At 68.5% G+C, this 57,671-nt stretch carries 54 protein-coding genes and 3 tRNA genes (2 of these 57 cut by a window edge); 29 read left to right on the plus strand and 28 right to left on the minus strand.

Annotated elements, in window-relative coordinates:
- The 8 genes from MQE23_RS22245 to MQE23_RS22280 all read left to right on the plus strand — a co-directional run.
- On the plus strand, window positions 1-71 hold the final stretch of the coding sequence (locus tag MQE23_RS22245) for a M14 family metallopeptidase (protein WP_243380036.1). The gene continues 883 nt to the left of window position 1, outside the view; only the last 71 of its 954 coding nucleotides appear in the window; its start codon lies beyond the left edge, outside the window; it ends in the stop codon at window positions 69-71.
- Window positions 68-1,537 carry an aldehyde dehydrogenase family protein gene (locus MQE23_RS22250; RefSeq protein ID WP_020274749.1) on the plus strand — a complete coding sequence of 490 codons (1,470 nt, stop codon included), beginning with the start codon at window positions 68-70 and terminating at the stop codon, window positions 1,535-1,537. The genes MQE23_RS22245 and MQE23_RS22250 overlap by 4 nt, the downstream gene beginning before the upstream one ends.
- Complete coding sequence (locus MQE23_RS22255) at window positions 1,534-2,472, plus strand: aldo/keto reductase (protein ID WP_243380037.1); 939 nt, start codon at window positions 1,534-1,536, stop codon at window positions 2,470-2,472. The genes MQE23_RS22250 and MQE23_RS22255 overlap by 4 nt, the downstream gene beginning before the upstream one ends.
- A 39-nt stretch (window positions 2,473-2,511) precedes the next feature.
- On the plus strand, window positions 2,512-2,841 hold the full coding sequence (locus MQE23_RS22260; protein WP_020274747.1) for a hypothetical protein: 330 nt from the start codon (window positions 2,512-2,514) through the stop codon (window positions 2,839-2,841).
- Between the two features lie 116 nt (window positions 2,842-2,957).
- Window positions 2,958-4,370: an aspartate ammonia-lyase gene (gene aspA, locus MQE23_RS22265; protein ID WP_020274746.1), complete on the plus strand. Its 1,413-nt coding sequence runs from the start codon at window positions 2,958-2,960 to the stop codon at window positions 4,368-4,370.
- Window positions 4,371-4,557: 187 nt separating this feature from the next.
- Window positions 4,558-5,016, plus strand: a complete 459-nt coding sequence (locus MQE23_RS22270) for an SDR family oxidoreductase (RefSeq protein ID WP_243380039.1) — start codon at window positions 4,558-4,560, stop codon at window positions 5,014-5,016.
- A gap of 689 nt (window positions 5,017-5,705) precedes the next feature.
- Complete coding sequence (locus tag MQE23_RS22275; RefSeq protein ID WP_243380041.1) at window positions 5,706-6,791, plus strand: homoserine dehydrogenase; 1,086 nt, start codon at window positions 5,706-5,708, stop codon at window positions 6,789-6,791.
- Window positions 6,784-8,214, plus strand: a complete 1,431-nt coding sequence (locus tag MQE23_RS22280) for an aldehyde dehydrogenase family protein (protein ID WP_243380043.1) — start codon at window positions 6,784-6,786, stop codon at window positions 8,212-8,214. The genes MQE23_RS22275 and MQE23_RS22280 overlap by 8 nt, the downstream gene beginning before the upstream one ends.
- Before the next feature lie 72 nt (window positions 8,215-8,286).
- Here the strand turns inward: MQE23_RS22280 and MQE23_RS22285 are convergent, their stop codons facing one another.
- The 3 genes from MQE23_RS22285 to MQE23_RS22295 form a co-directional block, all read right to left on the minus strand.
- Window positions 8,287-8,748 carry an Lrp/AsnC family transcriptional regulator gene (locus MQE23_RS22285; protein WP_243380044.1) on the minus strand — a complete coding sequence of 154 codons (462 nt, stop codon included), beginning with the start codon at window positions 8,746-8,748 and terminating at the stop codon, window positions 8,287-8,289.
- A 243-nt stretch (window positions 8,749-8,991) separates the two neighbouring features.
- On the minus strand, window positions 8,992-9,276 hold the full coding sequence (locus MQE23_RS22290; protein WP_020274741.1) for a hypothetical protein: 285 nt from the start codon (window positions 9,274-9,276) through the stop codon (window positions 8,992-8,994).
- A 283-nt stretch (window positions 9,277-9,559) separates the two neighbouring features.
- Window positions 9,560-9,646 (minus strand) — tRNA-Leu (locus tag MQE23_RS22295).
- Window positions 9,647-10,120: 474 nt separating this feature from the next.
- Here MQE23_RS22295 and MQE23_RS22300 point away from each other — a divergent pair.
- The 6 genes from MQE23_RS22300 to pknB all read left to right on the plus strand — a co-directional run bounded on the left by MQE23_RS22300 (window position 10,121) and on the right by pknB (window position 18,344).
- Window positions 10,121-10,984, plus strand: a complete 864-nt coding sequence (locus tag MQE23_RS22300) for a DUF3662 and FHA domain-containing protein (RefSeq protein ID WP_243380046.1) — start codon at window positions 10,121-10,123, stop codon at window positions 10,982-10,984.
- A 10-nt stretch (window positions 10,985-10,994) separates the two neighbouring features.
- Window positions 10,995-11,504, plus strand: a complete 510-nt coding sequence (locus MQE23_RS22305) for an FHA domain-containing protein (RefSeq protein ID WP_020273104.1) — start codon at window positions 10,995-10,997, stop codon at window positions 11,502-11,504.
- 140 nt (window positions 11,505-11,644) lie between these two features.
- Window positions 11,645-13,201, plus strand: a complete 1,557-nt coding sequence (locus MQE23_RS22310; protein ID WP_037669639.1) for a Stp1/IreP family PP2C-type Ser/Thr phosphatase — start codon at window positions 11,645-11,647, stop codon at window positions 13,199-13,201.
- A gap of 27 nt (window positions 13,202-13,228) precedes the next feature.
- Window positions 13,229-14,677, plus strand: coding sequence for an FtsW/RodA/SpoVE family cell cycle protein (locus MQE23_RS22315; protein WP_020273106.1), 1,449 nt, complete (start codon window positions 13,229-13,231; stop codon window positions 14,675-14,677).
- Window positions 14,674-16,152: a penicillin-binding protein 2 gene (locus MQE23_RS22320; protein WP_243380047.1), complete on the plus strand. Its 1,479-nt coding sequence runs from the start codon at window positions 14,674-14,676 to the stop codon at window positions 16,150-16,152. The genes MQE23_RS22315 and MQE23_RS22320 overlap by 4 nt, the downstream gene beginning before the upstream one ends.
- A 167-nt stretch (window positions 16,153-16,319) precedes the next feature.
- Entirely contained in the window at window positions 16,320-18,344 is a 2,025-nt protein-coding gene (gene pknB, locus MQE23_RS22325; RefSeq protein ID WP_020273108.1) for a Stk1 family PASTA domain-containing Ser/Thr kinase, read from the plus strand.
- A gap of 141 nt (window positions 18,345-18,485) precedes the next feature.
- Here pknB and MQE23_RS22330 read toward each other — a convergent pair whose 3' ends face one another.
- From MQE23_RS22330 to MQE23_RS22355, 6 genes are read right to left on the minus strand one after another with little or no spacing between them, the layout of a single operon-like run.
- Entirely contained in the window at window positions 18,486-19,241 is a 756-nt protein-coding gene (locus tag MQE23_RS22330) for a class E sortase (protein WP_243380049.1), read from the minus strand.
- A 13-nt stretch (window positions 19,242-19,254) separates the two neighbouring features.
- On the minus strand, window positions 19,255-20,436 hold the full coding sequence (locus MQE23_RS22335; protein WP_020273110.1) for a class E sortase: 1,182 nt from the start codon (window positions 20,434-20,436) through the stop codon (window positions 19,255-19,257).
- The gene (locus MQE23_RS22340; RefSeq protein WP_020273111.1) at window positions 20,433-21,071 is read right to left on the minus strand and encodes an aminodeoxychorismate/anthranilate synthase component II; all 639 of its coding nucleotides are present in this window, start codon (window positions 21,069-21,071) and stop codon (window positions 20,433-20,435) included. Before MQE23_RS22340 ends, MQE23_RS22335 begins: the two co-directional genes overlap by 4 nt.
- A complete protein-coding gene (locus tag MQE23_RS22345; RefSeq protein ID WP_020273112.1) occupies window positions 21,068-21,265 on the minus strand; it encodes a hypothetical protein in 198 nt (65 codons plus the stop codon). The genes MQE23_RS22340 and MQE23_RS22345 overlap by 4 nt, the downstream gene beginning before the upstream one ends.
- A gap of 17 nt (window positions 21,266-21,282) precedes the next feature.
- Window positions 21,283-21,978 carry a class E sortase gene (locus MQE23_RS22350; protein WP_037669643.1) on the minus strand — a complete coding sequence of 232 codons (696 nt, stop codon included), beginning with the start codon at window positions 21,976-21,978 and terminating at the stop codon, window positions 21,283-21,285.
- Between the two features lie 23 nt (window positions 21,979-22,001).
- Window positions 22,002-22,781, minus strand: a complete 780-nt coding sequence (locus MQE23_RS22355) for a DUF881 domain-containing protein (RefSeq protein WP_037669645.1) — start codon at window positions 22,779-22,781, stop codon at window positions 22,002-22,004.
- Window positions 22,782-22,920: 139 nt separating this feature from the next.
- Here MQE23_RS22355 and crgA point away from each other — a divergent pair, with 139 nt between their 5' ends.
- Window positions 22,921-23,175 (plus strand): cell division protein CrgA, encoded by a 255-nt coding sequence (gene crgA / locus MQE23_RS22360; protein ID WP_010032600.1) that lies wholly within the window; start codon window positions 22,921-22,923, stop codon window positions 23,173-23,175.
- A 257-nt stretch (window positions 23,176-23,432) separates the two neighbouring features.
- Here crgA and MQE23_RS22365 read toward each other — a convergent pair whose 3' ends face one another.
- Both MQE23_RS22365 and MQE23_RS22370 read right to left on the minus strand, forming a co-directional pair.
- The gene (locus MQE23_RS22365) at window positions 23,433-24,323 is read right to left on the minus strand and encodes a rhomboid family intramembrane serine protease (protein ID WP_243380050.1); all 891 of its coding nucleotides are present in this window, start codon (window positions 24,321-24,323) and stop codon (window positions 23,433-23,435) included.
- Between the two features lie 99 nt (window positions 24,324-24,422).
- Window positions 24,423-24,950, minus strand: a complete 528-nt coding sequence (locus MQE23_RS22370) for a peptidylprolyl isomerase (RefSeq protein ID WP_020273116.1) — start codon at window positions 24,948-24,950, stop codon at window positions 24,423-24,425.
- A gap of 385 nt (window positions 24,951-25,335) precedes the next feature.
- On the opposite strand from MQE23_RS22370, the gene MQE23_RS22375 reads away from it, so the two are divergent.
- On the plus strand, window positions 25,336-26,037 hold the full coding sequence (locus MQE23_RS22375) for a DUF5324 family protein (protein ID WP_020273117.1): 702 nt from the start codon (window positions 25,336-25,338) through the stop codon (window positions 26,035-26,037).
- Between the two features lie 170 nt (window positions 26,038-26,207).
- Here the strand turns inward: MQE23_RS22375 and MQE23_RS22380 are convergent.
- A tRNA-Ala gene (locus MQE23_RS22380) sits at window positions 26,208-26,280 on the minus strand.
- Between the two features lie 183 nt (window positions 26,281-26,463).
- On the opposite strand from MQE23_RS22380, the gene MQE23_RS22385 reads away from it, so the two are divergent.
- Window positions 26,464-27,012, plus strand: coding sequence for a DNA-binding protein (locus tag MQE23_RS22385; RefSeq protein WP_243380052.1), 549 nt, complete (start codon window positions 26,464-26,466; stop codon window positions 27,010-27,012).
- Between the two features lie 252 nt (window positions 27,013-27,264).
- Entirely contained in the window at window positions 27,265-28,866 is a 1,602-nt protein-coding gene (locus MQE23_RS22390) for a serine/threonine-protein kinase (protein ID WP_243380054.1), read from the plus strand.
- A 48-nt stretch (window positions 28,867-28,914) separates the two neighbouring features.
- On the opposite strand, the gene MQE23_RS22395 is transcribed toward MQE23_RS22390, so the two are convergent.
- Both MQE23_RS22395 and MQE23_RS22400 read right to left on the minus strand, forming a co-directional pair.
- Complete coding sequence (locus MQE23_RS22395; protein ID WP_020273102.1) at window positions 28,915-30,207, minus strand: hypothetical protein; 1,293 nt, start codon at window positions 30,205-30,207, stop codon at window positions 28,915-28,917.
- A 167-nt stretch (window positions 30,208-30,374) separates the two neighbouring features.
- Window positions 30,375-30,503 (minus strand): DLW-39 family protein, encoded by a 129-nt coding sequence (locus MQE23_RS22400; RefSeq protein WP_003999697.1) that lies wholly within the window; start codon window positions 30,501-30,503, stop codon window positions 30,375-30,377.
- A 337-nt stretch (window positions 30,504-30,840) separates the two neighbouring features.
- Here MQE23_RS22400 and MQE23_RS22405 point away from each other — a divergent pair, with 337 nt between their 5' ends.
- Complete coding sequence (locus MQE23_RS22405) at window positions 30,841-31,212, plus strand: DUF6344 domain-containing protein (protein WP_020273101.1); 372 nt, start codon at window positions 30,841-30,843, stop codon at window positions 31,210-31,212.
- Window positions 31,213-31,319: 107 nt separating this feature from the next.
- Here MQE23_RS22405 and MQE23_RS22410 read toward each other — a convergent pair whose 3' ends face one another.
- Window positions 31,320-32,231: a hypothetical protein gene (locus tag MQE23_RS22410; RefSeq protein WP_020273100.1), complete on the minus strand. Its 912-nt coding sequence runs from the start codon at window positions 32,229-32,231 to the stop codon at window positions 31,320-31,322.
- Between the two features lie 2,014 nt (window positions 32,232-34,245).
- Here MQE23_RS22410 and MQE23_RS22415 point away from each other — a divergent pair.
- Entirely contained in the window at window positions 34,246-34,470 is a 225-nt protein-coding gene (locus MQE23_RS22415; RefSeq protein ID WP_243380056.1) for a hypothetical protein, read from the plus strand.
- Window positions 34,471-34,543: 73 nt separating this feature from the next.
- Here the strand turns inward: MQE23_RS22415 and MQE23_RS22420 are convergent.
- The 9 genes from MQE23_RS22420 to dnaA form a co-directional block, all read right to left on the minus strand.
- A tRNA-Ile gene (locus MQE23_RS22420) sits at window positions 34,544-34,620 on the minus strand.
- A gap of 98 nt (window positions 34,621-34,718) precedes the next feature.
- Complete coding sequence (locus MQE23_RS22425; protein WP_243380057.1) at window positions 34,719-35,540, minus strand: DUF3566 domain-containing protein; 822 nt, start codon at window positions 35,538-35,540, stop codon at window positions 34,719-34,721.
- 18 nt (window positions 35,541-35,558) lie between these two features.
- Window positions 35,559-38,153 carry a DNA gyrase subunit A gene (gene gyrA / locus MQE23_RS22430; protein WP_020273097.1) on the minus strand — a complete coding sequence of 865 codons (2,595 nt, stop codon included), beginning with the start codon at window positions 38,151-38,153 and terminating at the stop codon, window positions 35,559-35,561.
- A gap of 42 nt (window positions 38,154-38,195) precedes the next feature.
- Complete coding sequence (gyrB, locus tag MQE23_RS22435) at window positions 38,196-40,244, minus strand: DNA topoisomerase (ATP-hydrolyzing) subunit B (protein ID WP_020273096.1); 2,049 nt, start codon at window positions 40,242-40,244, stop codon at window positions 38,196-38,198.
- Window positions 40,245-40,734: 490 nt separating this feature from the next.
- Window positions 40,735-41,325, minus strand: a complete 591-nt coding sequence (locus MQE23_RS22440) for a DciA family protein (RefSeq protein ID WP_037669623.1) — start codon at window positions 41,323-41,325, stop codon at window positions 40,735-40,737.
- Window positions 41,322-42,443: a DNA replication/repair protein RecF gene (recF, locus tag MQE23_RS22445; protein ID WP_020273094.1), complete on the minus strand. Its 1,122-nt coding sequence runs from the start codon at window positions 42,441-42,443 to the stop codon at window positions 41,322-41,324. Before recF ends, MQE23_RS22440 begins: the two co-directional genes overlap by 4 nt.
- Window positions 42,444-42,479: 36 nt before the next feature.
- A complete protein-coding gene (gene gnd, locus MQE23_RS22450) occupies window positions 42,480-43,355 on the minus strand; it encodes a phosphogluconate dehydrogenase (NAD(+)-dependent, decarboxylating) (RefSeq protein ID WP_243380059.1) in 876 nt (291 codons plus the stop codon).
- 188 nt (window positions 43,356-43,543) lie between these two features.
- Complete coding sequence (gene dnaN, locus MQE23_RS22455) at window positions 43,544-44,674, minus strand: DNA polymerase III subunit beta (RefSeq protein WP_020273092.1); 1,131 nt, start codon at window positions 44,672-44,674, stop codon at window positions 43,544-43,546.
- Window positions 44,675-45,556: 882 nt separating this feature from the next.
- Window positions 45,557-47,578 (minus strand): chromosomal replication initiator protein DnaA, encoded by a 2,022-nt coding sequence (gene dnaA / locus MQE23_RS22460; protein ID WP_279345156.1) that lies wholly within the window; start codon window positions 47,576-47,578, stop codon window positions 45,557-45,559.
- 374 nt (window positions 47,579-47,952) lie between these two features.
- On the opposite strand from dnaA, the gene rpmH reads away from it, so the two are divergent.
- The 9 genes from rpmH (at window position 47,953) to MQE23_RS22505 (ending at window position 54,873) form a co-directional block, all read left to right on the plus strand.
- The gene (gene rpmH, locus MQE23_RS22465) at window positions 47,953-48,090 is read left to right on the plus strand and encodes a 50S ribosomal protein L34 (protein WP_003956500.1); all 138 of its coding nucleotides are present in this window, start codon (window positions 47,953-47,955) and stop codon (window positions 48,088-48,090) included.
- A 21-nt stretch (window positions 48,091-48,111) separates the two neighbouring features.
- Window positions 48,112-48,483 (plus strand): ribonuclease P protein component, encoded by a 372-nt coding sequence (gene rnpA / locus MQE23_RS22470; protein ID WP_082319883.1) that lies wholly within the window; start codon window positions 48,112-48,114, stop codon window positions 48,481-48,483.
- Window positions 48,480-48,854: a membrane protein insertion efficiency factor YidD gene (gene yidD / locus MQE23_RS22475; protein WP_020273090.1), complete on the plus strand. Its 375-nt coding sequence runs from the start codon at window positions 48,480-48,482 to the stop codon at window positions 48,852-48,854. Before rnpA ends, yidD begins: the two co-directional genes overlap by 4 nt.
- Before the next feature lie 3 nt (window positions 48,855-48,857).
- Window positions 48,858-50,132 carry a membrane protein insertase YidC gene (gene yidC / locus MQE23_RS22480; protein WP_243380060.1) on the plus strand — a complete coding sequence of 425 codons (1,275 nt, stop codon included), beginning with the start codon at window positions 48,858-48,860 and terminating at the stop codon, window positions 50,130-50,132.
- Between the two features lie 15 nt (window positions 50,133-50,147).
- Window positions 50,148-50,660 (plus strand): R3H domain-containing nucleic acid-binding protein, encoded by a 513-nt coding sequence (locus MQE23_RS22485; RefSeq protein ID WP_020273088.1) that lies wholly within the window; start codon window positions 50,148-50,150, stop codon window positions 50,658-50,660.
- Window positions 50,661-50,784: 124 nt separating this feature from the next.
- The gene (gene rsmG / locus MQE23_RS22490) at window positions 50,785-51,501 is read left to right on the plus strand and encodes a 16S rRNA (guanine(527)-N(7))-methyltransferase RsmG (RefSeq protein WP_020273087.1); all 717 of its coding nucleotides are present in this window, start codon (window positions 50,785-50,787) and stop codon (window positions 51,499-51,501) included.
- Between the two features lie 265 nt (window positions 51,502-51,766).
- Complete coding sequence (locus MQE23_RS22495) at window positions 51,767-52,843, plus strand: ParA family protein (protein ID WP_279345199.1); 1,077 nt, start codon at window positions 51,767-51,769, stop codon at window positions 52,841-52,843.
- Complete coding sequence (locus MQE23_RS22500; RefSeq protein ID WP_037669611.1) at window positions 52,840-53,940, plus strand: ParB/RepB/Spo0J family partition protein; 1,101 nt, start codon at window positions 52,840-52,842, stop codon at window positions 53,938-53,940. Before MQE23_RS22495 ends, MQE23_RS22500 begins: the two co-directional genes overlap by 4 nt.
- A 315-nt stretch (window positions 53,941-54,255) precedes the next feature.
- On the plus strand, window positions 54,256-54,873 hold the full coding sequence (locus MQE23_RS22505; protein ID WP_020273084.1) for a GNAT family N-acetyltransferase: 618 nt from the start codon (window positions 54,256-54,258) through the stop codon (window positions 54,871-54,873).
- 96 nt (window positions 54,874-54,969) lie between these two features.
- Here the strand turns inward: MQE23_RS22505 and trxA are convergent, their stop codons facing one another.
- The 4 genes from trxA to sigM form a co-directional block, all read right to left on the minus strand.
- The gene (trxA, locus tag MQE23_RS22510) at window positions 54,970-55,302 is read right to left on the minus strand and encodes a thioredoxin (protein ID WP_010032728.1); all 333 of its coding nucleotides are present in this window, start codon (window positions 55,300-55,302) and stop codon (window positions 54,970-54,972) included.
- Window positions 55,303-55,349: 47 nt separating this feature from the next.
- A complete protein-coding gene (gene trxB / locus MQE23_RS22515; protein ID WP_020273082.1) occupies window positions 55,350-56,318 on the minus strand; it encodes a thioredoxin-disulfide reductase in 969 nt (322 codons plus the stop codon).
- A 166-nt stretch (window positions 56,319-56,484) separates the two neighbouring features.
- The gene (locus MQE23_RS22520; RefSeq protein WP_243380062.1) at window positions 56,485-57,402 is read right to left on the minus strand and encodes a hypothetical protein; all 918 of its coding nucleotides are present in this window, start codon (window positions 57,400-57,402) and stop codon (window positions 56,485-56,487) included.
- Window positions 57,399-57,671: the end of an RNA polymerase sigma factor SigM gene (sigM, locus tag MQE23_RS22525; protein WP_020273080.1), read on the minus strand. It continues 453 nt past the right edge of the window; 273 of the gene's 726 nt are visible here — the last part of the coding sequence; the start codon falls outside the window, past its right edge; its stop codon occupies window positions 57,399-57,401. The genes MQE23_RS22520 and sigM overlap by 4 nt, the downstream gene beginning before the upstream one ends.

Raw genomic sequence — 57,671 nt, forward strand, 5'->3', positions numbered from 1 at the left:
GCATCCGGACCGTGCGCCCCGGCGACGAGGTCGTCATCTTCGGTGCCGTTGAAGGGGAGATCCGGCCGTGACCGGCGAACGAGAGCAGGCGAAGCACGTGCACCTGTTGATCGACGGCAAGCAGGTGCAGGCCGCTGACGGCCGCACGTTCACCGCGATCGACCCGTCGAACGGGGCGGCCATCGCCCACCTGGCGCTGGCCGGCAAGGCAGAGGTGGACCAGGCCGTTGCGGCGGCGCGCGCGGCCTTCACGGCACCCGAGTGGGCGGAGATGCGTGCCGCCGACCGGGGCAGGCTGCTCCACCGGATCGCCGAGGCGATCCGCGAGCAGGGTGAAGGGCTGGCCCGGCTGGAGAGCCAGGACGTCGGCAAGCCGCTCAGCCAGGCCCGGCGGGACGTGGAGGCCGCCGCCCGCTACTTCGAGTTCTACGCGGGCGTCGCCGACAAGCTCGGCGGGACGACGATCCCGCTCGGACCCGGTCTGATCGACTACACCGTCCGTGAGCCGATCGGTGTCTCCGGCCAGATCATCCCGTTCAACTACCCGCTGCAGAACACGGCCCGGGGCTCCGCCCCGGCGTTGGCCGCAGGCTGCACGGTAGTCCTCAAGCCCTCCCCGGAGGCACCGCTCACCCCGCTGGAGATCGGCAGGATCGCCCTGGAGTGCGGCCTTCCGCCCGGTGTCCTGAACGTCGTCCCCGGCGACGCCGAGACGGGCGCGGCCCTGGCCGGCCACCCCGGCATCGACCAGGTCACCTTCACCGGCTCCGTGCCGACCGGCATCAAGGTGGCGCAGGCCGCCGCCGCCAACGTGGTGCCCTCCGTGACGGAGCTGGGCGGCAAGTCCCCGGTCGTCGTCTTCGCCGACGCCGACTTCGACCTGGCGCTCGAAGCCGTGGCCGCCTCCGCGTTCGGCAACGCCGGGCAGACCTGCTCGGCCGGAACCCGGCTGCTGCTCCAGCGCGGCGCCGAGGAGTTCCTGGAGAAGCTCGTCGCGCACGCCGCCTCCCTGCGTGTCGGCCCGGGTCTCACCGACCCCGACGTCGGTCCGCTGGTCGCCGCGCGGCAGCGGGACCGGGTCCTCGGTTACCTGGAACTGGCGCAGGAGGAGGGCGCCGTTGCGCGGGCCGGCGGAGGCGCCCCTGCGGACCCTGAGCTGGCCGACGGTTACTACGTCGAGCCGACCGTGCTGACCGGACTGGACAACCAGGCCCGTTGCGCCCGTGAGGAGATCTTCGGTCCTGTCGTCACGGTCATCGAGTTCGAAGACGCGGCCGAGGCCTTGGAGATCGCCAACGACAGTCCGTACGGCCTCGCCTCCTATGTGTGGACCCGCGACATCGACAAGGCGATGCGTCTGGCGGAGGGCATCCGGGCCGGTCAGGTCTTCGTCAACGCCACCGGTGTCGGCACGGGCGTCGAACTTCCCTTCGGCGGCTACAAGCACAGCGGCTGGGGCCGGGAGAAGGGCCTGGAAGGCCTGTCGAGCTACCTGCAGACGAAGAACGTCTGCATCGGGTTCGGGAACCGGTCATGAGATACCGCCCGCTCGGAGAGCGGGGCCCGACCGTGTCGGCGGTCGGCGTGGGCGGCAACAACTTCGGCAGCCGCCTCGACGAGGACGGCACGAAGGCCGTAGTCCACGCCGGCCTCGACGCGGGCGTCACACTGTTCGACACCGCCGACGTGTACGGCGGGTTCGGCGAGGGCGGCGGCTTGCGCGGCGACGGCGAACGCCTCCTCGGCGCCGCCCTCAAGGGCCACCGTGACGACGTCGTCCTCGCCACGAAGTTCGGTATGCAGATGAGCACCGAGGCCGACCTGTACGGCCGGCGCGGTGCCGGTCCCTATATCCGGTACGCCGTCGAGGCTTCCCTGCGCCGCCTCGGCACCGACCGGATCGACCTGTACCAGTACCACGAGCCCGACGGCCTCACCCCGCTTCAGGAGACGGTCGCCGCACTGGAGGAACTCGTGACCGAGGGCAAGATCCGGTACTTCGGGTGCTCCAACCTTCCGGCCGAGCAACTCACCGGTGCCTTCGTCTCCACCCAGGCCCGCTATCACCTGCTCGACCGGAAGGCCGAGAACGACCTGATCCCTGCCTGCCTGCGCCACGGCGTGGGCCTCCTTCCGTACTATCCGCTGGCCAACGGCCTGCTCAGCGGCAAGTACCGGCGCGGCGAGGAGCCCCCGCCCGGCAGCCGGCTGTCCTGGCGACAGGGCTGGCTCACCGGCGCCGCCCTCGACCGAGTCGAGGCCCTCACCGCGTATGCCACCGAGCGTGGCCTGGCCCTCCTCCAAGTCGCTGTGGGCGCCCTGGCCGCGTGCCCCGCAGTCGCCTCCGTGATCTGCGGCGCCATGACTACGCAGCAGGTCACAGCCAACGCGGCGGCGGCCGACTGGGTCCCCGACGCGGCCGACCTGGCCGCACTCGACGCGATCGTCGCCCCCGGCGAGCGCATCGTCTGAAGCCCCAGCTCCCCGAATCCGCGAATCGAGGCTGCACCCATGCGAGAGATCGTCACCTTCGATGCCTACGGCACCCTGATCGACTTCCAGCTCGGCCCCACCACTCTGAAGATCCTTGCGGACTCCGGCCGGCTGGACCTGGACAACCTGGACGTCGACGAGTTCCTCGACGACTTCCGTGTCATGCGCTTCCAGGCCGTACTGGAGGCCTACCGCCCCTACCACGAGGTCCTGCATTCCAGCCTGCGCAACGCCATGCGCCTGCACGGCCTGGAGTACCGCACCTGCGACGGCGACGCCCTCGTCGAGGCCGTCCCCGTCTTCGGCCCCTTTCCGGGGGTCCGCCCTACGACGAGCTGCCCGACCTGACGGGCCTGCCGAAGCTGCTCGGCTGCTGATCCGCGGCGACAGGGCCGATCGCGCAGTGATGCTGCCGCCCTTGCACCCATGCCTGAAGTGCTCCGAGAAGGAAGGCCCCTCCCGCCATGACCGCCTCAGTCACCCGCAGCGAACACGACCTGCTCGGAGACCGGGACATCCCCGCCGACGCGTACTGGGGCATTCACACCCTGCGCGCCACCGAGAACTTCCCCATCACCGGCACCCCGATCTCCGCCTACCCGCACCTGATCGACGCCCTGGCCGCGGTCAAGGAGGCCGCCGCCCTCGCCAACGAGGAACTGGGCCTGCTGGAACCGCGAAAAGCGAGCGCGATCGTCGCGGCCTGCCAGGAGATCCGCGTCGGCAAACTGCACGACCAGTTCGTCGTCGACGTCATCCAGGGCGGCGCCGGCACCTCGACCAACATGAACGCCAACGAGGTCGTCGCCAACCGGGCCCTGGAGCTGCTCGGCCACAGCAAGGGCCAGTACCGGCATCTGCACCCCAACGAGGACGTCAACCTCGGTCAGTCGACCAACGACGTCTACCCGACCGCCGTGAAGATCGCGACCGTGTGCTCGGCGCACGGCCTGCTCAAGGCCATGGCCGCCCTTCAGGACGCCTTCGCGGCAAAGGCCGTTGAGTTCCGTGGCGTCCTGAAGATGGGCCGCACCCAGCTTCAGGACGCGGTGCCGATGACATTGGGGCAGGAGTTCTCGGCGTACGCCGTGATGCTCGACGAGGACCGCAGCCGCCTGGCCGAGGCAGTCGAGCTGATCCATGAGATCAACCTGGGCGCCACGGCGATCGGGACGGGCCTCAACGCCCCCGCCGGGTACGCCGAGGCCGCCCGTCGTCACCTCGCCGAGATCACCGGGCTGCCGCTGGTCACCGCCGCCAACCTGGTCGAAGCGACCCAGGACTGCGGCGCGTTCGTGCAGGTGTCCGGCGTGCTGAAGCGCATCGCGGTCAAGCTGTCGAAGAGCTGCAACGACCTGCGGCTGCTGTCCTCCGGCCCGCGCGCCGGCCTCGGCGAGATCAACCTCCCGCCCGTGCAGGCCGGTTCGTCGATCATGCCCGGCAAGGTCAACCCGGTGATACCCGAGGTCGTCAACCAGGTCGCCTTCGAGGTCATCGGCAACGACGTCACCATCACCATGGCTGCCGAGGCCGGACAGCTCCAGCTCAACGCCTTCGAGCCGATCATCCTGCACTCATTGTCGGAAAGCATCACGCACCTTCGCAACGCCTGCCTGATCCTGGCCGAGCGGTGCGTGTCCGGCATCACCGCCAACACCGAGGCACTGCGCGCGAGCGTGGAGAACTCCATCGGCCTGGTCACCGCCCTCAACCCGCACATCGGCTACACAACCGCCACCGACATCGCCAAGGAAGCCCTCGCCACCGGCAGGGGAGTCGTGGAACTCGTCCTGGAAAGAGGCCTGTTGTCTGCCGAGACGCTCGCGGACCTGCTGCAGCCCGAAACCGTCGCAGGCCGCGGCCAGGCACTGGCGTGAACAGACAGCCCACGCTCGACGACGAACCCACCACTTCTTGGACCGGAACGAACATGAGACTCCAGGACGTCAACGCCGTGATCACCGGTGCATCGAGTGGGATCGGTCAGGCTGTGGCCTCCCATTTCCGCCGGGAGGGGGCGAATGCCTCTGCCATGGACTGCAGGCGTCCAGCCCGCTCGAAGAGATGACCTACGTCGCCGCGCGCGACGTGCTCCACGCCAACCTGCTCAGCGCGTTCCTGGTCATGAAACACCTGATGCCGCTGGCTCCCGAGCCGGGAGCGTCGATCGTGTGCGTCAGCTCGCGCCTCGGCATGGTCGGGATGCCGAACCAGACCCTGTACTCCGCAGCCAAGGGCGGCCTCATCGCACTCGCGCGCGGCGCTGCCATGGAATGGGCCTCCCGCAACATCCGCGTCAACGTGGTGGCGCCAGGTCTGACCGCGACGCCGATCATCGAGGCTTCGTTCCAGCGACGTCCGGATCCCGCTGCCTACCGGCGCGTGAGGGAGGACTCCGTCCCGCTCCGCCGGCTCGCCGCCCCCGAAGAGGTCGCCGATGCGGTCCTCTTCCTCGCCTGCCCCGAGTCGTCATACGTCACCGGCGCCGTGCTCCCCGTGGACGGCGGCTACACGGCGTTCTGAATACGCCTGTCCCCTATACACCGGAGATGTGTCCTGGGATGCCCTGGGAATCGTTCTCGAGCCGGCTCGTCTTGGCCCGCAGCCATGCCGTCAGCCGGTGGACGCGTCCCTCCTGCTCGGGTGATCGGCGGCTGAGGAGGTGGTAGCTGGTGCCGTCGGGGACGAAACCGAAGGGTGCGACGAGTTGCCCTCGTTCCAGGTCGTCGCGGGCGACGGCCTACCGCGCCACCGATGCCGACCCTCTCGACCTGGTCCGCGCCGCCCGCGCCGCCACCACCGGCCGCCTGGTCGTCGCCGGCTCCATCACCGACAGAGACCAAATACAGGCACTCGCATCAGCCGGAGCCGACGCTTTTCACCATCGGATCCGCCGCTTTCGACGGCACTCTGCAGCCCCACGCGGGCACCCTCCGATCCCAACTGGCCCCCGTCGTAGGCCTGTAGCGAGAACCGCCCCCGGAAATCAGAAGGAAGCGGCCAAGAGCACCCCGTGCGTGCGGGAGTGGTCACCGCTTTGCCGTCACTGCACGGCCTCGTGAGTCACCGGATCCAGGGTGGGCGAATCGTCATCACAACGGTGCAGATCGGCATGCCGTGCGGCCGTTGCGGCATGGAGCAGGTGACAGGCGCGGAAGCGAGGCTCTGAGCAGCCGCACCGTTGAGGCGGCGGACAGTGAAGGAGCGATCTCATGGGCCGATACGATCTCGCCCTCATCGGCTTCGGCGGCGTCAACCGCGCGCTTGCCGAGCTCATATCCCACGGCGGGGAGCGCCTGGCCAAGGAGCTGGGCTTCTCCCTGCGGGTGGTTGCGATCACCGATCTGCGGGCCGGTTCCCTGGTGGACACCGACGGTATCGATCTGGCGCCGCTGCTGGCCGCCGAGCCCGGGGAGCTGAGCTTCGCGGATCTGTCCGGTGGCAGCGCGGATCCGCGCAACGAGTGGGTGATCCGCGAGGTCCCGGCCGACATCGTCGTGGAGGCGACGTTCACCAACCCCACCGACGGCGAGCCGGCCCTTTCCCACGTGCGCTGGGCTTTGGAATCGGGCAAGCACGTGTGCACCACCAACAAGGGACCGGTCGCACTCGCCGGCCGCGCACTGAAGCACCTGGCCGCCGAGCGTGGTGTCAGCTTCGAGTTCGAGGGCTCGGTCCTCAGCGGCACCCCCGTCCTGCGCACCGCCGAGCGCATGTTCGGCGGCCTTCAGGTCACCGGCGTCCAGGGCATCATGAACGGCACCTCGAACTACATCCTGGGCCGCATCGAAGAGGGCATCGACCTGCCGGCGGCCATCGCCGAAGCCCAGGAGCTCGGGTACGCCGAAGCCGATCCCACCGCGGACATCGAGGGCCATGACGTCCAGCTCAAGGTCATGATCCTGGCCAACGAGGTCCTCGGCGCCGACCTGCGCCGCGAGGACGTCTTCTGCGAAGGCATCTCAGCGATCACTCCCCACGAGGTGCGGGACGCCGCCGCCAAGGGGCTGCGCTGGAAACTGGTCGGCTCCGCCACCCGCCACGAGGACGGCAGCGTAGATGCCCGCGTCGCCCCCCTGGCACTGCCCGCCCACCACCCGCTCGCCGGGATCTCCGGCCCCCTCAACGCGGTCGCCTTCCACACCGACCTCCTGGGCACCGTCACGGTGTGCGGGCCGGGCGCCGGCCGCATCGAGACCGCCTACGCCCTGCTGTCGGACCTCATCGCCATCCACCAGCGCCACGCGGACGACACCGCCCCCACGCGCCCCGTCCTCCAGGAGACGCACCGTGTCTGACACCACCGTGCCGCCCGGCATCGAACTGGGCACCGACACCACGCCCGTGCACAACCCCTACACCGGCGAGGTCATCGCCTCGGTGCCCACCGTCGACGCAGGCGCCGCCGGCAACATCCTGCAGCAGGCCAGATGCGGGCGCCGCACCGCGGCCGCGCTGTCCCGCGCCTCCAGGGCCTCCGTCCTGGAACGCGCCGCCCACCTGATCGATCGGCGCGCCGAGTCCTTCGCCCAACTGATCGTCAGCGAGTCCGGCAAGACCATCATCCAGGCCCGCAAGGAAGTCGCCCGCGCGGTCAACACCCTGTCCCTGTCCGCCGCCGAGGCACGCCGCAACGCCGGCGAGGTCATCCCCTTCGACTCCCATGAGGGCTCGGAGAAACGGCAGGGCTGGTTCACCCGCGAACCGCTGGGCATCATCGCCGCCATCACCCCGTTCAACGACCCCCTCAACCTGGTCGCCCACAAACTCGGCCCGGCCATCGCCGGGGGCAACGCGGTCATCCTCAAACCGTCCGCGCTGACGCCGCTGTCCGCGCTGCGCCTGGTCGACACCCTCATCGAGGCAGGCCTGCCCGAGGAGATCGTCACCGTCGTCAACGGCGATGCCGGCATCGGCGCCGCGATCGTGGCCGCCCCCGACGTGCGCATGGTGTCCTTCACCGGCGGGTTCGCCACCGGCGAGGCCATCAGCCGCACGGCCGGGGTGAAAAAGCTCGCCATGGACCTGGGCGGCAACGCCCCGGTCATCGTCATGGACGACGCCGACCTGGACGAGGCCGTGGCCTCCTGTGTCTCCGGCGCGTTCTGGGCCGCCGGCCAGAACTGCATCGGCACCCAACGGATCCTGATCGCGGCCGAGGTCTACGACCGCTTCCGCGACGCCTTCGTCGCCCGCACCGAGCTGCTGCGTGTCGGCGACCCGCTCGACGAGCGCACCGACGTCGGCCCCATGATCACCCCGGAGGCCGCGGCCGCCACCCGGGCCAAGGTCGACACAGCGGTGGCCCAGGGCGCGGTGCTGCTGTGCGGCAACGACGTCACCGGTTCCCTGTACACGCCGGCCGTCCTGGAAGAGGTACCGGCGACCTGCTCGATCTGGCAGGAGGAAGTCTTCGCCCCGGTCGTCGTGCTGCAGCCGTTCACGTCCTTCGAGGACGCCATCGAACAGGCCAACGCCATCGACTACAGCCTCCACGCCGGCGTCTTCACCTCCCGCCTGGACCGCGCCCTGAACGCGGCCCGGCTGCTGGAAGCCGGCGGAATCATGATCAACGACTCGTCCGACTACCGCTTCGACGCCATGCCGTTCGGCGGATTCAAGTACGGCAGCATGGGCCGCGAGGGCGTGCGCTTCGCCTTCGAGGAGATGACCCAGCCCAAGGTCGTCTGCGTCAACCACATCACCGACGCGGTCCAATGACCCGAGCGCGATTGACGAGAAGCTGAAGATCCGTCCTGCAGCGCAGTGGCCGGGAGCAGGCCACCGCGCTGCTCACCCCGCCGCCACAGAACTCCGCTCTCCTCGCGGTCGGTTGACAACCCTGGACAAGGTGAGCGCCGTGACCGTGTCCCGTACGCCGGGCATCTCGGCGATGTCCTCCCAGATGTTCCGTATGCGTTCCAGCGAGGCCGCCTCCAGGCGCACCATGATGTCGAAGTCGCCGCTGAGGATTTCACAGATGGCGACCTCCGGAATGCGTTTGAGCGCGGCCAGGACATCGCCGCCACGCATACGGTCGTGGCGGTAAACCAGTACGAGCGCCGACACCACATCGCTGGTGTCACCGCCGGCTCGGACGATGGTGTAGCCGGCGACGTGCCCCTCGCGCTCAAGCCGTTCGATGCGCTGGCGCACCGCGTTGCGGGACAGCAGCACTTTGCTCGCCAGTTCGGAATGCGAGATGCGGCCGTTGCGGGTCAGTTCGGTGATGATCTTTTCGTCGATGGCATCCACAGCGGACCGTCTCCTTCGCGAATCGGGCGACGTTATATACCCCCATGGCACGCGGATCGCAGGCGTGCCGCAGCGTGATGCGGCACGGCGGCGACGCCCGCTCAAACTCTGCCTTCGAGGCCTCGGCTCACATCGGCAGGAGCCCTCCGAAAGCTATATGCCGAAGAGTGGAATAACATGCCAGGATGTGGCACACATGATGATGGCGGCTTGGAAGGCAGTCAAGGGTCTCGGATGCAACCTTCAAGACGGCCATCGCCGCCTCTGTGCCGATCCGCCGGGAGCGGCCCCGCCGTCCCAGTAGCCCTCCAGGAGCAGGGGCAGCGTTTCCGGCTCCACGGCAACGCCCTCGGCCTGCAGTTCATCCAAGGTCCACCAGCGTGCACAGGGATCCAGCCGTGCACGCATTTCGCCGGTCCAGGCCATGGCACCCGGTCGCACCAGGACGACGTATTCGGTGCAGCGCCGGGCACCGGCGGCTGGAAGGACTCCCACGACCGGCGCGATCCGCAGGTCGTTCAGTCCCATCCGACGGCCCACCCGCCGCCGCAAGACCAAGCCCCTGGGCACGTGGACCCCCAAGGGCCACATCACCCAGCGCTGAGACCTTCCTCACACAGGGCAGGGCCCGAGAGCTGCTCATACAAGATCCACACACGAACGCGGCCCGCCTACGGCCCTAAGCCACCGACGGTCCGCTTCGCCGTGTCCAGAGACACACATCACACCGCAGAAACAGGAATGGGCGGCATCGCCATCGCGATGCCGCCCATTCCGTCGGTGCAGCCAGAGCACTTTCGTCGGTGCTCCATGGTGCGCGAGGGGGGAGTTGAACCCCCACGCCCTTGCGGGCACTGGAACCTGAATCCAGCGCGTCTGCCTATTCCGCCACCCGCGCATTGGGTGTGTCGTGGGCTCCTGCCCCTGGGGGCCCGGCGCCTTCCGACACCCAGAACATTAGCACGCGGGGCGGGGTGGATTCACATCCGTTCTTCCGCAGGCAGACCCGCCTCCGAACCTTCGGTGCCCCGGCCACGTATCAACGCGTGACGCGTCACGTATCAACCTCGTACCGGTACCCCCCGTCTCCCCAGGAGGCGGTAGGGGTCCACAGCCGGGTGCGGGACACTGGTCTTCAGCCGCCTCTACGATCCTTGTCAGGAGTACGAGAGAGCGGTTGCGCGGCAGCCGTAGCAGCGGAGGAGTTCGAAGGGGAGCTCCACAGGGAACTTCGTCATGCGTCGACACCCGTCGGCCGTGCTGACAGGGGGAACCAGCCGATCGAGCGGCGCGTGGATACGATCAGTAAGCAGTACCAGGCAAGCGGCCCGCAGGGCAGTACACAGGACGGCAGCGACGGAGGAGGTGCCCCATGGGAGTCCTGAAGAAGTTCGAGCAGCGTCTCGAAGGTCTGGTCAACGGCACCTTCGCCAAGGTGTTCAAGTCCGAGGTCCAGCCCGTGGAGATCGCCGGCGCGCTCCAGCGCGAGTGCGACAACAACGCCACCATCTGGAACCGCGACCGGACGGTCGTGCCCAACGACTTCATCGTGGAGCTGAGCACGCCGGACTTCGAGCGGCTCAGCCCCTACTCCGGCCAGCTCGGCGACGAGCTCGCCGGCATGGTGCGTGACTACGCCAAGCAGCAGCGCTACACCTTCATGGGCCCGATCAAGGTGCACCTGGAGAAGGCCGACGACCTGGACACCGGTCTGTACCGGGTGCGCAGCCGTACGCTCGCCTCCTCCAGCAGCCAGCAGGCCCCGTCAGGCGCCGCCGCGCCCGCCGCCCCGCCCGCCGGACGTCCCGGCGGCTACGGCTACCCGCCGGCCGCCACGCCCGCGGGCGCCCCGCCCATGCCGGCCGCGCCGCCGCCCGGCGGCCGCCCCGGCGGCTACGGCTACCCGCAGCCCGCGGGCGGCCAGCGGCCCCCGGCCGCCCCGGCGGCCGGCGGACGCACCCGCCACTGGATCGAGATCAACGGCACGCGCCATCAGATCTCCCGCCCGACGCTGGTGCTGGGCCGCAGCACCGACGCCGACGTGCGGATCGACGACCCCGGCGTCTCCCGCCGGCACTGCGAGATCCGGACCGGAACGCCCTCGACGATCCAGGATCTCGGATCCACCAACGGCATCGTGGTGGACGGGCAGCACACCACCCGCGCTACGCTCCGCGACGGCTCGCGGATCGTCGTGGGCAGTACCACCATCATTTACCGGCAAGCCGAAGGGTGAAGCGGGGGCAATGTCAGAGCTGACCCTCACGGTCATGCGGCTGGGTTTCCTGGCCGTACTGTGGCTGTTCGTGATCGTGGCCGTGCAGGTCATCCGGAGCGACCTGTTCGGTACGCGCGTCACCCAGCGCGGATCGCGACGGGAGGCAGGCCGGCAGCAGCAGGCCGCCCGCCAGGCCCCGCCGCAGCAGCGCCAGCAGTCCGGCGGCGGCCGCCGCGGCCGTAACGCCCCCACCAAGCTGGTCGTGACCGAGGGCACCCTCACCGGTACCACGGTCGCGCTCCAGGGCCAGACCATCACCCTGGGCCGGGCGCACGACTCGACGATCGTGCTGGACGACGACTACGCCTCCAGCCGCCATGCCAGGATCTACCCGGACCGCGACGGCCAGTGGATCGTCGAGGACCTCGGCTCCACCAACGGCACGTACCTGGACCGGAACCGGCTGACGACTCCCACACCGATTGCGCTGGGCGCGCCGATCCGCATCGGCAAGACCGTCATCGAGCTGCGGAAGTAGTGCTACATCATGGATAGGCGCGAGCGGAGCGAGCACGCAGTGGCGGGCCCCACCCCGGGCCCCGGCGCGCTCCCGACCGGAGGGTGGGCAGTGTGGCTCGACACGACCGGCTGTACCCGGAGCCGACAGGCGAGGTGCGCATGAGTCTGTCACTGCGCTTCGCCGCCGGATCGCACAAGGGGATGATCCGGGAGGGCAACGAGGACTCCGGATACGCCGGCCCGCGCCTGCTCGCCATCGCCGACGGCATGGGCGGCGCCGCGGCGGGCGAGGTCGCCTCCTCCGAGGCCATCTCCACGATCGTCGCGCTCGACGACGACGTCCCCGGCTCCGACATCCTCACCTCGCTCGGCACGGCGGTGCAGCGCGCCAACGACCAGCTGCGCTCGATGGTCGAGGAGGACCCCCAGCTCGAGGGCATGGGCACCACCCTCACCGCCCTGCTCTGGACCGGCCAGCGCCTCGGCCTGGTGCACGTCGGCGACTCGCGCGCGTACCTCCTCCGCGACGGCGTACTGACGCAGATCACGCAGGACCACACCTGGGTGCAGCGCCTGGTCGACGAGGGCCGCATCACCGAGGAAGAGGCCACGACCCACCCGCAGCGCTCGCTCCTGATGCGCGCGCTCGGCAGCGGCGACCACGTCGAGCCGGACCTGTCCATCCGCGAGGTCCGCGCCGGCGACCGCTACCTGATCTGCTCCGACGGCCTGTCCGGCGTGGTGTCCCACCAGACCCTGGAGGACACCCTCGCCAGCTACCAGGGCCCCCAGGAGACCGTCCAGAACCTGATCGAGCTGGCACTGCGCGGCGGCGGCCCGGACAACATCACCGTCATCGTCGCCGACGTCCTCGACCTGGACACCGGCGACACCCTCGCCGGGCAGCTGTCCGACACCCCGGTCGTGGTCGGCGCCGTCGCCGAGAACCAGCACCAGCTGCACGACAACGGCATCATGCAGACCCCCGCAGGCCGCGCCTCCGGACTCGGCCGCCACGGGCACGGCCAGGGCGGCGGGGGCGGCGAGTTCGGCCCGCCCGGCTCCGGCGACACCACCGGCTACATCCCGGCGGCCGGCCTGGACTACGGCGACGACGACTTCGTCAAGCCCCGCAGGAAGGGCCGCTGGCTGAAGAGATCCCTCTACGGCGTCCTCGCGCTGGCCGTCGTCGGCGGCGGTCTGTACGGCGGCTGGCGCTGGACGCAGACGCAGTACTACGTCGGCGCCGAGGACGAGCACGTCGCGCTGTACCGGGGCATCAGCCAGGACCTGGCGTGGGTGTCGCTCTCGAAGGTCGAGAAGGACCACCCCGAGATCGAACTCAAGTACCTGCCGCCCTACCAGCAGAAGCTGGTCAAGGCGACCATCGCCGAGGGCGGGCTGAAGAACGCCCAGGCGAAGATCCAGGAACTGTCGGTGCAGGCCTCCGCGTGCAAGAAGGAGGCGCAGCGGCGCGAAGCCGAGAGCCAGAACAACGCCAAGACCGGCGAGGGCGAGGCCGGGGGCACCACGGGAACCACTCCCGCCTCCTTCACGTCCAAGGCCACACCGACGCCGAACCCGTCGAACCCGTCGGGCTCGCCGTCGACGCCTGAGAAGTCCCCGAACCCGTCCACGACCGCACCTACTCCCAGCCCCGGCCCCAGCCTCTCGGAGGAAGAGCAGAAGGTCGTCTCGCTGTGCGGTAAGCAGTAGGCAAGCCGTGAGAGGCCCTGTTACACGATGAGCGGTACGAATACGTCGCACTCGCCGCAGCACCACACGTCCACGATCGGCGCGATCGGTGCCCCCAGCCGCCGCAACACCGAGCTGGCGCTGCTGGCGTTCGCCGTGGTCATTCCGGTGTTCGCCTATGCCAACGTCGGCCTGGCCCTCAACGACTCGGTTCCGCCGGGCCTGTTGAGCTACGGCCTGGGACTCGGCCTGCTCGCGGGCATCGGCCATCTGGTCGTACGGAAGTTCGCACCGTACGCGGACCCGCTGATGCTGCCGCTGGCGACGCTGCTGAACGGACTGGGCCTGGTCGTCATCTGGCGGCTGGACCAGTCCAAGCGACTCAGCAACTACGCCGAAGCCGCACCGCGCCAGCTGCTGTACTCGGCGATGGGCGTCGCCCTGCTGGCGGTCGTGGTGATCTTCCTCAAGGACCACCGTGTCCTCCAGCGCTACACCTACATCTCCATGGCCGGAGCGCTGTTCCTGCTGATCCTGCCGCTCGTGCCGGGACTCGGCGCGAACATCTACGGCGCCAAGATCTGGATCAAGATCCCCGGCCTCGGCACGCTCCAGCCCGGTGAGTTCGCCAAGATCGCCCTGGCGGTCTTCTTCGCCGGCTACCTCATGGTCAAGAGAGACGCCCTGGCCCTGGCCAGCCGCCGCTTCATGGGCCTGTACCTGCCCCGCGGCCGCGACCTGGGTCCGATCCTCGTCGTCTGGGTCATCTCGATCCTCATCCTGGTCTTCGAGACCGACCTCGGTACGTCGCTGCTGTTCTTCGGAATGTTCGTCATCATGCTGTACGTCGCCACCGAGCGGACCAGCTGGATCGTCTTCGGTCTGCTGATGTCCGCGGTCGGCGCCGTCGGCGTGGCGAGCTTCGAGCCTCACATCCAGACGCGTGTGCAGGCCTGGCTCGACCCGATGCGCGAGTTCGAACTCTCCCGCGCCGGCGTCCAGGACGGCGTCGTCCACTCCGAGCAGGCCATGCAGGCCCTGTGGGCCTTCGGCTCCGGCGGCACCCTCGGCACCGGCCTCGGGCAGGGCAACTCCGACCTCATCGGCTTCGCCGCCAACTCCGACTTCATCCTCGCCACCTTCGGCGAGGAGCTGGGCCTCGCCGGTGTCATGGCGATCCTGCTGCTCTACGGCCTGATCATCGAGCGGGGCGTGCGCACCGCGCTCGCGGCTCGCGACCCGTTCGGCAAGCTGCTGGCCATCGGCCTGTCCGGCGCCTTCGGCCTCCAGGTCTTCGTCGTGGCAGGCGGCGTCATGGGCCTCATCCCGCTGACCGGCATGACGCTGCCGTTCGTGGCCTACGGCGGTTCCTCCGTGATCGCCAACTGGGCGCTGATCGGCATTCTGCTGCGCATCAGCGACACCGCCCGACGCCCGGCTCCCGCTCCCGCCGCCAACCCCGACGCCGAGATGACCCAGGTGGTCCGCCCGTCATGAACAAGCCCCTGCGCCGGATCGCGATCTTCTGCGGCCTGCTCGTCCTGGCCCTGCTGATCCGCGACAACTGGATCCAGTACGTCCAGGCCGACGAGCTCAGGACGGACAAGAACAACCGCCGCGTCATCATCGAGCGCTACGCCTCACCGCGCGGTGACATCATCGTCGACGGACAGCCGATCACCGGCTCGACCGAGACGTCGGGCAGCGACTTCAAGTTCAAGCGGACCTACAAGGACGGCCCGATGTGGGCGCCGGTCACCGGGTACGCCTCGCAGGCCTTCGGCGCCACCCAGCTGGAGTCCATCGAGGACGGCATCCTCACCGGCAACGACGACCGGCTGTTCTTCCGCAACACCCTCGACATGCTCACCGGCAAGAAGCAGGAGGGCGGCAACGTCGTCACGACGCTGAACGGCGCCGCTCAGAAGGCCGCGTTCAACGGTCTGAAGAAGCAGGGCGGCAAGGGCGCCGTCGTCGCCCTCGAGCCGTCCACCGGCAGGATCCTGGCCCTGGCCTCCTACCCGTCGTACGACCCGTCGTCCTTCGCCGGGAACTCCACGACGACGGACACCGAGGCCTGGCAGAAGCTGCAGAAGAAGAACAACCCGGACGACCCGATGCTCAACCGGGCGCTACGCGAGACGTACCCGCCCGGCTCCACCTTCAAGGTGCTCACCGCGGCCGCCGCCCTGGAGGACGGGCTGTACACAGACCCGAACCAGAAGACGAACACACCGCTGCCGTGGATCATGCCGGGCACCACGACTCCGCTGAAGAACGAGGGCAACATCCCCTGTAAGAACGCGACGCTCCGGGTCGCCCTGCAGTACTCCTGCAACACCGTCTTCGGCAAGATCGGCGCCGACCTCGGCAACGACAAGATGCTGGACATGGCCAAGAAGTTCGGCTTCACCGAGGAGCAGTTCACGCCGGTCCGCGCCAACGCCTCGGTGTTCTCCGACGACATGAACGACTCGCAGACCGCGCTGTCCTCCATCGGCCAGTTCAACACCGCCGCGACCCCGCTGCAGATGGCCATGGTCGCCTCGGCCGTCGCAAACGACGGCAAGCTGATGAAGCCGTACATGGTCGACGAGCTCCAGGCCCGCAGCGTCGACACCCTCGAGAGGACCGAACCGGAGGAGCTCAGCCAGCCGCTGTCCTCGGAGAACGCCCAGAAGCTCCAGTCGATGATGGAGACGGTCGTCGACAAGGGCACGGGCTCCAACGCCAAGATCCCCGGCGTCACCGTGGGCGGCAAGACCGGTACCGCCCAGCACGGTGTCGACAACAGCGAGAACCCCTACGCGTGGTTCATCTCGTACGCCAAGGGTGACGACGGCAGCTCGCCGGTCGCCGTGGCGGTCGTGATCGAGGACGACAACGCCGTCCGTGACGACATCTCGGGCGGCGGCCTCGCGGCGCCGATCGCGAGGAACGTGATGGAGGCGGTCATCGACAGCAAGAAGTGACCCCGCTCACGTCTGCTTCACATCGGTGCACGTTGCGATACCGGTCCTGTATCGGCTGACGGGCTTGGCCAGGTCACACAAAGCGAGCCGGGTACGGTAGGCCCGGACGGCAGCCTCGACCGTACAAGCTTCCGGTCGGGACCGACGGAGAGGGCTGGTAGGTAGCTATGGAAGAGCCGCGTCGCCTCGGCGGCCGGTACGAACTGGGCCAGGTGCTCGGGCGTGGTGGCATGGCGGAGGTCTACCTCGCGCATGACACCCGCCTCGGCCGCACCGTGGCGGTGAAGACGCTGCGCGCGGATCTCGCGCGTGACCCTTCCTTCCAGGCCCGGTTCCGCCGGGAGGCCCAGTCGGCCGCCTCGCTCAACCATCCCGCGATCGTCGCGGTCTACGACACGGGCGAGGACTACATCGACGGGGTCTCGATCCCGTACATCGTCATGGAGTACGTAGACGGCTCGACGCTCCGCGAGCTGCTCCACTCCGGCCGCAAGCTGCTGCCGGAGCGTGCCATGGAGATGACCATCGGCATCCTCCAGGGCCTGGAGTACGCTCACCGCAACGGGATCGTCCACCGCGACATCAAGCCCGCGAACGTCATGCTGACGCGCAACGGCCAGGTCAAGGTGATGGACTTCGGCATCGCCCGCGCCATGGGCGACTCCGGCATGACCATGACGCAGACCGCGGCGGTCATCGGCACGGCCCAGTACCTCTCGCCGGAGCAGGCGAAGGGCGAGCAGGTCGACGCGAGGTCGGACCTCTACTCCACCGGCTGTCTGCTCTACGAACTCCTCACGGTGCGGCCCCCCTTCGTCGGCGACTCCCCGGTCGCCGTCGCGTACCAGCACGTGCGTGAAGAGGCGCAGGCCCCGTCGGTCTTCGACCCCGAGATCACGCCCGAGATGGACGCGATCGTCCTGAAGGCACTGGTCAAGGACCCGGACTACCGCTACCAGTCGGCCGACGAGATGCGCGCCGACATCGAGGCGTGCCTCGACGGCCAGCCGGTCGCGGCCACGGCCGCGATGGGCTCGGTGGGCTACGGCGGCTACCCCGACGACCAGCCGACGACGGCCCTGCGCGCGGACTCCGGCGCGGGCGCCACGTCGATGCTGCCCCCGATGAGCCCGGACGACGGCGGTTACGGCTATGACGACCGCCCCGACCGGCGCCGCCAGCAGCAGCGCAAGTCCAACACCTCGACGATCCTGCTCGTGGTGGCGGGCATCCTGGTGCTGGTCGGAGCGATCCTGATCGGGCGGTGGGCGTTCAGCGGCAACGGAGGCGCGAGCGACGACACGCTCGCCGCGCCCAACTTCGTCGGTGAGACCCAGCAGAACGCCCGGAAGCTGGCCGACAACGCCGACCTGAAACTGACCTTCTCCAAGAAGCCCTGCGAGAACCAGACCAAGGGCAACATCTGCGACCAGGACCCGAAGGCCGGAACGGACGTCCAGAAGGGCGACACCATCTCCCTGGTGGTGTCGACCGGGGCGCCGAAGGTGGCGGTACCGAGCGTCGTGGGCGACACCCTGGACGAGGCCAAGGCGAAGCTGGAGGACGACAAGTACGAGTTCGTGGTCGAGACGAAGTCGAAGGAGTCCACGGAGGACCCCGGCACCGTGCTCGAGCAGAACCCGGAACTGGGCGAGGAGGTGGAGAAGGGCACCACCATCACCCTCACCGTCGCCAAGGAGGCGGAGAAGTCCACCGTCCCGGACGTCCTCGGCCAGAGCTGCGACCAGGCCAAGCAGCAGATGCAGGCCAGCAACCTGGTCGGCAACTGCACCGAGGTGGAGACCGACGACGACAACCAGGTCGGCAAGGTCATCCAGACCACGCCGCAGGCCGGCACGTCGGTCGACAAGAACTCGTCGGTCAACATCCAGATCGGCAAGAAGAAGGAACAGCAGAAGACGCGCGTGCCCCAGGTCGTCGGCCAGAACGTCGGCCAGGCCAAGCAGATCCTGGCGGCGGCCGGCTTCACCAACATCCAGTTCGCGGGCGGCAGCGACCAGAGCGACACCGCCATCGTCGCCGGCCAGGACCCGCAAGGTAACCAGGAGGTCGACGACCCGGCAGGGACGACGATCACTCTGCAGACCGTCGGCCTCGGCAACAACGGCGGCAACAACAACGGCGGCGGCGGCAACGGCGGCATCTTCGGCGGCCTCAACGGCAGCGACTAGGACGACTGGCCGGCCAGGGTCTGACCGGCCAGGCCGCACCCGTCTGACGGCAGAGCCCCGGCACCCTCCACAGGGCGCCGGGGCTCTGCTGTGCGGTGGCGTCGCTCTGCCGTGCGGTGGCGTCGCCAGTCCCGCAGTGCGCTAGGAGCGCAGTTCCTTCGGCGGCGTCCGGTCCGCGTTCACCTTCTCGACCCGCTCCAGCTCGCCCCACACGATGTACCGGTACGTGCTCGTGTACACCGGCGTGCAGGTCGTCAGCGTGATGTAGTGGCCCGGCTTCTTCCTGCCGGACTCCTTCGGGACCTGCGAGAGGACCTTCACGTTGAACTTCGAGGTCTCGGGAAGGATGTCGTAGACCTTGTAGACGTACCACTTGTCCTTCGTCTCGAAGACGATCGGGTCGCCCTTCTTGATCTTGTCGATGTTGTGGAACTTGGCGCCGTGACCGTCCCGGTGGGCCGCGAGGGAGAAGTTGCCGGTCTTGCCCGACATCGGCAGGACCGCCTTGACGGGATCGGTGTAGTACCCGGCGACACCATCGTTGAGGATCTTGTTCGACGTGCCCTTCTCGACCAGGACCTCGCCGTTCTTCATCGCCGGCACGTGCAGGAAGCCGATGCCGTTCTTGGTGTCCAGCGCACCGGGGCCGCCCCGGCCGTGAGCCCAGTCGTCACGGACCTTGTCCGCCTGCTTCCCGGCCGCGCGGTCGGCAACCACGTTCGTCCACCAGAGCGAGTAGGCGACGAACAGGCCCAGCACCAGGCCCGCGGTGATGAGGAGTTCCCCGAAGACGCTCACCGCCATGGCGATCGGCCCGGGACGGCGCCGGGCCGCGGACGGCCGGGACGCCGCCGCGCCGGTGTGCTCTTCGTGCTCCGTGTCGGTGGTCGCTGCCACTGGTCATCTGCCCTTAACTGACGAGCGCATCCGGCTTGCCCTTGCTGCGCGGCCGTTCCTCGACCATCTTGCCCCAGACGATCATCCGGTACTTGCTGGTGAACTCCGGCGTGCACGTGGTCAGCGTGATGTAGCGGCCGGGCTCGGTGAATCCCGACCCCGGGGGGACGGGATTCAGAACGCTCGTGTTGCTGGGCGACGTGACCGGCAGGATCGACGCCATCTTGTAGACGTAGTACTTGTCCTGCGTCTCCACGACGATCGGATCGCCCGGAGTGAGCTTGTTGATGTACCGGAACGGTTCTCCGTGGGTGTTGCGGTGGCCCGCGAGCCCGAAGTTCCCGGTCTTGTCACCGGGCATCGCCGTCTTCAGCGCGCCCTCGGCGTAGTGACCGACCATGCCCCGGTCCAGAACGCCCTTGCTGCTCGTGCCCTCGGCGATCGGCACCACCACGTCCAGCTTCGGGATGTGCAGGATGGCGAAGCCCTGACCCGGCTCGAAGACCCCCGGGTTGCGCTTGCCGTTCGCCCAGTCGTCCTGGAGGCTGCTGGCCTCCTTGCCGGCCTGCGCGTGCGCCCGCACGTTCGTCCACCACAGCTGGTACGTGACGAACAGCAGCATCAGCACACCGGTGGTGATGAACACCTCGCCGATCGCCCGGCTGGCCACCACCGCCGGACCCGGCTTGCGCGCCCGCGCCTGCCGACGCGCCTCGACCCGCGACAGCGGCGCCCGCCGCTCCTCCCGCGCCGAGCGCCCAGCGTCCTGGCCCGATTCCTGCGCCGAGCGGGCCTCCGAAGCGCCGCCATGACGCCCGTGACGGCGCTTGGCGGCCTTTCTGCGGGCCGCACGGCCGCCGTGGGCGGGTCCGTCGGGCCGTGTCGCGGAAGAGCCCGGAGAGCCGGATACGGGGTCACCGGCCGCGGGCGGCGGATCCGGTATCCGCAGCGCCACCGTCTCCTCGTCGGCCGGAGGCAGATACGGCTCGTCCGGGACGGGCTCGTACGACGCCGGGTACGGCTGTGGCTCCGGCTCTGACATGTACGGCGGTGACTGCGGCTGCGGCTGCGGTTCCGGCCGTGGAGAGGCACCGTACGCCCCTCCACCCGACCAGTCCTCGAACGCACCCGGCACCCCGTACGACTGCTGCCCGTACGAGGTGTCGGACTCGCGCTCGGGGCGCAGCGCCGTCACGCCGTGGCCCTGCCCACCACCGGGGCGAGCCCGGCCGACCTCGCCACCGCGCCCTGGTCCCCGCACTCCACCAGCCAGTTGGCCAGCATCAGGTGCCCGTGCTCGGTCAGCACCGACTCGGGGTGGAACTGCACGCCCTCGACCGGAAGTTCGCGGTGCCTCAGACCCATGACGATCCCGTCGTGCGTCCGGGCCGTCACCTCCAGCTCGGCCGGGACCGTCGCGGGCTCGGCGGCCAGCGAGTGGTAGCGCGTCGCCGTGAAGGGCGAGGGCAGGCCGGCGAAGACACCCCGGCCCGTGTGCTCGACCGGCGAAGTCTTGCCGTGCAGCAACTCGGGCGCGCGGTCCACGACCCCGCCGTACGCCACCTGCATCGACTGCATGCCGAGGCAGACACCGAAGACCGGGACGCCCGTGGCGGCACAGTGCCGGACCATGTCGACACAGACGCCCGCCTCCTCCGGCGTGCCCGGGCCCGGGGAGAGCAGGACACCGTCGAAGCCGTCCTGGGCGTGCGCCGTCGACACCTCGTCGTTGCGCAGGACCTCGCACTCGGCGCCCAGCTGGTACAGGTACTGGACCAGGTTGAAGACGAAGCTGTCGTAGTTGTCCACGACGAGAATGCGCGCGCTCACTGGTTGTCCACCGTCACATCGTTGAAGGGCAGCAGCGGTTCCGCCCACGGGAAGACGTACTGGAAGAGGACGTAGACCACGGCCACGACCAGGGCGAGTGAGATCAGCGCCTTCACCCACGTGTTCCCCGGCAGATGCCGCCAGATCCAGCCGTACATGCCGTCCCTTCCGTCGTACCACGGCACCAGACCCACGCCGTACAGCCACCAGACTAACGGCGCAACGCCTCAGGTTTCCCTGCCTCCACAGGCTGTGTGGAGTCCAGGTGCGCCCAGACGATCAGCCGATGACTGTGTCCCCACTCCGGTTCACACGTGGTCAGCGTCAGATAGCGGCCCGAACGCGTGTACCCGGATGTACGTGGGACAGGGTCGATCACCTCGATGTCGGAGGGCACTGTTTTGTACGGGCCTTTGTCGATCCGATACGTGAACCAGGTCGTGCCGTCGGTCAGCACCACGGCGTCACCCCGCCTCAGCTGGGGAAAGTCCTTGAAGGGATCGCCGTAGGTGCGGCGGTGGCCGGCGACCGCGAAGTTCCCCTTCTGGCCGAGCTGGGCGGTCTCCGCGTAGTGGCCCAGGCCCTTCTTCAGAGTGCCGGTCGCCGTCCCTTCGAGCACCGGCTTGTTCCACGTGAAACCAAGACGCGGGATGTACATGATCGCGAAAGGCTTGCCCTTGGCGTAGGGCGCGGGTTTCGGAGGGCTCGCGGTGTTCCCGGTGGAGGAGCCGGCCGCCGTGGGAGGCACGCTCGACTTCGCCCACTGCTCCTGGAGCAGCTGGATCTGGTCGTCCATGACGTCGTCGGCCTGCACGCCGGTCCAGAAGAGCACGTAGACGACGAACAGCACGATCACGCTGCCGACGGTGATGCACAGTTCGCTGACGGTCCTGACGATCACACGCACCGGCGGCTCCCCCGGCCAGGCTGCTACTCCACAGGCTTCGCGTAGTGCAGATCCACTGTGCCCGAGTAGCCGGGAAGAGTCACCGGCCCGTTCTCCTCGACTTTCCAGCCGAGCCCGTAGACGTTGACGTAGACCATGTAGTTCTGGATCGCCGGGGACGCCGCGAGCGCCTTCTGGAGCTTGTCCGGGTCACCGACCGCCGTGATCTTGTACGGCGGTGAGTAGACGCGGCCCTGGAGGATCAGGGTGTTGCCCACGCAGCGCACCGCGCTGGTGGAGATCAGCCGCTGGTCCATGACCTTGATGCCCTTGGCCCCGCCCTGCCACAGCGCGTTCACCACGGCCTGGAGGTCCTGCTGGTGGATGACCAGGTAGTCGGGCTGCGGCTCGGGATAGCCGGGCAGCTTGGCGGTGGCGTCCGGCGGGGCGTCGTTGAGTGTGACCGAGAGCGACTCGCCCTTGAGCTTCTGCGTGCCCGCGCGCTTCTCCAGGGCGGCGAGCTTGTCGTCCTCCGCCTTGGTGCTGCCGTCGTCCCGCTCGGCGAGCGCCTCTATCTCCTTGCGGAGGGTTCCGTTGGTCTCGTCCAGCTCGCCGTTCTCGCGGCTGCGCTCCTGGATGAGATCGGACAGCTTCAGCAGCGAGGTGTCCGTGCGGATATTGGTGCCCTTGGCGGTGTTGAAGCTGGTGAAGAAGATGAGTCCCGCGAGAGCGAAGACGGCCGCCGTGAGGATCCGCACGGGCCGGAAACGGCGCGCGCGCTCAGGGCTGGATCCCGTCCCGGGGGAGTCGGCAGAATTGCTCAACGTACCCTTATCTCCTTCGGCGCCACGGAAGCACTACGCTAACGGACGCCCGGGGGAGCACTCAGAGTCCCCTTACGCTGCCCCGAGACCGACCCAGTTACCTGCGCGGCCACGCAGCGCATCGACAGGAGAGACCCTCGTGCCGAAGTCACGTATCCGCAAGAAGGCCGACTACACGCCGCCGCCCGCGAAGCAGGCGACCGCTATCAAGCTGAACAGCCGTGCCTGGGTCGCGCCCGTCATGTTGGCCATGTTCCTCATCGGCCTGGCCTGGATCGTCGTCTTCTACGTCACCGACGGGTCGCTGCCCATCGACTCGCTGGGCAACTGGAACATCGTGGTCGGCTTCGGCTTCATCGCCGCCGGATTCGGTGTGTCCACCCAGTGGAAGTAGCGGTCACCGGAAGGTGAACGCAGCTCTGCCCAGGGCTGTTCAGTGAGTTATCCACAGCGGTTTTCCACAGGTGGAAAAGAAACGACGATCTGTGGATAACTCGTTGAGTGTTGACGCCGGTATGACGGAAGTACCGGAACTCGAAAACTTGTTCGCCCCCTGCCTGACCTGCGGAAAAGCGGGTCAGCGACAGGGGGCACAAGTGTTCCCGCACACTGTGCACAAGATCCGCCACCCGCTGTGGACAACGCTCGCGCTCAGCTGAGCTGGGCCGTTCTCAACAGGGTCAACAGGACGATCACGGCGAGGACCAGCGCACATGTGCCGTACTGGATGAGGGCACGTCGCTCGCGCGGGGCGTGGACCATGGCGTACCCGACGACGGCACCGGCGACGAGACCGCCGATGTGGGCCTGCCAGGAGATGTTGAAGCCCGGGCTGAAGGTGAAGATCAGGTTGATCACCAGCAGCGCGATGATGGGCCGCATGTCGTAATTGCGCTGGCGCATCAGCACGGCCGTGGCGCCGAACAGGCCGAAGATCGCGCCGGAGGCGCCCAGCGTCGCCGTGTTCGGTGAGGCCAGCAGATAGGCCAGGGTGCTGCCCGCGAGTCCGGAGACGAAGTACAGCGCGAGATAGCGCACACGGCCGAGAGCCGCTTCGAGCGGGCCACCGAGCCACCACAGGCTGAGCATGTTGAACGCGATGTGCCAGATCTCCTGGTGCGTGAACATCGACGTCACCATGCGGTACCACTCGCCTCCCGCCACGCCCTGCGTGGGCGTGAAAGGCGCGGGCGGCCAGGCGCCGACCAGGGCGAGGTCGGTCGCGAGCGCCTCATGGGCCTGGATGGCGATGAACACGGCCAGGTTGATCCCGATGAGGATCTTGGTCAGCAGGCGGGGATCGGCGCTGATGGCGCCGCCGGCGATCGTCCGGGGCATGGCGGCCGTGGGCGCGTGGCCGGTGCCTGAGCCGGTGCGGACGCACTCGGGGCACTGGAAGCCGACGGAGGCGTTGACCATGCACTCGGGGCAGATCGGGCGCTCGCAGCGGGTGCAGCGGATGCCGGTCTCGCGGTCCGGGTGGCGGTAGCACATGGGGACGCTGTGGGCGTCCTGCGAGCTGCCCGCAGCCTGGTCGTCCATGAGATCCCCTCGGTCGTGATGAGAAAAGCCCGCCCCGCTCATCTTTACGGACGAGCGGGGCGAATGGTTCCCTGCGAGGGCTTCAGCACTCGGCGGGTCTCAGCGGGTCTCGATGACGACCGACTCGATGACCACGTCGTTGAGCGGGCGGTCGGTGCGCGGGTTCGTCTGGGCCGTGGCGATGGTGTCCACGACCTTCTGGCTGGCCGCGTCGGTGACCTCGCCGAAGATGGTGTGCTTGCGGTTCAGCCACGCCGTCGGGGAGACGGTGATGAAGAACTGCGAGCCGTTGGTGCCCGGGCCGGCGTTGGCCATCGCCAGCAGGTAGGGCTTGTCGAAGCGCAGGTCCGGGTGGAACTCGTCCTCGAACTGGTAGCCGGGACCGCCGGTGCCGTTGCCCAGCGGGTCACCGCCCTGGATCATGAAGCCACTGATCACCCGGTGGAAGACCGTGCCGTCGTAGAGCCTGTCCGTGGACTTCTGTCCCGTCTCCGGGTGGGTCCACTCCCGCTCGCCCTGGGCGAGCTCGACGAAGTTCTTGACCGTCTTGGGGGCGTGGTTCGGCAGAAGCCGGACTTCGATGTCGCCGTGGTTGGTCTTCAGGGTGGCGTAGAGCTGCTCAGCCACGATCTGCCTTCCGTTGTCTTTCTGTGACTCCCTGATCCTCGCATGGACGGGGCTCCGCGTCGCCCGACCTCGGTTCACCGGAGGTAAACCGGGTCGATCGCTTGCAGAAAAGCAGTCGAGTAGTCCCGGGGCGGGGGCGTTCGGCGGCGATCCGTGGCATTGTCGACGACAAGCTCCTGTTGAACCGTATTCATCCGCTATTGCATGTGATCGGCTCCCGATCAGCGCTCGGTCCGCTCTTGATCGGGTTCCGACCGGAGAAGGCCCGGAGCCGGCTCCCGTGACCCGGATGCCCGCCCGCGCATGCCTGGCGGTGCTCCGGGAGGCATGATCCGTAAAAGGGTGGAAAGTCGAAATACCGTACGCCACCGAGGAGGAGGAACCCGTGACCCGCATCGACAGCGTGCGCGCCGCGACTGGTTCGGCGAAGGACAGCGTGCTGCACGCCGCGGAAGTGGTGGCGCCCTACGCCGACACGGCCAAGGACAGGGCCGCGCACTACGCACACGAGGCACGCGTACGGCTAGCGCCCAAGGTGACGCAGGCCGCCGGGCAGGCACGCGTCCAGTACGGCGCCCATGTGCAGCCGTATCTGGAGCAGGCCCGGACGCATGTGCCGCCGAAGGTCGACCAGGCCGCCCACGAGGCCGCCGTCCGCACGCGCAAGGCCGCCCGGCAGGCGGCGGAGTACTCGAGGCCCAGGCTTGAGCAGGCTGTGGCCGCGGCCGTGCCCGTCACGACGGAGGCCGCTGCCCGGAGTGTGGCCGCGATGGCCGCGCTGCGGGGTCAGGTCTCGTCGAAGGAGGTCCAGAAGCTGATCCGCAAGCAGGAACGGCGGGCGAGGGCCGGCCGGGCCATGAAGACGCTGGTCGTTCTTGGTGCCCTCGCCGGCGGTGCCTTCGCGGCCTGGAAGTGGTGGGACAAGCAGGCCAACCCGGACTGGCTGGTGGAGCCGCCCGCCGCGACGGAGGTTCCCGAGTCGGGCCGTCTGACCTCGGTGGACGGCAGTGGTGAGTCCGCTCTGGACCCGGAGGTCGAGGCGAAGCAGGCCGAGGACGAGGCCGCCCGGCGCGACGACCGTTCCTGACGGCCGCCGGATCGACCCCACGGCACAGCCACCGGATCAACAGCACGGCGGGGCGGGAGACTTGGGGCTCAGTCTTGAGAGCCTTGTGAGTCTCCCGCCCCGCCGTGCTGTTTCACGTGAAACAAAAGCCCCCCGAACCACGTTTCCGCAGTTCGGAGGGCTTCCGAGAGTGGAGCCTAGGGGAGTCGAACCCCTGACATCTGCCATGCAAAGACAGCGCTCTACCAACTGAGCTAAGGCCCCGGAAGAGGAACGTCCGCCCGGAGAAAATCTTGTCCCGGCGGGCGTCGGAGACCAGAGTACCGGGTCACCCCCATGATTCCGCAAAAGGATTGGGGGTCCCCGTCGCCGACCACTCTCCGTAAGATGCTCGGCGTGGTTCGCTACCGCGAACCGCCGTACTTGGGGAAGCGATGGGGAGACGCAATGGACGCCGCACAGCAGGAAGCCACCGCAAGAGCGCGGGAACTGCAGCGGAACTGGTACGGGGAGCCGCTGGGGGCGCTCTTCCGTAGGCTCATCGACGATCTTGGTCTCAACCAGGCTCGTCTCGCGGGGGTTCTGGGACTGTCCGCACCGATGCTGTCGCAGCTGATGAGCGGTCAGCGGGCGAAGATCGGCAATCCCGCTGTGGTGCAGCGAGTGCAGCTGCTGCAGGACCTGGCGGGGCAGGTCGCGGACGGCAGCGTGAGCGCGGCCGAGGCCACCGAGCGCATGGAGGAGATCAAGAAGTCACAGGGGGGCTCAGTGCTCAGCAACACCACGCAGACAACCAGCAGTTCGGGGGCGCCCACGGTCAAGCGCGTCGTCCGGGAGATCCAGTCGCTGCTGCGCTCGGTCGCGGCGGCGGGCGACATCATCGACGCCGCGGAGACCCTCGCCCCGACCCACCCGGAACTGGCAGAGTTCCTCCGTGTGTACGGCGCCGGCCGTACCTCGGACGCGGTCGCGCACTACCAGTCCCACCAGAACTGACCCCGCAACCCGGCCGCCGAAGGGGGTTCGGCACCGGTCTTCGGGTGAAGTGACGGGGGGTGCGTCACGGTACGGGCGGACACGAGGGGGCGTGGGCCGTACGGGGGACCGTGCGACGCGAGGGGGACGTGTATCGCTCATCGGGGGAGTCACGGGGGACACGGGGGACACGTTTCGCCCATCGGGGAGTCGTAACGCTCGTCGAGGGGGAAGCAAGGGGGGAGACCACAGGGGGAGGAGCGACGTACAGCCATGGGTGAGGTGTTCGCCGGCCGGTACGAACTGGTCGACCCGATCGGACGCGGAGGGGTCGGCGCCGTCTGGCGCGCCTGGGACCACCGCCGCCGCCGCTATGTGGCCGCCAAGGTCCTGCTCCAGAGCGACGCGCACTCGCTGCTGCGCTTCGTCCGCGAACAAGCCCTGCGGATCGATCACCCCCATGTGCTCGCCCCCACCAGCTGGGCCGCCGACGACGACAAGGTCCTGTTCACCATGGACCTCGTCGCGGGCGGCTCACTGGTCCACCTCATCGGCGACTACGGTCCGCTGCCGCCTGCCTTCGTCTGCACGCTGCTCGACCAGCTGCTGGCGGGGCTGGCCGCGGTGCACGCGGAGGACGTCGTGCACCGCGACGTCAAACCCGCCAACATCCTGCTGGAAGCCACCGGTACAGGCCGGCCGCGGCTGCGGCTGTCCGACTTCGGCATCGCGATGCGGCTGGGCGAGCCCCGCCTGACGGAGACCAACCTCGTCGTGGGGACGCCCGGGTACCTCGCGCCCGAGCAGATGATGGGCGCGGAGCCGGACTTCCCCGCCGACCTGTTCGCCGTGGGCCTGGTCGCGCTGTATCTGCTGGAGGGCGCCAAGCCGGACAGCAAGGCGCTCATCCAGTACTTCGCCGAGCACGGGACGCCCGGCGCGCCCAAGGGCATTCCTGAGCCGCTGTGGCAGGTGGTGGCCACGCTGCTCCAGCCGGACCCGCAGGCCCGGTTCCGTACGGCCACGGGGGCGCGCAAGGCGCTCGCCGCCGCGGCGGAGCTCCTCCCCGAGCCCGGCCCGGACGACGAGCTGATCGAGATCTTCGACCAGATCGGTCCGCTTCCCCCGGGGTTCGGGCCGAACGGCCCGCTGGAGAGAGCTCGGGGTCTGCGACCGGGACAGGACGAACCGGCCAGCCCCGCGACGGACGAGGAGAGGTCCGGTCCGGCGGCCGACCAGGAGCGGTCCCATCCGGCGGCCGGGGAGCGGCCCCGGCAGGACGCCCAGGCCCCCTCGGGAACGGGCGCGTCGGCGTCGCGGCGGGGCCACGACGCGTCCGGCAACGGCGACGCCTGGTCCGACTCGGGCGCAGCGGTCGTACAGCCCGGCCACGGGCAGGACATCGCCCCGCCGGCCAGCCCTGCTCCGCCGGCCGCCATGTCGGACACCGGCAGCTTCCACCTGCCACCGCCCCAGGTCACCGGCACCGACTCCCCCACGCCGGGCCACGACGCACAGGCACAGGCCTCACACGCTCTCTACTCCCCCTACGACCCCACGCACCCGCTGCACCCGTCCCAGCCGCTCCCTCCGGCCTACCCGAACCACGCGGGCTATCCCGGTCAGCCGCTGCCTCCCGCAACACAGCAGCCCACCAGCACCTCCACAGCCTCGTACACCGCGCACACCTCGCTGACCCCGGCCCCGCAAACCCCACCGTCCGGACAAGGGACTCCGACCGGCCAGGGCACTTCGCGGCACCGAGCACAGCGCCCTGCCCGTCGCCCAGGCCCCCCGGCCAAGGTCGCGGTCCCGCTCCTGCTCCTCGCCCTGGCCTGCTACGCCGTGGGGTTCTGGGCCCTGACCCGCATCTGAGCGCCCGCGAGCACCAGCCCGGGCGCACGCACGGCTCCCCTGCCGGACCTACCCGGCGTTCCTCCGCCGAGCCACCACGGTCCACACGCCGAGCCCCACCAGCAGCGCGCTCCCGGTGCCGATGCCGCCCACGGCGACGACCCGCATCGCGGTGTCGTCACCCCCGGCCACACCCTCGGCCGCCGCCTCCCGGTCCTGCTCCGAGACCTCGAAGACGCCCTTCGGCTCGGACTCCCCCACGTATGCGGGCCCGCTGCGCGCCTGACCGCTCACCTTGACCCGCAGTGTCATCGGGAACGGCCCGTCCCCGAAGGTGTCGGCGACGCTCTCGGCGAGGTGTGCGACGAGGTAGTAGGAGCCGGCGAAGCGCATCGCCCCGATCTGGCCGATGGCGGCGTTGCGGTTGGCGTGGTCGACGGGTGGCAGGGGAGGCAGGCTGCCGGACTTCTGGCCGCCGTTGTAGCCGACGCCCACGTCGGCGACGGGGCCGCGCGCCGGGTTGTACAGGTCCAGGTCCAGCGCGTCGGGCGTGTAGCCGGTGCCGCCGGAGGCCGAGCTGCCCAGGTCGGCGGTGACCTGGAGCTGCTGGCCCCAGTCGACCGGCACCTCGTAGAAGAGCGTCTGGCCGGGCCGGATGTCGTCCCGCCAGACCCCCTGGTCCAGCGGGGTCGCCCCGGTGAACCCCGCACCGCCCCGGCGGTCCTCGGCCTCCCCCTGGAGCGGCTGGGGCGAGGCGGAGTTCCACACCTCGGGTGCGCTGGTGGGCCCGGTCTTCGCCGTCCGGGGCTCCGTCATGGCGACGAGTTCCAGGTCCCAGGCGCCGGGCGAGGAGCCCTCGCCTTTCGGGTCGACGCGCTCGACGGTCACGTAGTAGGTCCCGGCCTCCCGGCACAGCGGCTTGGTGGGCGAGATCTCGCGTCGGCCCCACGCCGCGATCGGGTGCGGACTGCGGGCAGCGCCGAAGCTCGCTCTCTCGTCGGAACAGGGGGTGCCGTCGTCGTCCTGCACGGACACCTTGATCCCGTCGATGACGGAGACGGTGCTGCCGGGGGAGGGGACGGCGGTGACGGAGACGTACGCGTTCGACGTGGCGTCGAGCTCGAGGCGGTAGTTGACCTTGCCGCTGCTCGGGAGGGAGCTCTTGTAGGCCGTGCCGGGCGTCAGCGCCACGGCGTCGGCGGTACTCCTCGCCCCCTTGACACTCCGGGCGTCATCGGCGAAGGCGTACGGGCTCGGCGACTGTGCCGTGCCGGACGCCCCGGCGGCGGCCGCGGCCTGCCCGGGCACCACGGCAGCCGTCGTACCCAGCACCACCGCCACGGCACCCAGGCGCACGACCACCGACGGACGACGACCGCGCCACGCGCCCGCACGCCCCCACGCCGTACGACACCGTCCCCTCACGCGCCACCCCTCACGTCACCGGAACGCAGAACCGCCGTGAATCCTCACACACAAAACCCCGACCGCGAGGCGGCCGGGGTGTGTTCGGTATGGGATGTCGTGACTCACGAACCCGTGGGCACGGAGTCAGTCGCCTCCGTCCACAGATCCTGCTCGGCGCGATCCGCCTGGATCTGGCGGTACACGAGGAGCCCGCCGATGGCGGCCAGTGCGACCAGGAGAAGCTTCTTCACCGCGCGACCTCGTCTTTCGTTGACGTAGGGGACCTCTGGCGCCCGACTATACACACCGACCGATACCGATCGGTGACCTGAGTCGGACCTCAACTCCCCTCCGGGGAACCGCGATAGAAGCGGAGTCCGTCGCTCCCACCGGAGAGTGATCACACGCCGACGGACGGTTACTTCGACCGCTCTTCTCCCTTTTTCTCACCTTTTCGCCCTTCTTGCACCCATCCGAGTGGTGTTCATCTGAACAACGACGCGCCACGAGCGTCGGTCCACCACTTCTCGGCCCTCATACACATCATGAGGAAAGTACGCAAATCGCCCGACCCGAAAGTGAGGGGTTATGGCCCGGAACAAGGTCATGAAGCTCTGGACTGCCATCGTCACCGCCTTCCTCGCGCTGTGCACGACGCTCGGATTCATCACCACGACCGCCGCCGCGGCGGTACCGCAGACCGAGCAGAAGCGCAACAGCGCGCTCATCCCGCAGCAGCGGACGGCACCGGCGACGGCCGCCCCCTGGTCCTTGTCCTACGCCAAGGCCCTGCCCCCCACGATGAAACAGCGCATCCACGCCGAGGCCCACGGCAAGTCCCCCAGTTGCCGCCACCGGACGCTCGCGGACACGACGGCGGCACCCACCGCCGACTGCACCGACGACCACACCGACGCCGTCGGCGATCCAGCGGACCATCTCACTCCGCTGCAGCGCTGATAGCACCGGCACCTCCCGGCGACCTGCGTACAGGCCCGGCGGCTCCTCGGAGCCGCCGGGCCTTTTTTCATGAGGCTCAGCCCTCAAGAGGCAGCCCTCAAGGGAGATCAGCTCTTGGAGAGCGTGATCTGGGTCTCCTGCTGTCCGGTGTCGGCCGTCACCGGGTAGTCCCGGTCATCCGCTCGGGCCCTGCTGCGCATCGTCGCGGTCCCGGGCTGGAACGAGGTGCCCGGCTCCTGGCTGGTCAGGCTGACCGACCACGGGACGGGCGCACCCGGGGTGCAGGCCACGGTCGTCTGGTAGGACGCGCCCGGCGTCCCCTTCTTCTGTATCTGGAAGACCTGGCCGGCGAGCGAGACGCTCGCGGGCTTGTTGCACGTCACGGTGCCGCCGACGGTGATCCGCCCCTCCGGAACCTCCGCCGTGCCCTCGGGGTCGACGGTCATCCCCAGGGCGAGTTCGGCCGGAGGTTCGGGCATGACCGCGTGCACCGCACCGCGCAGAGGCACCGTCGAGCCGTTGCAGTACTGCTCGAAGGTGGCATCGAGCTCGCTGACGTAACCGTAGGGGCCGAAAGCGATGTGCTCGATGGTGAAGGAACCGGAGTTGGTGTTGCACCACTTCTCGGTCCCGTTGTCGGTCCCGCTGAACACCAGTTCCGGATCCTCCGGCTGGGCGTCGGGCCACTGCTTCGCCCCGGTGTACGTGGTGCCCTCGGTCAGCTTCTGGCCATCGGGGGCGGCGACGATGAGCCGCCAGAGCGTGCCCTGCTCGGCGTCTACCGCGACGGTCAGGCTGTTCCCGTCCGTGCTGCCCTGGACGTCGAACATCTGGACCGCGCCGGCCGTGTACGCGTACGACTGACCGCCGGATATGGGCTCACCCGCGTCGCCGCTGAAGCTCAGCGTTCCCGACGCCGCGCTGTAGGCCTGCGCGGTGCCCGCCAGCGGGGCGACAGCGAGTGCGACGGCCAGTGCGGCGACAACGCCCACCGTCCGGGCCAGGACGCGTCTGGGCATGGTACTTCTCGTCAAGGTTCCCCCCAAGGGAATGACTCTCGGAGGCCGACCGGCCTCACTCCAGAAGCGTTGGAACGTCCACAGGCGTCACAGGAGCCTCATGAATGCCGAAAAAGGCCCCCAGTCGCATTCGACTGGGGGCCTTGTCGCTGGTGGGGCTAACAGGATTTGAACCTGTGGCCTCATCCTTATCAGGTCGATCAGAGGGCGTTGGGACGTCGATCAACCGGCCATGGTCCTCGGCAGACCGTCCGTAGGAGTGCAGCGGCGACCGCCGGTGGCCGCAGGTGTTGGTGTCAGTCGTTGGTGTCAGCGGCCGTAGGCAGGCTTGACAGATTTACCAAGTCCACTCTTCCTGCAGTGACGCTCCCGACAGGCAGAATCGCGAGATTATGAGTGGCTGAAGTAGCCCATAAATCGCTTATGGATGCATCTGTGGTGGGGGTTTTCGGAGCCGTTGTCGGAGCTCTCGGCGGTCTGGGCGGTGGATGGATATCGGTCAACGGTCAGAGACGACACCAGCGTGAACAGCTCTTAGAAGAGCGATCAAGGCGGGTGCACGATGCTCGTATCGAGGCTTACACCGCCTACATATCGGCAGTCCGCGCACTCAATGGCATGTTGTGGAAGCTCTTTGACGAGCTGACGGCACCTGGGGCCTCACCCGATGCCTGGCGGGACTGCCTGATCGAGATTCACCAAGGCTGGGTGGACCTTAGTGCTACGGCGTCGCGCGTGTGCATGATGGGCCCTACCACGGTCGCGGCCAAAGCCGAGTTGCTACACGATGCCATGAGGGCCTGGCATGTCATTTGCACCGAGTGGGCACGCGACTCTATCAGGACTGGTTCAGTACATGGAGATCAGCAAGCCCGGTTCAGAGCGGCAGCCGACGATAAAAGGGCCCAGATCAGAGTGTTTCAGGAGACTGCCAGACAGGCGTTACGCACCGACGTCTAGCGCTGCGACCTGCGGCGAAGTCCCACCGCGACTACTACCCTCCCCAGCTCCCATCCCGTCCGCCGTCGACCCACACACCGTGGAGCGGGCGTGGTCCATGGCGTCCAGGTGGAGCGCGCCACTGTACGAACGACCTGGACGCCATGGACCGCGTCTGCTCGGCTCTGCCTGGGTCGGCGGTGGACGGGATGGGAGCTCCCCGCGCACGCCACTACGGACCCGCAGTCGGGAACGGCGCCCCCTCCATCCCGGTGCCGGCCGATCCCCCGCCGGAGGCATTGTCTTGACCGCAGGCCGCTCCATGCGGTGCTCGCCTCATGGCCACCGGCCCTATCCACCAGTGGGCGCGCGTCGGCGCAGCGCGGGCGGAGCGGGCCGAAGGCAGGAGCGGCGCCCGGAGCGGAGCCGGGAAGCGCGCCCGGCGGAGCGGAGCGCAGCCGGGGCTTGATGAGGTAGAGAAATCTGTAACAGCTCTCATGCCTCATGGCCTGTTCAGGATCACGCAAAGTCTCTGAGCTGGGGCTTTCCTGGCGTCCCAAGTTGGCATATGCGTCTTGGTCGTGACTGCTTGTCTCACGTGAGACGTATCGGCAGCATGGAGACATGTCCACCCGTCGAAATCAGCAACGGTCCAAGGCCGTGCAGGGACCGCCCCGTACCGTCCAAGCCCCTGAATCGGTCGCTCCCGCGAGCACCCCCGAAGACGCTCGGGCAAAGGCCGTACGACAGCTCGTAGAGCCAGGCAAAGAGCGTGTCCGCCTCGCAACCGAGTTGGAGCGGCTGGACACCCAGCTCCGCCCTTTGGTCCTTGAAGCCATCAGAGCTGGCGTCCCCACCCGCCGCGTCGCCGAACTCACCGGGATCTCCCGCGCGACCGTGGCCCGTTGGGGCAAGAACGCGGAGCACTGAAAGTTAGGCCGCACCCGTCGGCACCGGGCGCGGCCTCGTCCGATTCGAAGGAGTCGAAGCCATGTCGAATCGATCCGCTCTCATCATCGCAGAAGAGCCCTGCCCGACCTGTTCCGGGAGCTACGTCACCATCGATGATGGTTCCGTGACCGGGAAGCCTGGAAAGTCAGTCCCCTGCTCCTGCTCCCTCGGTTCCCACCGCGCCAGCGAGACGCCCGAGGGAGCCCACTACACCGTGAGCCTGCGGCTCTCCCTCGACCCCACCGACTGCGCCTGTGGAGGCTCAGGCTGGCTGGACGGCGGCTTCTACGTCTGGGAGGGAGACGTTCACCTGGCGGCCGACGAACGGTGCCCCCTGCACGTCTTCTGACGCGGCCCCAACGGTTGGTGTCAACCGCTGGTGTCAAAAGACCCCCGGTCCAGAGGACCGGGGGTCTTTTCGCTGGTGGGGCTAACAGGATTTGAACCTGTGGCCTCATCCTTATCAGGGATGCGCTCTAACCAACTGAGCTATAGCCCCGCCGCGCTCTGCGGGGTGTGTCCCGCGCGCTGACTCCTGAAGATTAGCGCACGACATGGGCAGTCCCAAAATCGGTTGTCGGGACAACGTCAAGGACGTCACTCGTCCTCGGCGAGCGTCAGCTCCACACCGCCCACGAAGCCCGCGGACAGGTTGTAGATGAAGGCGCCGAGCGTCGCGAGGGCCGTCGCCAGGACGACGTCGATGACCGCGATGACCGACGTGAACATCAGGACGTTGGGCAGCGACAGGAAGGCCTGGAGGTCGAAGCCGTTCGACTCGTTGGAGCCGGTCGCCTCGGAGATCGTGCCGCCGACCGTGGAGAAGACGCCCATCGCGTCCATCACCATCCACAGCACGGCGGCCGCCACGATCGTGCAGATGCCCAGGGCGATGGAGAGCAGGAAGCTGACCTTCATCACCGACCACGGGTCGGCCTTGGCCACCCGCAGACGGGCCTTGCGGACGCGCGGCGTGGTGCGCGCACCTGTGCGCGGACGCCGTACGGCAGCGGCGGCACCCGCTCCGGCACCGGCCGCCGCCGGCTGCGCCGGGTAGGCCTGGGGCGGGTGGTACGGCCCGGTCTGCTGCTGAGCCTGCCGTTCCCCCGGCAGGGGGGACGCCGTCTGCGCGGCGGTGCCCTTCTCCTGCGCGGCCGGCTCGGGCTGCGGCTGGGCGCCGGATGCGGACGGGCCCGCTCCAGCCGTGTGCTGCTGGGTCTGCGGACCTCTGGTGTCCGTCACAGTTCCCCCCTGTGATTCATTCCTGTCAGGCGAGGACGCGTCCTTGGTCGGGGACTTGATCGCCTTCAGGTTGGTCGTGTGCGGATCCGCCGCACGCGCGGCGGAGCCACGGCCGCCGTCGTCCGTGTCCGTACCCTTCGAGGTACCGGTCGGTCCGGCGCCCGTGGCTCCGCTCACGCTGACTCACTCCTCGTGCTACTCGGCCGAGGGCGCCTCACCCTCGTCCGTGCCGGTGGTCGCGGCACCTTCGGCGGTCTCGTCGACGACCACGTCGCCGTCGACCTCCTCCGCCTCGCGTCCCGCCTCGGCGTTGCGTGCGATACCGACGACGGCATCGCGCTTGCCCAGATTGATCAGTTGGACGCCCATGGTGTCACGGCCGGTTTCCCTGATCTCGTTGACTCGCGTACGAATCACACCGCCGCCCAGCGTGATGGCGAGGATCTCGTCCGTCTCCTCGACCACCAGCGCGCCGACGAGAGATCCACGGTCCTCCACGATCTTGGCGGCCTTGATGCCGAGGCCGCCGCGACCCTGGACGCGGTACTCGTCGACGTTGGTCCGCTTCGCGTACCCGCCGTCGGTGGCAGTGAACACGAACGTACCGGGTCGAACAACATTCATCGAGAGCAGCTCGTCGCCCTCGCGGAAGCTCATGCCCTTGACACCCGAGGTGGCACGGCCCATGGGGCGCAGGGTTTCGTCCGAAGCGGTGAACCTGATCGACTGTGCCTTTTTGCTGATCAGAAGCAGATCGTCGTCCGACGAGACCAGTTCGGCTCCGATCAGTTCGTCGTCCGAACCGTCCTCCATGGAACGGAGGTTGATCGCGATCACACCGCCGGAACGCGGCGAATCGTAATCCTTCAGAGGCGTCTTCTTCACAAGTCCGGCCTTGGTGGCGAGAACGAGGTACGGAACCGCCTCGTAGTCGCGGATCGCCAGGATCTCGGCGATCGCCTCGTCGGGCTGGAAGGCGAGCAGGTTCGCGACGTGCTGACCGCGCGCGTCCCGGCCGGCGTCGGGCAGCTCGTAGCCCTTGACGCGGTAGACGCGGCCCTTGTTCGTGAAGAACAGCAGCCAGTGGTGCGTCGTGGACACGAAGAAGTGGTCGACGATGTCGTCTTCCTTGAGCTTCGTGCCGCGGACGCCCTTGCCGCCGCGCTTCTGGGCGCGGTAGTCGTCGGTCTTGGTGCGCTTGATGTAGCCGCCCCGGGTGACCGTGACGACGATGTCCTCCTCGGCGATCAGGTCCTCGATGGACATGTCGCCCTCGTACGGGATCAGCTTGGTCTTGCGGTCGTCGCCGTACTTCTCGACGATCGCGGTCAGCTCCGCGCTGACGATGCCCCGCTGACGGACCGGGGAGGCCAGGATCTCGTTGTACTCGTTGATCTTCGCCTGGAGTTCGTCGTGCTCCTGGACGATCTTCTGACGCTCCAGGGCGGCCAGTCGGCGCAGCTGCATCTCGAGGATGGCGTTGGCCTGGATCTCGTCGATCTCCAGGAGGCTCATCAGGCCCCCGCGGGCGATCTCGACGGTGTCGCTGCGCCGGATCAGCGCGATGACCTCGTCGATGGCGTCCAGGGCCTTCAGCAGACCGCGCAGGATGTGCGCCCGCTCCTCGGCCTTGCGCAGGCGGAACTTCGTACGGCGGACAATGACCTCGATCTGGTGCGTCACCCAGTGGCGGATGAACGCGTCGAGCGAGAGCGTGCGCGGCACGCCGTCCACGAGCGCCAGCATGTTGGCGCCGAAGTTCGTCTGCAGGTCCGTGTGCTTGTAGAGGTTGTTGAGGACGACCTTGGCGACCGCGTCCCTCTTGAGCACGATGACGAGCCGCTGGCCCGTGCGGGACGACGTCTCGTCGCGGACGTCCGCGATGCCGCCGATCTTGCCGTCCTTGACCAGGTCGGCAATCTTCTGGGCGAGGTTGTCCGGGTTGACCTGGTACGGCAGTTCGGTGACCACCAGGCACTGGCGGTTCTGGATCTCCTCGACCTCGACGACCGCGCGCATGGTGATCGAGCCGCGGCCGGTGCGGTAGGCCTCCTCGATGCCCCGGCGGCCGACGACCAGCGCGCCGGTCGGGAAGTCCGGGCCCTTGATGCGCTCGATGAGCGCGTCCAGCAGCTCCTCGTGGGAGGCCTCGGGGTTCTCCAGGTACCACTGGGCGCCGGAGGCGACCTCGCGCAGGTTGTGCGGCGGGATGTTGGTCGCCATGCCGACCGCGATCCCTGCCGAGCCGTTGATCAGCAGGTTCGGGAAGCGGGCCGGCAGGACGGTCGGCTCCTGGGAGCGGCCGTCGTAGTTGTCCGTGAAGTCGACGGTCTCCTCGTCGATGTCACGGACCATCTCCATCGACAGCGGCGCCATCTTGCACTCGGTGTACCGCATCGCCGCGGCCGGGTCGTTGCCCGGGGAGCCGAAGTTGCCGTTGGAGTCCACGAGCGGCATGCGCATCGACCACGGCTGCGCGAGGCGGACCAGCGCGTCGTAGATGGAGGAGTCGCCGTGCGGGTGGTAGTTGCCCATGACGTCGCCGACGACGCGGGCGCACTTGTAGAAGCCGCGCTCGGGGCGGTAGCCGCCGTCGTACATGGCGTAGAGCACGCGGCGGTGGACGGGCTTGAGGCCGTCACGGACGTCCGGCAGCGCACGCGAGACGATGACGGACATCGCGTAGTCGAGATACGAGCGCTGCATCTCCGTCTCGAGCCCGACGGGCTCGACGCGCATGGCCAGGGCGTCACCCTCGGGCGTCGTCACGGGAGTGTTCTCGTCGGTCATTGCTGGTGAAGGTCCTTCCTGGTGCGGTCAGCTGAGACCGACTCAGATGTCGAGGAAGCGGACGTCCTTGGCGTTGCGCTGGATGAACGCGCGGCGGGCCTCGACGTCCTCGCCCATGAGGACCGAGAACAGGTCGTCGGCCTGGGCGGCGTCGTCGAGGGTGACCTGGCCGAGGACGCGGTGCTCCTGGTCCATGGTCGTGATGCGCAGCTCCTCGGCGTTCATCTCGCCGAGACCCTTGAAGCGCTGCACCGAGTCCTCGCGGATGCGCTTACCGGCGTTGCGGCCCATCTCGATCAGGGCGTCGCGCTCGCGGTCGGAGTACGCGTACTCGAAGTCGTCCTTGCCCCACTTGATCTTGTAGAGCGGCGGGCGGGAGAGGTACACGTGCCCGGCCTCGACCAGGGGCCGCATGAAGCGGAACAGGAAGGTCAGCAGCAGGGTGTTGATGTGCTGGCCGTCGACGTCGGCGTCCGCCATCAGGATGATCTTGTGATAGCGGAGCTTCTCGATGTCGAAGTCCTCGTGCACACCCGTGCCGAACGCGGAGATCATCGCCTGGATCTCCTGGTTCTGCAGGATGCGGTCGATGCGTGCCTTCTCGACGTTGAGGATCTTGCCGCGGATCGGGAGGATCGCCTGGTACTGCGGGTTCCGGCCGGACTTGGCCGAGCCGCCGGCGGAGTCACCCTCGACGATGAAGATCTCGCACTTGGTGGGGTCGTTCGACTGGCAGTCGGAGAGCTTGCCCGGCAGGGACGCGGTCTCCAGCAGGCCCTTGCGGCGGGTCAGGTCGCGGGCCTTGCGGGCCGCCACGCGCGCGGTGGCCGCCGCGATGCCCTTGCGGATGATGTCCGCGGCCTCGTTGGGGTTGCGGTCCAGCCAGTCGTTCAGGTGCTCGTAGACGACGCGCTGGACGAAGGTCTTGACCTCGGTGTTGCCCAGCTTGGTCTTCGTCTGGCCCTCGAACTGGGGCTCGCCCAGCTTGACCGAGATGATCGCGGTCAGGCCCTCGCGGATGTCGTCACCGGTGAGGTTGTCGTCCTTCTCGCGCAGCAGCCTCTTGTCGCGGGCGTACTTGTTGATCAGCGAGGTCAGCGCGGCCCGGAAGCCCTCTTCGTGCGTACCGCCCTCGTGGGTGTGGATGATGTTGGCGAAGGAGTACACGCCCTCCGTGTAGCCGCCGTTCCACTGCATGGCGACCTCGAGGGACAGCTGCCTGTCCTTGTCCTCGGCCTCCAGGTCGATGACGGTGGGGTGAACCGCCTCGCCCTTGCGGGAGTTGAGGTACTTCACGAAGTCGACGATGCCGCCCTCGTAGTGGTACTTGACCGTCTTGACCTCGGCGGTCTCGTCCGCGCCCGCCTCGTCCGCCCCGGAGGTGGCCTTCGCGGACTCACGCTCGTCGGTGAGGTTGATGCGCAGGCCCTTGTTGAGGAACGCCATCTCCTGGAAGCGCCGCGAGAGCGTCTCGAAGGAGTAGTCGGTGGTCTCGAAGATGTCCGGGTCGGCCCAGAAGGTGACCGAGGTGCCGGTCTCCTCGGTGGCCTCGTGCTTGGCGAGCGGCGCCGTGGGGACGCCCATCTTGTAGTCCTGCGTCCAGCGGTGGCCGTCGGTCCTGACCTCGACGGCGACCTTCGAGGACAGCGCGTTCACGACGGAGACACCCACGCCGTGCAGACCGCCGGAGACCGCGTAGCCCCCGCCGCCGAACTTGCCGCCCGCGTGCAGCACGGTCAGCACGACTTCGAGGGCCGGCTTGCCCTCGGAGGCCACGATGCCCACCGGGATGCCACGGCCGTTGTCGACGACCCGGACACCGCCGTCGGCGAGGATGGTCACGTCGATGGTGTCCGCGTGGCCGGCCAGCGCCTCGTCGACCGAGTTGTCGACGACCTCGTACACGAGGTGGTGCAGTCCTCGCTCACCGGTCGAACCGATGTACATGCCGGGTCGCTTGCGGACCGCGTCCAGACCCTCGAGGACTGTGATGGCACTGGCGTCGTACGAAGCAGTGACTGAGGCCTCGGCGACTCCAGCCAGGGCCTCGACGGACGGGTTGTTCTCGTTGGGGTTGCCGGAATCGGCCACGAAGCGCCCTTTCTGGCACAGCACGAGCCAGGCTCGTCGGCGGGTTGCCGGAGCGGCTGCGGCATGTTGCGTTGGTAAGCCTTGATTCAGCGTTGCTCAGCTTTTCCCGGACGGTCCCCACGATTGGGGCGGGATTGCCTCCAGTCTACCGGTAGCACTGACACTGATGGGGGTTTGCCGGTACCTGAGTCCGCATGTGCCGCCCTCAACCGGTCTTCCCCGACTCCCGATATGCGGATGGGGGCTCCAAGAGGCTCACGGAGGCACTCAGCGCTTCCGGCCGTCAACCCTTGGCTACTTCGGAGTCAGGTCGCGATTCGCAACCGTGTGCGGTGGTGCGAAGAGAGAGGCGCCGACGGTCCGGGCGGGCCGCCGACGCCCACTTTTGTGATGTCAGTCACGTGCTGTCGATCGGCGGGAAACAGGTGCCGATCGGGCCTTCCGACAGCCTTGGGGAGGAGCTCCCGGCAGCTTCGGGGCCGAGCTCCGGTCAGCCGTACGTGTCGCCGGGGCCGGTGCTGCCGGGGGCGCGCAACGGGCCGTAGCGGCGGTTGGGCGCGCCCGGTCCCTGCACCTTGATCTGCTTCACCGTGCCGTGGCCCAGGTCCTCGTTGAGGCGCGCGACCAGGGTGGGGGCGAGCAGCCGGAGGTTCGTCGCCCAGGCCGTCGAGTCGCAGCGCACGGACAGGACGTGCTCGTCCTCGTCGTATCGCTCCGGGACACAGTGCTTGGCCACGTCCTCGCCGACGATCTGCGGCCAGCGGCCCATGACCCCGCCCACCGCGGCCGGGGCCTCCCAGCCGCGCTCGGTGATCAGCCGGTTGATCGCGGAGCCGAGCGCCATGGGGTCGCGGCCGTCGGCACGCGCGCCGGAGCGCAGACCGCCGCGGCGCGCCTGCTTCTTCTGCTGCGCCGCGTCCCCACGCGCGCGTGCGGCATCCTTGGCCGCACGGAGCGCCACGCGCGCGAGGTCCACGCCGGACGGCTCGGGAGACCGGGGCCCGGGCGCTTTCCCGGACGGGCTCCCGGGTGTGTTCCCCAGTGTGCTGTCGGGTGTGTTCTCCGGTGTGTTCTCCGTCATACGCGCTCCACCGTCCCCTCGGCCACGGCGAACCGCACCCCGGACAGCACATGCGGGACGTCGTCGTCGACCGCGGCGGTCACCAGGACCTGCTCGCCGGGCGCGACCAGCTCGGCGAGGCGCTCACGGCGGCGGGTGTCCAGCTCGGCGAAGACGTCGTCGAGCACCAGCACCGGCTCGTTGCCCTCGGCTCTGAGCAGGTCGTACGAGGCCAGGCGCAGGGCCAGGGCGTAGGACCAGGACTCGCCGTGGGAGGCGTAGCCCTTGGCGGGCAGCTGGCCGAGCTTGAGCAGCAGGTCGTCCCGGTGCGGGCCGACCAGGGTGACGCCCCGCTCGATCTCCTGCTTGCGGGCCTCGGCGAGCGCGGCCATCAGCTGCTCGAACAGGTCCTCACGGGTGTGTGCCTCGCCCGGCGCGGACGGTTTGTACTCCAGGGCGATCGGGCCGCCGCCGGGGGCGAGCTGCTCGTACGCCTTGTCCGCGAGCGGCTGGACGGCGGCGATCAGGTCCAGTCGCTGGGCGAGCAACTCGGCGCCCGCGCGCGCGAGATGCTGGTCCCAGATGTCGAGCGTGGACATGTCCATGCTGCGGCCGCCGTGCCGGCGGGCGAGCGCGGCCGACTTCAGAAGGGTGTTGCGCTGCTTGAGGACCCGGTCGTAGTCGGAGCGGACCCCGGCCATGCGCGGGGAACGGGCCGTGATCAGCTCGTCGAGGAAGCGGCGCCGCTCACCGGGGTCGCCCTTGACCAGGGCGAGGTCCTCGGGGGCGAACAGCACGGTCCGTACGATCCCCAGCACGTCACGCGGCTTGACCTGCGAGGACCTGTTGATACGGGCCCGGTTGGCACGCCCGGGGTTCAGCTCCAGCTCGACCAGTTGCTGCCGGTCGCCCTGCCGTACCTGGGCCCGGATGATCGCGCGCTCGGCGCCCATGCGGACCAGGGGGGCGTCGGAGGAGACGCGGTGGCTGCCGAGGGTGGCGAGATAGCCGACGGCCTCGACGAGGTTGGTCTTGCCCTGCCCGTTCGGGCCGACGAAGGCCGTCACCCCCGGGTCGAGCGGGACCTCGACCCGGGGGTACGAGCGGAAGTCGGCCAGCGACAGATGCGTGACGTGCATGGTCGTTTCGCCGACCTCCCCAACCGTCGGTGTTGCTTACTTGGTCTCGACCGCGTGGCCGCCGAACTGGTTCCGCAGCGCCGCGATCATCTTCATCTGGGGCGAGTCCTCCTGACGGGAGGCGAACCGCGCGAACAGCGACGCGGTGATCGCCGGCAGCGGCACCGCGTGGTCGATCGCGGCTTCCACAGTCCAGCGTCCCTCGCCGGAGTCCTGTGCATAACCCCGGAGCTTGTCCAGGTGCTCGTCCTCGTCGAGCGCGTTGACCGCGAGGTCGAGCAGCCAGGAGCGGATGACCGTGCCCTCCTGCCAGGAGCGGAAGACCTCCCGGACGTCGGTCACGGAGTCGACCTTCTCCAGCAGCTCCCAGCCCTCGGCGTAGGCCTGCATCATCGCGTACTCGATGCCGTTGTGGACCATCTTCGCGAAGTGACCCGCGCCGACCTTGCCCGCGTGCACCGAGCCGAAGTCGCCCTCCGGCTTGAGGGCGTCGAAGACCGGCTGCACCTTGGCGACGTTCTCCGCGTCGCCGCCGTACATCAGCGCGTAGCCGTTCTCCAGGCCCCAGACGCCGCCGGAGACGCCGCAGTCGACGAAGCCGATGCCCTTGGCCGCCAGCTCCTCGGCGTGCTTCTCGTCATCGGTCCAGCGGGAGTTGCCGCCGTCCACGACGACGTCGCCGGGCTCCAGCAGTTCGGCGAGCTCGTCGATGGTGGACTGCGTGGGCTCGCCTGCCGGGACCATCACCCAGATCACACGCGGTCCGCTGAGCTTGCCCACAAGCTCCGGCAGGCTGTGGACATCGGCGAGGTCCGGGTTGCGGTCGTATCCGAAGACGGTGTGGCCTGCGCGGCGGATCCGCTCGCGCATGTTGCCACCCATCTTGCCGAGGCCGACGAGACCGAGCTCCATCAGTGGTGTTCCTTAGGTTTGCAGGTGTCCGACGTGGCGTTGCGGCACTTTCGTACCTGCGTCCGAGCCTAAACCCGGACGCTCGCGCACATCTGTGGGCATACGCGCTCAGTCGTAGGCCCTCACCTGCGGCTTTACCTGCGGCTTTGTCCTCAGCCTGTGGACAACCGCCGCCGAAGCGGTGCGGCTCAGCCGCTGAGCCGCACCGGCATGATCAGGTACTTGTAGGCCTCGTCCGCCTCGGCGTCCACCGCCGGCTTGCCGCTGAGCAGCGCGGGCTTGGTGGACGTGGTGAAGGACAGCTGCGCGACCGGGGAGTCGATCGCGCTCAGGCCGTCCAGCAGGAACGTCGGGTTGAAGGCGATCGAGATGTCGTCGCCCTCCAGCTGGGCGTCGACCCTTTCCACAGCCTGTGCGTCGTCGCTGGAGCCGGCCTCCAGGATGAGCACGCCCTGCTCGAAGCTGAGGCGCACCGGGGTGTTCCGCTCGGCGACCAGGGCCACACGCTTGACGGCCTCCACGAAGGGGGCGGTCTCGATCACGGCGACGCTGTTGAACTCCGTCGGGAACAGCGTGCGGTACTTCGGGAGGTCGCCCTCCAGGAGACGCGTCGTCGTACGGCGCCCGGCGCCCTCGAAGCCGATCAGGCCCTCGCCGGAGCCCGAGCCGGACAGTGCCAGGGTGACCTGGTCGCCGCTCGTCAGGGCCTTGGCGGTGTCCAGCAGCGTCTTGGCGGGCACCAGGGCGACCGCGGAAGCCTCCGGGTTCTCCGGCTTCCACAGGAACTCGCGGACCGCGAAGCGGTAGCGGTCGGTGGACGCCAGCGTGACCGTGTCGCCCTCGATCTCGATGCGGACGCCCGTGAGGACGGGGAGCGTGTCGTCGCGGCCGGCGGCGATCGCCACCTGGGCGGCGGCGGAGGCGAAGACCTCGCCGGGGACCGTGCCCGTCGCGTTCGGCATCTGCGGCAGTGCCGGGTACTCCTCCACAGGCAGTGTGTGGAGTGTGAACCGGGAGGAGCCACAGACCACGGTCGCCCGTACACCGTCTGTGGAAATCTCCACCGGCCGGTTGGGGAGGGCGCGGCAGATGTCCGCGAGGAGGCGGCCGGAGACCAGCACCGTGCCCTCTTCCTCCACCTCGGCCTCCACGGACACCCGCGCGGAGACCTCGTAGTCGAAGCTGGACAGGCTCAGCTGGCCGTCCTCGGCCTTCAGCAGCAGGCCGGCGAGGACAGGCGCCGGCGGACGGGCCGGGAGGCTGCGTGCCGCCCAGGCCACTGCCTCCGCGAGTACGTCGCGTTCCACCCGGATCTTCACTGTTGCCGCCTCCTGCTGTTGCCGGCGCTTCTCGCTCTGCCTGGCCCTCGTCGTCTGTGTCGGTGTCGACGGTCCCTGGGATGGGGAGGACACCGGGGACCAGTCTGACGCACCGCACTGACAGTAGGTGCCTCTCGGGGTCAAGTCGTGACGAGGGGCGGTCGGGCGCCGGAGGGCGAGTTGTGCACAGGGCCCGCTTCGAAACGAATTCCCAGCTCTCTCTAGTCGGAAGTAGTAGTAGGGCCTGTGGATACCGTGGATAACCACGTTTGCCCAGCTCAGAGCGGAAATTTTGTCCACCGGTCCTGTGGGTGACGCCGGTGGACAACCAGGGGTCTCTGTGGAGAACGGAAAGTTCTGCACACCCCGTGCACAGGGTGAGGCGAGTTCTCCCCAGTGCCGTCCCCAGCTTTACCCACGTTTCCCACAGGCCAACCCGGCACCTTCGTGTGACGCCTTTCACTCGACCCAGTGAGGAGGCGCGTCATGTTGCCGAACAGTGGACAGCGATGTGGAGAAGCCGGGGATCGCTGGGGACAACCGGCCTCAACCTGTGGGCTGCCGGTGGACAACTCGATGCACAGCCTGTGGATCCCCGCGTTGTCCACAGTCTGTGGAGATCCTTCGTCCACGAATCCACATGCCACTGAGCTGGTCTGATGGTCCTTCAACAGCGGCCTCTGTGGACACAGTCTGGACAACTTCCCAGTCCCCAGGGTGTGGACGGGAAAAAGTCGCCGAATCTGTGGAGAGCGGCCGTAACCCGGCAGGTATTCGAACAGCCGGCGACCGCGAGATGACGAAGGCCGGCCGCGACATGACGGAGGGCGCCCCCGGAAGACCTGCTCCGGGGGCGCCCTCGGCGTCGTACGAGCGGCTGCGTCAGCCGTTCTTGATGCGGTTGGTCAGCTCGGTGACCTGGTTGTAGATCGAGCGGCGCTCGGCCATCAGATTGCGGATCTTGCGGTCGGCGTGCATGACCGTCGTGTGGTCACGGCCGCCGAAGAGCGCGCCGATCTTCGGCAGTGACAGGTCCGTGAGCTCTCGGCACAGGTACATGGCGATCTGCCGGGCGGTGACGAGGGCGCGGCCGCGCGAGGTGCCGCACAGGTCCTCGACGGTCAGCCCGAAGTAGTCCGCCGTCGCGCCCATGATCGCCGTGGACGTGATCTCGGGGGCCGAGTCCTCACCGCCGGGGATCAAGTCCTTGAGGACGATCTCCGTCAGGCCCAGGTCGACCGGCTGCCGGTTGAGCGAGGCGAACGCCGTGACCCGGATCAGCGCGCCCTCCAGCTCGCGGATGTTGCGCGAGATCCGGGACGCGATGAACTCCAGCACCTCCGGCGGCGCGTTCAGCTGCTCCTGCACCGCCTTCTTGCGGAGGATCGCGATCCGCGTCTCCAGCTCGGGCGGCTGCACGTCGGTGATCAGCCCCCACTCGAAACGGTTCCGCAGCCGGTCCTCCAGCGTCACCAGCTGCTTGGGCGGCCGGTCGGAGGACAGCACGATCTGCTTGTTGGCGTTGTGCAGCGTGTTGAAGGTGTGGAAGAACTCCTCCTGCGTCGACTCCTTGTCCGCCAGGAACTGGATGTCGTCGACGAGCAGGATGTCCATCTCGCGGTAGCGCTTGCGGAAGCTGTCGCCCTTGCCGTCGCGGATCGAGTTGATGAACTCGTTGGTGAACTCCTCCGAGCTCACGTACCGCACCCGCGTGCCCGGGTAGAGGCTGCGCGCGTAGTGCCCGATCGCGTGCAGCAGGTGCGTCTTGCCGAGCCCGGACTCCCCGTAGATGAACAGGGGGTTGTACGCCTTCGCCGGTGCCTCGGCGACGGCGACCGCGGCGGCGTGCGCGAAGCGGTTGGAGGCGCCGATGACGAACGTGTCGAAGAGGTACTTCGGGTTCAGACGCGCGGTGGGCTCACCCGGGCCGGTCGCCGGCGCGGGCTGCGCGGCCAGCGGGCCGGGCGCCCCGGTGGTGGGCAGGTTCGGGCCGACGGGGCCGCCGCGGTGCACGTGTCCCGAGCCGGCCGGCGGCTCGGGCAGCTCGCGGCGGACCGGGTCGCGCTGGTCGTAGTCGGGGCGTGAGGTGTCGTAGTCGGAGCGCGGCGCCTCGTAGGAGGGGCGGTCCATGGACTGCGGGCGGTAGTCCTGGGACGGGGAGCCGTACGAGTCCTGGGACCCATGGGATCCATGCGACCCATGGGATCCATGGGTTCCGTGTGATCCATGGGATCCATAGGAGTCCTGCGACGACCCATGGGATCCGTAGGAGTCCTGGTTGCCGTAGGAGTCCTGCGAGCCGTAGGTGTCCTGGCTCGGTGATGCGTACGGGTCACGCTCGGGGAAGCCGAGGCGCTGCTGCTGCCAGCCGTACTCGTCCTGCGCCGGCCGCGGCCAGGAGCCGGGCTCGGGGCGCTGGTACTCGGACGGGTACGCGGGACGGGGGGAGGGAAGCTGATCTCCGCGCGTAGGCGGGAGCTGGTCGCCCGCCGTTCCCGGCAGCTGGTCGGCGCGGTGGCGGCCGTACCCCTCGTAACCGTCGCGGTCCTGGCGCGCGGCCGGAAGCTCGGGCTCCTCGTAACGCGACTGGGGACGGGAGGGGGGCGCCGCCGGGGCCGGGGGCTCGCCCGCGGAGTCGTCGACGGTGATCGCGATCCGGATCGGGCGGCCGCACTCGCGGCTCAGGGTCTCGCTGACGACGGGCGCCAGGCGACCCTCGAGCACGCCTTTCGCGAATTCGTTCGGTACGGCGAGCAGAGCGGTGTCCGCGACCAGTGCGAGCGGCTGGCAGCGCCGGATCCAGTGCTCGTCCTTCGACTCGACGCCCTGGCCGCGGCCCTCCCCGAGGAGCTGCTCCAATACGCGTGGCCACACTGCGGCAAGATCGGCAGGTACGTCAGCCACAGGGCACGCTCTCTCACAGGTCCCACGAACGTGTGGTTCTGGGACGGCTCGGGATGTAAATCGGGTGGGGCAGGGATAAGGGAACGAATCGGAGTTCCGTCACGGTAGTCAGGGCGGCCACTGCGGTTCAAGTTGTTGTCCCCAGCCTGTGGACAAGTGTGTCCGGGCGGCTGCTGGTTTGACCGGATGGCGTAGCCGCGCGTACCGTAACCAGGTCGAGTTGTCGATGGCTGCTGCCGCCTGCCTCCGATGGGCACAGATCATTTGGGTGATCGGTAAGCGGTGCACTCGGGCGTAACTGCGAGCTACTCGTGGGCGCACGGTGACAGCCAGGACGGCACCCCGCAACTACCGAATCTTTCTGGAGCCCCCGAGTGAGCAAGCGCACCTTCCAGCCGAACAACCGTCGTCGCGCGAAGACCCACGGCTTCCGGCTGCGTATGCGCACCCGTGCCGGCCGCGCGATTCTCGCGTCCCGCCGTAGCAAGGGTCGCGCCCGTCTGTCCGCCTGATCCCGGTCAGGTCATGACGTCGTGCTGCCCACCGAGAACCGGCTGAGGCGGCGCGAGGACTTCGCGACCGCGGTACGGCGAGGACGCCGGGCAGGACGCCCGCACCTCGTCGTCCACCTTCGTAGCGGTGCCACGGACCCGCATGCGCCTGGGGAGAGCGCTCCCCCGACGCGTGCGGGTTTCGTCGTGAGCAAAGCCGTGGGCGGAGCGGTCGTACGCAACAAAGTGAAGCGCAGGCTTCGCCACCTGATGCGCGACCGAGTCGCCCAGCTGCCCCCCGGTAGCCTGGTAGTGGTACGAGCGCTGCCCGGTGCGGGCGACGCCGACCACGCACAGCTGGCCCGAGACCTGGACGCCGCCCTCCAGCGGCTGCTGGGAGGGGGCGCGCGATGAAGTACCCGCTGCTTGCTCTGATCAAGCTCTACCAGTGGACGATCAGTCCGCTGCTCGGGCCGGTCTGCAAGTACTACCCGTCGTGCTCCCACTACGGCTTCACGGCCATCGACCGGCACGGTGCCATCAAGGGAACGGCACTCACGGCCTGGCGCATCCTGCGGTGCAATCCGTGGTCGCTGGGCGGTGTGGACCATGTCCCGCCGCGCAAGCGCCCGCGGTGGCACGAAATGCTGCGTAACGCGTGGCGTGCACGCAAGGGCGGGCCCTCCGCCGCCGACCCGGACATCGAAGGACAGACTTCTCCCACAAGTCCCCCGAGTCCTTCGAGCCCGGCCGCAGAGACACCGTCCCATGCCCAAGGAGCATGATTAGTGGACACGATTGCCAGCCTCTTCAGCTTCATCACCACACCCGTCTCCTGGGTCATCGTCCAGTTCCACTCGGTGTACGGCGCCATCTTCGGCCCCGACACCGGGTGGGCCTGGGGCCTGTCGATCGTGTCCCTGGTGATCTTGATCCGTATCTGCCTGATCCCGCTCTTCGTGAAGCAGATCAAGGCGACCCGGGCGATGCAGACGCTCCAGCCCGAGATGAAGAAGATCCAGGAGCGCTACAAGAACGACAAGCAGCGTCAGTCCGAAGAGATGATGAAGCTGTACAAGGAGACGGGCACCAACCCGCTCTCCTCGTGCCTTCCCATCCTGGCGCAGTCCCCGTTCTTCTTCGCCCTGTACCACGTGCTCAACAGCATCGCGTCGAACGACACCATCGGCGTGATCAACACCAGCCTGCTGGAGAGCGCGCAGAAGGCGCACATCGTCGGTGCTCCGCTGGCGGTGAAGTTCACCGACAGCGCGTCGAAGGTGGAAGCACTCGGTGCCTCCCTCACCGACGTCCGCGTCGTCACCGCCATCATGATCGTCCTGATGTCGGCGTCGCAGTTCTTCACCCAGCGCCAGCTGATGACGAAGAACGTCGACACCACGGTGAAGACGCCGTTCATGCAGCAGCAGAAGATGCTGATGTACGTCTTCCCCGTCATGTTCGCCGTCTTCGGTATCAACTTCCCGGTCGGTGTCCTCGTCTACTGGCTGACCACCAACGTGTGGACCATGGGCCAGCAGATGTACGTCATCCACAACAACCCGACCCCGGGTTCCAAGGCCCAGGCCGCGTACCTGGAGCGCCTGCACAAGCACGTCACCACGCACGGCAAGGTCAGCCGGCGCCGTGACAAGGTCATCGTGAAGGCGATCGTCGCCAAGGGACGCGACCGTAACGAGTTCGAGCGCAAGTTCATCAACGGCCTCAGCAAGGCCGGTCTCGCCGCTCAGACCGACGGCACCGTGATCAAGAGCGACACCGCTGCCGCCGTCGAGGCCGAGGACGGCACGCCGACCACCGGCACGCCGAAGCGTCAGCAGCCCAAGCGGCAGACCAAGGCACAGCGCCAGTCCGCTGCCGCCAAGGCGGCCGAGGAGTCCGAGCAGAAGACGTCGCTCACCAAGTCCGACGCGCCCGAGGACGCCAAGCCCGCCCCCGCTGCCAAGAAGGGCGGCGCGAAGCCCGCCGGCGGCACCCGCAGCAAGGCCCAGTCCGGACAGCGCAAGGGCCCGCAGCGGCCCAAGTCCCCGTCCAAGAAGTAAGAAGGAGTCCATCCCGTGACGGAAGGCACCACCTCCGCCGCTGCCGAGGGTGCAGACACCCTGACTCGCCTGGAGCAGGAGGGCGAGATCGCGGCGGACTACCTGGAGGGTCTGCTCGACATCGCCGACCTCGACGGCGACATCGACATGGACGTCGAGGCCGACCGTGCCTCTGTCTCGATCATCAGCGACACGGGCAGCCGCGACCTCCAGAAGCTGGTCGGCCGTGACGGCGAGGTGCTGGAGGCGCTCCAGGAGCTCACCCGTCTGGCCGTGCACCGTGAGACCGGTGACCGCAGCCGGCTGATGCTCGACATCGCGGGATACCGCGCCCGGAAGCGCTCCGAGCTGTCCGAGCTGGGTGCCAAGGCCGCCGCCGAGGCCAAGAGCAGCGGTGAGGCCGTGAAGCTGCAGCCGATGACTCCGTTCGAGCGCAAGGTCGTGCACGACGCGGTCAAGGCCGCGGGCCTGCGCAGCGAGTCCGAGGGCGAGGAGCCGCAGCGCTTCGTCGTCGTGCTTCCCGCCTGATCGGCCCCTACGTTCCCCGGCCCCGTCTGTTGCGCAGGCGGGGCCGAACTTTGTCAGCCTGATAGTTCTGGTGGTTCTGGTGTCGGCGCGGGTGCGCTGACGCGGTACGGAAGGACGGTCCCCCGTGACGGAGGCAGCGGAGCTTCCCCCCGCGCCCGAGCAGGCGCGCGAGGTGTTTGGTGATCGCTTCGCGGATGCGGTGCGGTACGCCGAGCTGCTCGCTCAGGCGGGCGTGCAGCGCGGTCTCATCGGGCCGCGTGAAGTGCCCCGCCTGTGGGAGCGGCACCTGCTGAACTGCGCGGTGCTCTCGGAGGTCGTGCCCGAGGGCGTGACGGTGTGCGATGTCGGCTCAGGCGCGGGCCTTCCCGGCATTCCGCTGGCGCTGGTCCGGGAGGACCTGAAGATCACGCTGCTGGAGCCGCTGCTGCGGCGTACCAACTTCCTCACCGAGGTCGTGGAACTGCTCGGCCTCGATCATGTGACCGTCGTGCGCGGCCGGGCCGAGGAGGTCATGGGCAAGATCCAGCCCGTTCACGTCGTGACGGCCCGAGCTGTCGCCCCCCTCGACCGCCTCGCCACGTGGGGCATCCCGCTGCTGCGGCCGTACGGGGAGATGCTCGCGCTCAAGGGCGACACCGCCGAGGAGGAGCTGAAGAGCGCGTCGGCGGCCCTGAGCAAGCTGGGTGCGGTGGAGACGTCCATCCTGCATGTGGGTGAGGGCGTGGTGGATCCGATGTCCACGGTCGTACGGGTCGAGGTCGGGGAGAGCCCCGGCGGGGTGCGCTTCGCGGCGAAGCGTGCCAAGGCGGCTCGCACAGGACGGGCCCGCCGGCGACGCTGATCCGTCCTGAGGACGAGACGTACTCCACACAAGCTGCCAAACGTACGCAAGCCGGAGTGTCGCGACAGTTCGGCCCCGACTGCTGTGCATCGTGTTTCACGTGAAACGTCGCTCACTGCTGCACGGCATCATCAGTCGTGGCCGCGCTGCGGCCGAACCCCGCGACCGTAAGCCTCTCGGGTCACTCGATGAGGGAACCGAGTTGTCCACAGAGGTGGATTTCTCCACAGAACGGAAGGCCTCACTGGTTCACGACCCCGAAGACATGGGAGGCTCTGTTCATTGCGAGCCTGAAGTCGAGGAGAGTGAATCCTTGCGGTCCGACGCCAACATCGCGGGACCGATGACCGATCCGGTCCCCGGTCCCCGTACCGAGTCGATGGGGGTGGATGTTTCACGTGAAACACCGCCTCCGATGGACGACACTCCCATCGGTCGTGCTGCCCAACTGGCGGTGGAGGCTCTAGGCCGCGCCGGCGAGGGCCTGCCACGGCCCGAGCAGACCCGAATCATGGTGGTCGCCAACCAGAAGGGCGGTGTGGGCAAGACGACGACGACCGTCAACCTTGCTGCGTCGCTGGCCCTGCACGGTGGCCGGGTCCTGGTGGTCGACCTCGACCCACAGGGCAATGCGTCCACCGCGCTGGGCATCGACCATCACGCCGAAGTCCCGTCCATCTACGATGTGTTGGTGGAGAGCAAGCCGCTCTCCGAGGTCGTCCAGCCGGTCCCCGACGTCGAGGGCCTCTTCTGTGCCCCTGCCACGATCGATCTCGCCGGTGCGGAGATCGAGCTGGTGTCCCTGGTGGCACGGGAGAGCCGGCTACAGCGCGCCATCCAGGCGTACGAACAGCCGCTGGACTACATCCTCATCGACTGCCCGCCCTCGCTCGGCCTCCTGACGGTCAATGCGTTGGTGGCGGGTCAGGAGGTTCTGATCCCGATCCAGTGCGAGTACTACGCGCTGGAAGGCCTGGGTCAGTTGTTGCGCAACGTCGATCTGGTGCGGGGGCACCTCAACCCCGCCCTGCATGTGTCGACCATCCTGCTCACCATGTACGACGGCCGGACGCGACTCGCGTCCCAGGTCGCGGACGAGGTGCGCACCCACTTCGGCGACGAGGTTCTACGGACGAGCATTCCCAGGTCCGTCCGTATCTCCGAGGCGCCGAGCTATGGGCAGACGGTCCTGACTTACGATCCTGGATCGAGTGGTGCCCTCTCTTATCTTGAGGCGGCACGAGAGATCGCGCTGAAGGGCGTCGGCATCAGCTATGACGCGACGCACGCCCATATCGGCGCACAGCAGAACGACCCGAGCATGGTGGAGGGCATTCAGTGAGCGAGCGACGGAGGGGGCTGGGACGTGGTCTCGGCGCACTGATCCCTGCTGCCCCGACGGAGAAGTCGGTAGCCCAGGCTGCGGCGGGGGGCGCCGCTTCCACGTCTCCTGCCGCAGTGCCCGTGCTGCCGCACGACCGTGGGGTGGCCGCAGCGAAGGTGGCGACGCTGCCGAACGTTTCACGTGAAACAGAGGAGCCGACGCAGTCCAGTGCTTCCGCCACGCCTGCGGCGCCCATCGGTGCGCACTTCGCCGAGATCCCCCTCGACTCCATCACGCCGAACCCGCGGCAGCCGCGTGAGGTCTTCGACGAGGACGCGCTGGCCGAGCTCATCACCTCCATCAAGGAAGTGGGACTCCTCCAGCCGGTCGTCGTACGGCAGGTAGGGCCCGCCCACTACGAGCTCATCATGGGCGAGCGCCGCTGGAGGGCCTGCCGCGAGGCGGGGCTGGAGGCGATCCCAGCGATCGTGCGCGCCACGGACGACGAGAAGCTCCTCCTGGACGCTCTGCTGGAGAATCTGCACCGCGCCCAGCTGAACCCGCTGGAAGAGGCAGCCGCCTACGACCAGTTGCTGCGGGACTTCAACTGCACGCACGACCAGCTGGCAGACCGCATCGGTCGGTCCCGCCCGCAGGTCTCCAACACCCTGCGCCTGCTGAAGCTCTCGCCGGCGGTGCAGCGCCGGGTCGCCGCGGGAGTGCTCTCTGCCGGTCACGCACGGGCCTTGCTGTCCGTCGAGGACTCGGAGGAGCAGGACAGGCTGGCCCACCGCATCGTGGCCGAGGGGCTGTCGGTGCGGGCCGTCGAGGAGATCGTGACCCTGATGGGGTCGCGTCCTCAGAAGGCCCAGCGGCCCAAGGGCCCGCGTGCCGGTGCTCGTGTCTCTCCCGCGCTGTCCGAGCTCGCCACGCGGCTCTCGGACCGCTTCGAGACGCGGGTGAAGGTCGACCTGGGCCAGAAGAAGGGCAAGATCACCGTCGAGTTCGCCTCCATGGAGGACCTTGAGCGGATCCTCGGCTCACTCGCCCCTGGCGAGGGGCCGGTTCTGCAGAAGAGCCTGCTGGAAGGCGACTCCGAGGAGAACGAGTCCTGAGCCTCCGGCAGGAGCCGCTGTGGATGACAGAGCGGGCCATGTCCGGTGTGTGCCGGAACGTGGCTCGCTCTTTCCTTTCTGGCGGTATCGATGGAATCGCATCGTGGATACGATGCGTTCGGATACGGCGCAACCACCCGGCAGCACCTCTGAGAGGAAGGCAGGGGCCATGCGAACGATGAGCCGCTCTGGACTGGTGAGCGCCGGTTTGGGGCTGGGAGCGGTCGGTGGGTTCATCGGCAGTCTCCTCAGGGAACGGAGCGCTCTGACAGCCGCCCGCGACGCGGCAGGCGAAGGAAGCGAGGATCAGCCTTCATGGGGCGCCGGCTCGTACCGCTCACGTTGGACAACCTTCAGGACCTTCCCAAGCGCTGTCGGTCGTGTGTCTTCTGGGAGCTCGACCCGGTCAGCGGTGAGGCCGCGGTAAAAGCGGGCAAGTCCGCTCTGGAGAAGGAAGCCTGGATCTCGGCCGTTCTGCTGGACTGGGGGTCCTGCGGCCGGGTCGTGTACGTCGACGACGTGCCGGTGGGTTTCGTGCTCTACGCGCCTCCCGCCTATGTTCCGCGCTCCACGGCGTTTCCCACGAGTCCCGTCTCCCCCGACGCGGTTCAGCTGATGACCGCGTTCATCGTGCCGGGGTACCAGGGGCAGGGACTCGGCCGGGTGATGGTCCAGACGGTCGCCAAGGACCTGCTGCGTCGCGGGTTCAAAGCGATTGAGGCGTTCGGGGATGCGCGCTGGAAGGAACCGGCCTGTGTGCTGCCCGCCGACCACCTCCTGGCGGTGGGCTTCAAGACGGTCCGGCAGCATCCCACCTATCCCCGGCTGAGGCTGGAACTGCGGTCGACGCTCTCCTGGAAGGAAGACGTCGAGCTGGCTCTGGACCGGCTCCTGGGAGCCGTGCAGAAGGAGCCAGCGCTGCGGCCGCTGTAGAGCAGCAGGCAGTCAAACGAATGGGCCAACCCTTCCGGGTTGGCCCATTCGTGTTTCACGTGAAACATGAACCGTCGCTCAGACGGCTCCGCCGGGTCATTCGGCGATGAACTCCTCGAGGTCGCGAACGATCGCGGCCTTCGGCTTGGCGCCCACGATGGTCTTGGCGACCTCGCCACCCTGGTAGACGTTCAGGGTCGGGATGGACATGACGCCGTACTTGGCGGCCGTACCCGGGTTCTCGTCGATGTTCAGCTTGACGACCTCGATCTTGTCGCCGTACTCGGAGGCGATCGCCTCGAGGGACGGCGCGATCTGACGGCACGGACCGCACCAGGCGGCCCAGAAGTCCACCAGAACGGGCTTGTCGCTCTTGAGGACGTCCTGCTCGAAGGAGTCGTCGGTCACATTCTTCAGGGTGCCGGCCACGGCGGGCTCCTTAACTGGTTGGTGCGTGGGGCGGGTAGGAAGAGAGGTCAGACAGCGGTCTTCTCGGGCTCGGGCTGCTCCTCGTCCGCGAGGGCGGCGAGGTAGCGCTCGGCGTCGAGAGCGGCGGAGCAGCCGGTCCCCGCCGCGGTGATCGCCTGGCGGTAGGTGTGGTCGACCACGTCGCCGGCACCGAAGACACCGGTCAGGTTGGTGCGGGTCGACGGCGCGGCCACCTTCAGGTAGCCCTCGTCGTCCAGGTCGAGCTGACCCTTGAAGAGCTCGGTGCGAGGGTCGTGACCGATGGCGATGAAGAGACCGGTCACCGGCAGGTCCGAAAGCTCGCCGGTCTTGAGGTTGCGCAGCTTCAGGCCCGAGAGCTTCGGGTCGCCCTGGATCTCGGCGACCTCGCTGTCCCACACGAACGTGATCTTCGGATCGGCGAAGGCGCGCTCCTGCATGGCCTTGGAGGCGCGCAAGGTGTCGCGGCGGTGGACGACGGTCACGGACTTGGCGAACCGCGAGAGGAAGGTGGCCTCCTCCATGGCGGTGTCGCCACCACCGATCACGGCGATGTCCTGGTCCTTGAAGAAGAACCCGTCACAGGTGGCGCACCACGACACCCCACGGCCGGAGAGGGCGTCCTCGTTCGGCAGACCGAGCTTGCGGTGCTGCGAGCCGGTGGCGACGATGACGGCCTTCGCGCGGTGGACGGTACCGGACGTGTCCGTGACGGTCTTGATCTCACCGGTCAGGTCGACGTTGACGATGTCGTCCGGGACGAGCTCGGCCCCGAAGCGCTCCGCCTGGGCGCGCATGTTGTCCATGAGCTCGGGGCCCATGATGCCGTCCTGGAAGCCCGGGAAGTTCTCGACGTCGGTGGTGTTCATGAGCGCACCGCCCGCGGTGACGGCCCCCTCGAACACCAGTGGCTTCAGCGACGCGCGCGCGGTGTAGAGCGCCGCCGTATAGCCGGCGGGCCCGGAGCCGATGATGATCACGTTACGGACGTCGCTCACGGCTGGATTCCTCGTCTCTGGACTGCGTCTTCGACCGGTGGGAGCTCCTCTGGGAGCTCTCACCCCACCCAACGGATCCTAAGGGGCGCGCATTCCCACTGTGTCCGGGCACACGGAGATGCGGCCCTGTGCCGGGTACCGCGCCGGGTGAAGACGAAGACGTGCCTCAGGCGGACGGGTACGAGCGCTCAAGAAGGATCTTGCCCTCTGCGTTGGCCGCGGCGTGATCCACACAGGTCGCGTCGACGATGTAGGCAGTGACCCGAGTGGCGTCGGATGCGTCGGGGAGCAGCACCAGCATGGCCTTCTTCCCCTGATACCTGCCGTTCTCGACGGCGAGGGCCGAGTCCTTACGCCCGATGCCGTCGCGGACGCAGCCGGGCACGGTGGGCTCCCGGAAGACCTGGTTGGGGCCGGCGGTCGCCGCGCCGAAGGGGGTGCGGGAGCCGCCGCCCTTCTTGCTCTGCTTGTCCGCCAGGAGATCGGTGACCTGCTTCTCGAGCTTTCCCTCGGAGAAGGTGTCCGCGGGGGCGGTCTGCTGTCCGCCCGCCGTGTCATTCGAGGGCTTGCCGTCGCCGAGTGACGACAGCAGGACGGAGCCCAGTCCCAGGGCGGCGACGGTGAAGACGGTCCCCAGGACGGCGATCCTCCGGCGCCCGTTCCGCGTGCGGTCCTTGCGGCCCGGGCCGGTGGTGGAAGAGCGGGGACGCCCGGCGGGCCGGTCGGCGGGCGTCGATGTTTCACGTGAAACATGCGCACCGCTGTCGTCTTCGGACGTGGAACGAGGAGCACTCACCGGCGTCTGGCTCTCCGCTGCCTCCCGCCCCGTGGCGTTGAGCAGGGCCTCGGCGGCGAGGGCGGCATCGATGCGGCCTGCGACATCGGCGGGCATGCGCGGCGGGCCCGGCAGTGTGCCGAGCAGCCCGCGGATCTCCTCCAGGGAGGCGTAGACGTCCGCGCAGAGGTCGCACCCGTCCAGATGCCGACGTACGTCGGTGCTCCGGGACGGTGGGAGGAGGCCTTCGGTGAGGTCGGAGATCTCCGCGACGTCCGGGTGTCCGGCCATGTCTGTCGTCGACGTCACGCTCGTCCACCTCCGCCCTTCACTGCCGCTGGGTCGCTCGGTCCTGTGTCCGGTGGTTCCGCTCGGCGCGGTCCCGCTGCGGGTGGGACGGCTGGCCCCTGCGTCCGGTTCCGTTCCCCGCCCGGCTTCTTGCTCTCACTGGTGCTGTCCGGCCGTAGGTGGCTGAGCAGCGGCAGGAGTCTGGCTCTGCCGCGCGCACATCGGCTCTTCACCGTGCCGGTCGGCACGTCGAGGATGCGGGCCGCCTCGGCGACCGGGTAGCCCTGCAT

This window comes from Streptomyces sp. HP-A2021 (assembly GCF_022807935.1).
Lineage (GTDB): Bacteria > Actinomycetota > Actinomycetes > Streptomycetales > Streptomycetaceae > Streptomyces > Streptomyces afghaniensis.

Bases quoted from the DNA above. Each gene is read 5' to 3' on its own strand.
- MQE23_RS22260 (WP_020274747.1), top strand. From the start codon at position 2,512: ATGCGAGAGATCGTCACCTTCGATGCCTACGGCACCCTGATCGACTTC.
- yidD (WP_020273090.1), top strand. From the start codon at position 48,480: ATGAAGTACCCGCTGCTTGCTCTGATCAAGCTCTACCAGTGGACGATC.
- aspA (WP_020274746.1), top strand. From the start codon at position 2,958: ATGACCGCCTCAGTCACCCGCAGCGAACACGACCTGCTCGGAGACCGG.
- MQE23_RS22385 (WP_243380052.1), top strand. From the start codon at position 26,464: ATGGACGCCGCACAGCAGGAAGCCACCGCAAGAGCGCGGGAACTGCAG.
- gyrA (WP_020273097.1), bottom strand. From the start codon at position 38,153: ATGACCGACGAGAACACTCCCGTGACGACGCCCGAGGGTGACGCCCTG.
- MQE23_RS22315 (WP_020273106.1), top strand. From the start codon at position 13,229: ATGAGCGGTACGAATACGTCGCACTCGCCGCAGCACCACACGTCCACG.
- MQE23_RS22390 (WP_243380054.1), top strand. From the start codon at position 27,265: ATGGGTGAGGTGTTCGCCGGCCGGTACGAACTGGTCGACCCGATCGGA.
- MQE23_RS22305 (WP_020273104.1), top strand. From the start codon at position 10,995: ATGTCAGAGCTGACCCTCACGGTCATGCGGCTGGGTTTCCTGGCCGTA.
- pknB (WP_020273108.1), top strand. From the start codon at position 16,320: ATGGAAGAGCCGCGTCGCCTCGGCGGCCGGTACGAACTGGGCCAGGTG.
- MQE23_RS22275 (WP_243380041.1), top strand. From the start codon at position 5,706: ATGGGCCGATACGATCTCGCCCTCATCGGCTTCGGCGGCGTCAACCGC.
- gnd (WP_243380059.1), bottom strand. From the start codon at position 43,355: ATGGAGCTCGGTCTCGTCGGCCTCGGCAAGATGGGTGGCAACATGCGC.
- MQE23_RS22495 (WP_279345199.1), top strand. From the start codon at position 51,767: ATGGGAGGCTCTGTTCATTGCGAGCCTGAAGTCGAGGAGAGTGAATCC.
- MQE23_RS22310 (WP_037669639.1), top strand. From the start codon at position 11,645: ATGAGTCTGTCACTGCGCTTCGCCGCCGGATCGCACAAGGGGATGATC.
- MQE23_RS22290 (WP_020274741.1), bottom strand. From the start codon at position 9,276: ATGGGACTGAACGACCTGCGGATCGCGCCGGTCGTGGGAGTCCTTCCA.
- MQE23_RS22505 (WP_020273084.1), top strand. From the start codon at position 54,256: ATGGGGCGCCGGCTCGTACCGCTCACGTTGGACAACCTTCAGGACCTT.
- MQE23_RS22255 (WP_243380037.1), top strand. From the start codon at position 1,534: ATGAGATACCGCCCGCTCGGAGAGCGGGGCCCGACCGTGTCGGCGGTC.
- MQE23_RS22440 (WP_037669623.1), bottom strand. From the start codon at position 41,325: ATGACGGAGAACACACCGGAGAACACACCCGACAGCACACTGGGGAAC.
- MQE23_RS22300 (WP_243380046.1), top strand. From the start codon at position 10,121: ATGGGAGTCCTGAAGAAGTTCGAGCAGCGTCTCGAAGGTCTGGTCAAC.
- MQE23_RS22270 (WP_243380039.1), top strand. From the start codon at position 4,558: ATGACCTACGTCGCCGCGCGCGACGTGCTCCACGCCAACCTGCTCAGC.
- MQE23_RS22410 (WP_020273100.1), bottom strand. From the start codon at position 32,231: ATGCCCAGACGCGTCCTGGCCCGGACGGTGGGCGTTGTCGCCGCACTG.
- recF (WP_020273094.1), bottom strand. From the start codon at position 42,443: ATGCACGTCACGCATCTGTCGCTGGCCGACTTCCGCTCGTACCCCCGG.
- MQE23_RS22365 (WP_243380050.1), bottom strand. From the start codon at position 24,323: ATGGACGACCAGGCTGCGGGCAGCTCGCAGGACGCCCACAGCGTCCCC.
- MQE23_RS22320 (WP_243380047.1), top strand. From the start codon at position 14,674: ATGAACAAGCCCCTGCGCCGGATCGCGATCTTCTGCGGCCTGCTCGTC.
- MQE23_RS22405 (WP_020273101.1), top strand. From the start codon at position 30,841: ATGGCCCGGAACAAGGTCATGAAGCTCTGGACTGCCATCGTCACCGCC.